Below are 56,906 nucleotides of genomic sequence, written 5' to 3' on the forward strand. Positions count from 1 at the left end.
CGGATGAGCCCGATGGAGGCGCTGGTGCTGGTGCGGCGGCTGCGGGTGTGGGACTTCGCCACCGACGGGGAGGCCCGGGCCTGCATGGACGCGCTGGACCGGGGGATCGGCCTGAAGGGCGTCGCGGACGCGGTGTTCGACGCGCCGGACCACGTGTCGGACGAGGACCTGGTGGAGGAGATCTTCGGAGCCTGAGCCGGTGGAGTCCGGGCGGTGCCGACGGGGTTGGAAGGGGAGGGGGGCGCGTGCGAGTCGGGGACGTCCTGGACGGCCGGTACGAGTTCGAGGAGAAGCTGGGGCAGGGCGGCTTCGGGGTGGTGTGGCGGGCCCTGGACACCCGGATGCACCGGCCGGTGGCGGTCAAGGTCATCCGGCACGACGACGGCGACCGGGCGAAGGCGGCGCTGCGGTTCGCCCGGGAGGCATCCGCGGCGGGCAACCTGTCGCACCCGCACATCGTCACGGTGCACGACCTCGGCCACAGCGAGTTCGACGACCAGCAGGTCACCTTCCTGGTGATGGAGCTGCTCACCGGCCGCACCCTGACCGAGGTGCTGCGGGACGGGCGGCCGGAACCGCGGGTGAGCCTGCGCTGGGGGCGGCAGATCTGTGAGGCGCTGGCGGCGGCGCACGACGCGGGTGTGGTGCACCGGGACATCAAGCCGGACAACGTGATGATCACCGACGCCGGGCAGCTGAAGGTGCTGGACTTCGGCATCGCCCAGCTGGACACCGGCGCGAGCGGGCTGACCACCGTCGGCACGGTCATCGGCAGTCCGCCGTACATGGCGCCCGAGCGCTGGACCGGCGACCGGGTGGACGGCCGGGCCGACCTCTACGCGTTCGGCTGCGTGCTGGTCGAACTCCTCACCAGGAAGCGGCCGTTCGGCGGGGACTCGACGCCGGTGCTGATGTACCAGCACCTCAACGAGCCACCCCCCGAGCTCGACCCGGCGAAGTACGGGCTGCCGCAGCACCTGCCGGCCCTGGTCGCCCGGCTGCTGGCGAAGGACCCGCAGGACCGGCCGGCCGACGCCCGGACGGTCGCGCAGTGGCTCTCGGACCTGGCGGAGGGACGGGACCGGCCTCCGGCACCGCCCACCGCTGCCCGGACCGAACCGGGCCGGCCCGCGGGCACCCCGCCGCTGCGGCCGGTCCGGCCGCAGCGGCGCGGCCGGTCCCGGCAGCCGGGGCAGCCGAGGCTGCGGCCGGTGGGGCGGGCCGCGTTGGTGTATCCCGAACCCCCGCCGTCCGCCCGGCACGTGCCGCCCGTCGAGGACGAGGCCGTCGTCCGGGGCCGGCTGCGGGAGGGCCTGCGGGCCGCGCAGCAGGAGAACCCCGCCGCGGAGGCGGTGCAGCCGCTCCGGTCGGCGGTCGACGCCGCCGTGCGGGCGCTCGGGGCGGGCGACCCGGAGGTCGTCGCCGCCCGGCAGGACCTCGCCGGGTGCCTCGGCCGGGCCGGCGAACCGGCGCAGGCCGCCCAGGTGCTGCTGGACCTGGCCGAGGACCTGCGCACGCTCCTCGGAGCGACCGACCCCGAGCTCCTGAAGGTGCGCTGTGAACTGGCCCGGCAGGTCCGGGACAGCGGCGAGACGGTCACCGCGATCCGCCTGCTGACCGAGCTGCTGCCCGCGCTGAAGGGCGTCTGGGGCCCGCGCGCGGTGCCCGTCCTCCAGGCCCGGCACGACCTCGCGGTGTGCCGGGCCCGGCGGGGCGACTTCCAGGGAGCCGCGCTGGAGCTGAACGGCCTGCTGCCCGTGCTGGTCGAGGTGCTCGGCCCGCAGGACGAGCGCGGCCTGCGGGCCGCCGCCGACCTGGCGGAGTACCGGGAGGGGGCCCGGCACCACCGGGTGAACCGGGCCGTCCGGGTGTTGCGACGGCGGATCGGCCGGGGCGAGGCGCAGGAGCTGATCCGGCGGATCCGGGCCGCCGCGCGCGCCGGCGGGTCCGTCGCGGAACCGGCCCGGGCGCTGGAGCGCCGGACCGGCGTCAAGGGCGTCGGGCAGCGGGTGGCCGCCGCACCGGGCTACGTCTCGGACGAGGACCTGGTGGAGGAGATCTTCGGTCCTTCGGCCTGAGTGGCGTGCGCCCGCCGCTCGGGCCGCTCACGCCGCCAGCGCCGTGGCCGCCGGGAGTGCGGCCAGGGCCCGGAGCAGGGCGCGGGCGGCGGCGTCGTTCTGCCGGAAGCCCGGGGCGTCGGTGCGGGGGCGGGCGAAGGCGGCGGCCGCGCGCAGGCTGGTGTGCGGGCCGAGGGCGGTACGGCGCGGGTGCGGGGCGCCGCCGAGGGCCGGGTCGAGCAGCCGGCTGTCGGCGGGGGTGATGGTGACCAGGCCGGAGCGGTGGGTGTAGTCCGGGTCGGTGACCACCTCCTCGACGATCCGTCCGGTGCGGTGCAGCTCGCGCAGCACCGGGTCCAGGGTGCGGGCCAGCGCGTGCTTGGGCAGGTACGCCTCGACCAGCGCCGTCGCGGTGACGTGGTGGCCGGGCAGGGTGGCGCCGGAGGCCCGCCAGGTGCCGCTCGCCTCGTCCCGTTCGATCCGCACGTCCGCACCGAGGAAGCGCACCACCCCGGCCTCGGAGAGGGCGAGCAGCTGGCGCAGCCGGAAGCCGGGCGGGCCGGAGGCGAGGAAGCTGAAGTAGCCGAAGAACCACTCGTCCACCTCCTCGGCGATCGAGCGGGCGGTGAGCCGGCCGCTCGCCGTCAGCCGGGGGAGCTGGCCGAACAGCGAGAGCAGGGCGAGGAAGGCGCCGAGGTCGGCGCTGTGCGCGGGGTCGGCGCGGCGGTCGGCGTCGGCGGTGACGTGCGCGCGCAGGTGCGCCTGGAGCTCCTCGTCGGTGCCGAGTTCGAGCCCGGCCAGCGGGTGGTCGAGCCGTTCGAAGTCGATCCGGTCGGCCGGGTCGGGGACGGCCTCGGCGATCAGGGCGGCGAGTTCGGGGGTGTACCAGCCGTGCCGGTCGTAGCGGGAGAGGAACTCCGGCCAGGGCAGGGCGGTGCGTCCGGGGTGGGCGTGGAACAGCTCGTGGTAGTGCCCGAAGCCGATCTCCTTGGCCATCAACGGCCAGAAGTCGCGGCGGAGTTCGAGCTGTCCGCCGGTGGCGAGCACGGCGTCCACGGCGGCCTCGTCGAAGTACCGGGGGAGCGGGGCGGGCGGCCCCTGGAGGCGGTAGCCGGTCTTGGAGTGGTACGGGACGCCGCGCCGGGAGCCGAGGTGGAGCACCGGCTCGCGGCCGGAGGGGAGGTAGCGCAGCGCGGGCCCTTCGCCGGTGGGCTCGAAGCGGCCGCCGCGGCCCTCGGTGAGCAGGGCGACCAGGTCCACCGAGGCGAGGCCGAGGCCGCGCAGCACCACCTGTTCGCCGGGGGCGAGGCCGGCCAGCTCGGCGGCCACGTCGGCGGAGTAGGCGGGCGGGAGGTGGAAGCGGCCGTGCCGGGCGGCGAACTCGGCGTCGGCGGCGAAGCGCGGGTGCGGGACGGAGTCGAGATGGCCGAGGGTGAGCACGACGTGGTCGGCGGTGAGCGTCCGGTCGGCGAGGTGGACGGTCTGCGGGCCGTCGGCCGGTCCTTCGATCCGCCGGGCGGTGTCCCGGTGGACGGTGACCTCGATGTGCGTCGGCAGCTCGGCGACGGCGCGGCGGAACACCCAGTCCAGGTAGGCGCTCTGGGCCCGCCGGGTGGGGAAGTCGGTGGGTGCGAGGGTGCGCAGCTCGGCCCGGACGGCCGGGTCGGCGACCTCCCGGTAGGGCGAGAACTCCTCCTGTCGCAGGGCCCATTCGGCGAGCGAAGGACCGGGGCGGACCGGCCCTTCGAGGGTGGAGCGCTCGTCGGTGAACATGGTGACGTCCTCGGCCATCGAGTTCATCCGCAGCAGCGGGGACTGGTCGTGGCGCCAGATCCGGCCCGCACCCGGCGGGTACGGGTCGACCAGGTGGATCGCCAACGGCCGGTCGGCGGGCAGCAGTTCGGCGGCGTTGGCGGCGATCCGCTCCAGCAGGCCGGTGGCGCGCGGGCCGGCGCCGACGATGACGAGGGCCGTCATGCGCCCACCTCGCTGCGTTCGGCAGGGGCATGCGCCCAGCCGCACCTCTTGATGACTCTCCCCCAGCCTTCGGCCGGGGGGACCCCCATGCTTCGCTCGCTCATGCCCGCACCACCCTGGCCACGGCCGCGCGGGCGCGCTGCAGCGGGGTGGGCGGCAGGCCGTCACGGGTGGCGCCCTTGGCGAAGTGCCGCTCCACGTAGTACTGGCCGATGGACAGCAGGGTGGTGACCACCAGGTACCAGATGGTGGCGACCATCAGCATCGGGATGACCTGGTAGGACTGGAGGTAGACCAGCTGCACCGAGTAGAGCAGGTCGGAGACGGCCAGCACGCTGACGATGCTGGTGCCCTTGAGTGCGCCGATCAGCATGTTTCCGGCGGTCGGCACGATCGCCCGCATCGCCTGCGGCACCACGATCCGGCGCAGCACCCGCCACCGGCCGAGCCCGAGCGCGGAGGCCGCCTCCAGCTGGCCGCGGTCCACGGAGAGGATGCCGCCGCGGATCACCTCGGCGGCGTACGCGGTCTCCAGCAGGGTGAGGCCGATGACGGCGGTCAGGGTGGGGCCCATCAGGTTGACGGTCCTGACGGTGACGAACTCGGGGCCGAACGGGATGCCGAGGCCGAGGGTCGGGTAGAGCGCGCCGATGTTGAAGAAGAACAGCAGCTGCACCAGTGGCGGGGTGGAGCGGAACACCCAGATGTAGCCCCAGCTCAGCGTGCGCAGCACCGGGTTGCCGGACAGCCGCATGGTGGCGAGGAGGGTGCCGAGCACGAAGCCGAGGGCGAGGGTGACGGCGGTCAGCCAGAGGGTCAGGGTGAGTCCGTCGAGTACGGACCGGGCGGTGAACCAGTCGGCGACCACGCTCCACTGGAAGGCCTTGTTGCGGATCACCGAGTTGACCGCCATCGCGGCCAGCAGCAGGGCGACGGCGGCGGCGGCCCACTGGCCGGGCTTGCGGCGGGCGACGATCCGGGCCTCGGGGGTGGGCGGCGCGGCGGGGAGGTCGAGTGCGGAGGGGGCGGGCAGGACGTCCTGCGGGGTGGCCATGGCGGCGGCTCCTGGGCGGAGTGCGGGCGGGGAGGGGTACGGCGGTGGTCACGTACGCGGGCGCGGCCCGTGTCCCTCAACACGGCCGGCGCATTGCACTGCACTCCGCTTCGATCGTACGCATGCGCGATCGACGGCTGTCAAGGGTGATCGGGGCGCGGGAGGGCTCGGTCGACGCGCGTCGGAAAAGCGACAGGAGATCGCAACAGTGCGGCAATGATGGATGGTTGACGGACCGATCGACCGACTGCTCAACTTGAGGCCATGTACGCCGAGCAGCCCCTGGTCAGCCGCGACCACATCGACTTCGGTCGGGTGTGGTCCGCGGCGTGTCGCGGCTGATCCGGCAGCGGGCCGTCCGTCCGGCCTGATCTCCCGTCGGGGGCCCTCCCTCGGTCCGCCCCGTCGCGGCCCGGACCCGTCGCCGACCACCGGCGATGCGCCAGGCCTTCGCTGCCGCCGATGACTTCGCACTGCGCTCCGGCCCTTCTTAGCCCCGGCCCCTCCTTCGCTCCGGCCCCTCCTGCGCTCGGCAGTCCCTCCGTCACCCCTTCACCGTCACCTGTTCGACGGCCGCCCCGCCGCGGCCGCCCCCGGCCTGCCCACCCGCAGCCCACCGGACTTCCGCCCATCCGAAAGGTTCCGCCATGCCCGTCGAATTCCTCGGCATCGCCGCCACCGGCGACGGTTCGGAGACCGCACCCGAGAACGTGGGCTCCCGGCGGCTGATCTCGATCGCCCGGCCGACCCGATGACCATCGGCCCGCTCCCCTTTGAGAAGCAACTGCCAGCCGGAGAAGGGCAGTTGACCGTTCTGGCTCCGACCTCCTGAAAGGCCCCCCGTGAGAACCAGCACCGCCCGCCGCCTGCTCGCGACCACCGCCCTGCTGCCGGTCCTGGCCGTGGCCGCCTGCGGCTCGGACCCGAAGATCGCGAGCGCGGCGGGGGCGGGCGGTCCGGCCGCCACCGCCACCGAGGACCTCGTCTCCGGCCTCGCGAAGTCCGAGGCCGCGGCCGCGCTGCTGCCCGAGGAGGTCCGCAGGGCCGGCACGCTGAAGTTCGGCTCGGCCTTCGGCGCGCCGCCCAGCGCGTTCTACGCCGACCAGGCCGGCAAGAAGCCCGCCGGGATCGACGTGGACTTCGCGGACGCGGTCGCCAGGCTGCTCGGCCTGACCGTGCAGCGCGAGGAGGCCGCCTTCGAGACCATCCTGCCCTCGCTGGACAGCGGGAAGTACGACGTCGGCACCGGCAACTTCGGGGTCACCACGGCCCGGCTGAAGACCATCGACTTCGTCACCTACATCGACGACGGCCAGGGCTTCGCGGTGAAGAAGGACAACACCGCGATCCAGCCGGTCACCGACCTGCTCCAGCTGTGCGGGCTGACCGTCGGCACCACCGCCGGCACCACCTTCGAGACCACCCTCAACAGCCGCAGGAACGTCTGCGCCGACGCCGGGAAGAAGCCGTACGAGGTCAGGGCGTTCAGCGAGAGCGGTGCGCTGCTGACCAGCCTCCAGCAGGGCCGGGTGGACGTGGAGATGTCCACCATCAACGGCCTGCGCCACCAGTCCGCGCAGGAGGCCTCCGGGACCCGCTTCCTCGGGGAGTTCCACCGCCTCGACGTCGGCTTCGCCCTGAAGAAGGGCTCCAAGCTGGCCCCGGCCTTCCAGGCGGCGGTCAACCAGCTGATCAAGGACGGGACGTACCAGCGGATCCTGCACAAGTGGGGGGTCGCCGATTCGGCGATCAAGGAGTCGCAGATCAGCCCGCCCGAGCACGGCTGAGCGCCGGCCCCTCCGAGGAGACCCCCGATGACCGTCACCACCGGGACCCCCGCGGCCCCCGCCCGCCGGCCGGCCCCGGCCGCCCTGGACCTCGGCGAACTGGACGGCCTGCGGACCGTCCCCGCCCGGCACCCCTGGCGCTGGGCCGCCGGATCATCCGCGGCGGCATCATCGCGGTGGACGCCGGCCGGCGGGAGGCCGCCGCCGTGCTCGGCATCCCAGGTCATCTACGGCCGCACTGGCCGGGTGGTGCCGCTGCTGGTGGTCGCCACCGTCTGGTACGTGGTGCTGACCACCCTGCTCTCGATCGGCCAGTGCTGCGTCGAGCGCCACTTCGCCCGCGGCGCCGAGCGCACCCCGCCGCCCACCCCGTGGCAGCGCGTCCGGGCCTTCGCCCGGAGCCTGCCGGACCGCACCAGGCCCACCGCCGCCCGTACCTCCGGAGGACAGTCGTGACCACCCTGACGAAGCCCGCCCCGAACCCGGCGGATCCGGCCCCGGCCGCCCCGATGGTGCAGGTCCGCGGCCTGCACAAGAGCTTCGGCCGGCTGGAGGTGCTGCGCGGGGTCGACCTGGACGTCCCGGCCGGCTCGGTGACCGTGGTGCTCGGCCCGTCCGGCTCCGGGAAGTCCACCCTGCTGCGCGCGATCAACCACCTGGAGAAGCTGGACCGCGGCCACGTCGCGATCGACGGCGAGCTGATCGGCTACCGCCGCTCCGGCGACCGGCTGTACGAGCTCAAGGAGCGCGAGGTGCTGCGCCAGCGCACCGGCATCGGCTTCGTGTTCCAGAACTTCAACCTGTTCCCGCACCTCACCGTGCTGGAGAACCTGGTCGAGGCGCCGGTCGCCGCGCTGCGCCGGCCCAGGGCCGAGGCCAGGGCGGCGGCGCTGGCGCTGCTGGAGCGGGTCGGACTGGCCGACAAGGCCGCCGCCTACCCCCGGCAGCTGTCCGGCGGGCAGCAGCAGCGGGTGGCGATCGCCCGGGCGCTGGCACTGGAGCCGAAGGTGTTGCTGTTCGACGAGCCCACCTCGGCGCTCGACCCGGAGCTGGTCGGCGAGGTGCTGGACGTCATCAGGGACCTGGCCCGCGGCGGCACCACGATGATCGTCGTCACCCACGAGATCGGCTTCGCCCGCGAGGTCGCCGACACCGTGGTCTTCATGGACGGCGGTGTGGTGGTCGAGCAGGGCCCGCCCGCCGAGGTCCTGGACCGGCCGCGGCACGAGCGCACCCGGGCCTTCCTGGCCAAGGTCCTCTGACCCGCCCTTCCCGTCAGTTCCGCCGGGTCCCCTTCACCGGGCAGGAGTTCCGCCATGTCCCTGCGCTGGTCAAGGCGCTGGACGGGGCGATCGGCGAGGTGATCAGGAACGGCACGTACGGGCAGGTGCTCAAGCGCTGGGGCCTGGACGACGAGGCCGTGCCGAGCTCCGAGAACAACCCGCCCGGGCTGCCCGGGCCCAAGCCGTAGGAAGGGCCGGCCGGGGTCGTTCACCCGTTCGTCCCCGGCCGCCGCTATGGTGACCCCTCCGACGGCGAACGCCGAGCGGGCGCGGTCGAGTTGGGGGATGCGCATGGAGAAGGGCGAGGTGCTCGGCGGTCGCTTCCGGCTGGAACAGAGGCTGGGCCGGGGCGGCTTCGGCGTCGTCTGGCGGGCGACCGACACGACCATGAACCGGGAGGTCGCGGTCAAGGTGCTGCTCGCCGAGCACGCCACCGACCGGGAGGCGGTCAGCCGGTTCGTCCGCGAGGCCCGGACGGCCGGCGGCCTCAACAATCCGCACATCGTGACCGTGTACGACTACGGGTGGACCGAGGCCGGCTCCGGGAAGATCCCGTACCTGGTGATGGAGCTGGTCCGCGGCCGGGCGCTGTCCGAGGTGCTCAAGGACAGCCGGCCGGACCACAAGCAGGCGCTGCGCTGGATGCGGCACGTGTGCAAGGCGCTGGACGCCGCGCACCGCTCGGGGATCGTCCACCGGGACATCAAGCCCGAGAACGTGATGATCACGAAGGAGGACGAGGGCGAGCGGGCCAAGGTCCTGGACTTCGGCATCGCCCGACTGGTCACCCAGACCGTCCGGCTCACCTCCACCGGCAACGTGGTCGGCACCGTCCCGTACCTGGCGCCCGAGTGCTGGTCCGGCGGCGCGGTGGACGGCCGGGCCGATCTCTACGCGCTCGGCGTCATGCTGTACGAGGTCTGCACCGGCGCGCGCCCGTTCCGCGCCGCCTCGGCCGCCGAGTACATGTACAAGCACCTGGAGGAGGTCCCGTCCCGGGTGCGCAGCAAGGACCCGGCGCTGGCCGGGCTGGTCGCCGAGCTGCTCGCCAAGCGTCCCGAACAGCGGCCGGCCGGCGCCGCCGAGGTGCTGGAGCGGCTGCGCGCCGTCCGGCCCGGGATGCTGCGCCCGGACGACCCCAGCCCGGAGCAGCTGCGCCGCCGGGCCGACCGGGCCTGGCGGTACGGCGAGGCCGGTGAGGTGGCGGAGGCGGTGGAGATCCTCACCGCACTCGTCCCCGACCTCGCCCGGATCTGCGGCCCGGACGACCCCCGCACCCTGCGCACCTGCCACGACCTGGCCCTCTGGCTGGCCCGGGACGGCAGCCCCGGCGCCGCCGTCGCCCTGTTGGACGAGCTGGCCCAGGCGCCCGGCACCACCCCGGAGGCCCGGGCGGACGCGCAGCGCGACCTCGCGCACTGCCGGCAGGAGGTCGCCCGGCTCGGCCCGGGCCGGCCGCGGACGCTAAGCCTGGGGGTGCTGCTCGGCGGCGGCGCGCAGGGCGGCTGAGGCGTCCGTCGCGATCGCGTCGCCGTGCCCGAACACCGCCGTCTCCACCGGCAGCGCGGCCAGCCGGTGGAAGGAGGCGAGTGCCAGGGCCGGGTCGGTGTGGAACACCCCCGGGGTGGTCCGGCCCCCGACGTTGGCCGCCAGATCCCCGGTGAACAGCACGCCCGGCCCGGGCAGGTGCAACGCGATGCTGCCGTCGGTGTGCCCGGGCACGTGCACCACCACCGCGCCGCCGCCGATGTCCAGCACGTCGCCGTCCTCGACCTCCCGGTGCACCGGGCAGGGATCGGCGGGCGGGATCGGCGGCAGGCCGTCCCACAGCTGCTGCTCGAACGGGCTCAGCACCGGCGGCACCGGCGGCTGCTCGCGTCGGATCACCGGTGCCTCCAGCCGGTGCGCCACCACCTGGGCGCAGTGCCGCCGGGCGAGCAGGGCGGCCGAGCCGGTGTGGTCCTCGTGGTGGTGGGTGAGCACGATCCGGCGCAGCGCGGCCGGCTCCTGCCCGGTGGCGCGGATGCCCTGCTCGATCGCGTCCGCCGAGCCGGCGATGCCGGTGTCGACCAGGGTGAGGCCGTGCGCGTCCCGCCAGAGGTAGGCGGTGCCGAACTCCAGGCTGATCATGTGCAATTCGTCGCGTACCCGGGTGATCTCCATGCCCGCATCCTGCGCGCCGGGCCGCCGCGGCACTCCCGCGTTCGCCGCCGGCGGAGCGGGACGGGCCCGGGCACCGCCGCCCGTACGCCGGACGCCCGCCGGGTGTCAACCGTGCGTGCCGCCGAGCCGGTGCCGCGGCCGGAGCGGGAACCGGGAGGATTTCGCCCGTCGGGACGCTCTGGTCCGCCGCCCGGCGCGTTGGTATACCTCGTTGCCGGACTCGGGTGCGGTGTTCGCGCCGCCCCGGTGAGCTGCGACGAAAGGCTGGTGACGGATCGATGAAGCTCCTGCGCGTCGGACCCCCGGGCGCCGAGCGCCCGGTCGTCCTGGGCGAGAACGGCACCGCGTACGACCTCTCGGGGCGCGCCCGCGACCTCGACGGGGCCTTCCTGGCCGGGCTGGACCCGGCGGCGCTGGCCCGGGACGCGGCCGCCGGCGTCCTGCCGGTGGTGGACCTCGACGGCCTGCGGGTGGGCGCACCGGTGGCCCGGCCGGGCAAGGTGGTCGGCATCGGGCTCAACTACCGCGACCACGCGGCCGAGGCCGGGGCCGCGATCCCGGCCGAGCCGGTGATCTTCCTCAAGCCGAGCTCCACCGTGGTCGGCCCGTACGACGAGGTGCTGGTGCCGCGCGGCGGCGAGAAGACCGACTACGAGGCCGAGCTGGCGATCGTGATCGGCCGCACCGCCCGCTACCTGGACTCGCACGCCGAGGCGGCCGGGGTGATCGCCGGGTACACGATCGCCAACGACGTCACCGAGCGGGCCTTCCAGTTCGAGCGCGGCGGCCAGTGGGACAAGGGCAAGTCGGCGGAGACCTTCACCCCGCTCGGGCCCTGGCTGGTCACCGCCGACGAGGTGGCCGACCCGCAGGCGCTGACCCTGCGGCTCTGGGTCAACGGCGAGCAGCGGCAGCACGGCAGCACCGCCGGGATGATCTTCCCGGTGCTCGAACTGGTCCGCTACGCGAGCTGGTTCATGGTGCTGGAGCCCGGCGACGTGATCATCACCGGCACTCCCGCCGGGGTCACCCTGGGCCGCCCCGGCACGCCGTTCCTCGCCCCGGGGGACGTGGTCGAGATCGAGATCGACGGGCTCGGCCGCCAGCGCCAGGTGCTCGGCAAGGCGTAACGGCGCGGGCCGCCCCGACCCTTGGCACGGGGGTCGGGAGGGCCGCCACGAAGCGCCATCACGAGGCAAGCCGTCACGAGGCAGGCCGTCACGAGGCGCAGGGGTTGCGAAGCGCGCCGTTACGAAGCGCCGCCCAGTACCGCCCGCAGCCGCTCCGCCCGCTCCGGCCGTGGCCCCTCCAGCGCGAGCACCCCCGCCAGCACCTCGGCCGTCTGCGGGTCGTGCAGCGCCGTCGCCGCCGCCATCGCGGTGAACTGGTCCACCAGCCAGTCGCGCAGCTCCGCCACCGGCAGCGTGCGCCCCTCGTCCAGCCAGCTCAGCGACGCGCCCTCGACCACCGCGATCCACGAGCGCACCAGCAGCGTCAGCCGTGGCCCGGCCTCCCGCACGCCCAGGTGGCGCAGCGTCCGCCGCAGCGCCGCCCGCCGGACGTCGTCCACGATCGCCGAGGTGCGGGCCGTCTCCACCACCGAACCGCCGCGCAGCAGCGCCGAGTAGCCCGCGTCGTGCTCGGCCACGAAGGCGAAGTAGCCGTCCAGCACCGCCGACAGCTGCTCGGACGGCCTTCCGCTCACCGGCACCGCGAAGCGGCTGGTCAGCTCGTCCGCCGCGGTGCGCAGCGCGGCCTCGTACAACTGCTGCTTTCCGCCCGCGAAGTAGCGGTACACCAGCGGGCGGGAGGCCCCGGCGGCCTCCGCGACGTCGTCCAGGCTCACCTCTTCGGGCGGCCGGGAGGCGAACAGCTCCAGGGCGACCGCGATCAGCTGCTCGCGCCGCTGCTGGACCGGCAGCCGCCGGTAGCCGGTGCGGCGCGGACGCAGCTCGGGTGCGGCCGGAACGGGTGCCTGACCGGCTGCCGGGATGGGGCGGGCTTCCATGGCGGCCAGCGTAATGGGCGCCGGACGGATCGGATCCTGTCGCGCCGAACGGATTTTCGCAGGCGAACCCTGGTCGCAAAGGGGTTGCAAAGCTGCCGTGCCACGCAATGATGTCCGAATGCGTGAAGAACTGATCACCGCCGACGGCACCACCCCGCGCCGCATCGCCGACGACCATGTCCGCGAACTGGCCGAGCTCGACCCGCTCACCGCGGTGTACCTCGGCCTCAACCTCGATGACGACCGGCTGCCCGACCTCTCCCCGGCCGGTCCCGAGGCCATTGCCGACCTCGCCCGCCGCACCCTGGCGAAGCTCGACGAGGCCGAGCGGGCCGGCGCCGCCGAGGACGAGGCGGAGCGCCGCTGCGCCCGGTTGCTGCGCGAGCGGCTGACCGCCGAACTCGCCGTCCACGAGGCGGGGGAGAGCTTCCGTTCGCTGCGCAACCTCGGCTCCCCGGTGCACGACCTGCGGGAGTCCTTCACCCTGATGGGCACCGACACCGAGGCCGAGTGGCAGGTGATCGGGCGCCGCCTGGCGAAGGTTCCGGTGGCGTTCGCGCAGTACCGGCAGACGCTGACCGAGGGCATCGAGCGCGGCCTGCTGTCCGGCCCGCGCCAGGTGGCCACGGTGCTCGGGCAGTTCGCCGAGTGGCTGGGCGAGGACGCGCCCGCCGACGAGCGGGTGCCCGGTGCATGGTTCGGGCAGTTCGTCCAGAGTGCGCCGGAGGGCCTGCGCCCCGAGCTGTCGGAGCACGCGGTGGCCGCCGCCGAGGCGCTGGCCGAGCTGCGCGACTGGCTGCGCGACGTGTACGGCCCGGCCGCGGCCGGCGCCTCGGACACCGCGGGCCGGGAGCGCTACGTCCGCTGGGTGCGCTACTGGACCGGCGCCGACCTGGACCTGGAGGAGGCCTACGCCTGGGCCTGGAGCGAGTTCCACGACCTGCTGGCGCAGATGGAGGCCGAGGCCGAGAAGGTCCTGCCGGGTGCGGACCCGCTGGCGGCGATGCAGTGGCTGGAGTCCGACGGCCCGGCCATCGAGGGCGCCGAGGCCGCCCGGGAGTACCTCCAGGGCCTGATGGACCAGGCCGTCCGGGACCTCCAGGGCACCCACTTCGACCTGGCCGAGCCGGTCACCCGGGTCGAGTCGAAGATCGCCCCGGCCGGCAGCGCCGCCGCGCCGTACTACACCGCGCCCTCGCTGGACTTCAGCCGTCCCGGGCGGACCTGGCTGCCGCTGCTCGGCCGGGAGCGCTTCCCGGTCTGGGACCTGGTCTCCACCTGGTACCACGAGGGCGTCCCGGGCCACCACCTCCAGCTCGCGCAGTGGAACTACGTCGCCGACCGGCTCTCCACCTACCAGGTGAGCCTCGGCGGGGTGAGCGCCAACCTGGAGGGCTGGGCGCTGTACGCCGAGCGCCTGATGGACGAGCTCGGCTACCTCACCGACCCGGGCCACCGGCTGGGTTACCTCAACGCGCAGATGATGCGGGCGCTGCGGGTCATCGTCGACATCGGCATGCACGTGGGCCTGGACTTCCCGGCGGACTCCCCGTACCGGCCGGGCGAGCCGGTCAGCCCCGAGTACGCCCGGGAGTTCTTCGGCCGGTACTGCGGCCTGTCCGCCGACTTCCTGGACAGCGAGCTGGTCCGCTACCTGGGCCTGCCCGGTCAGGCGATCGGCTACAAGCTCGGTGAGCGCGCCTGGCTGCGCGGACGGGCGGCGGCGAAGGCGGCGCACGAGGCGCGCGGCGAGGAGTTCGACCCCAAGGCCTGGCACATGGCGGCGCTCTCGCAGGGCTCGCTGGGGCTGGACGACCTGGTCGAGGAGCTCTCGGCGCTCTGATCCACGGCGCAGCGCAGGCTGCGGCCGCGGGCCGTGGAACCAGGCCCCCGGGACTCCGTCCGGAGTCCCGGGGGCCTGGTTCATTCGGCCCGAAGGTCCGGTTTGGTGAGATTTTTCCTTGCCATCCGTCCGGGCCGGGGTTTGGCTGGAAGGCGATTGCGTGACCTCTCCGCCCCACTCCGGAAGGTTCGGTCAGTGACTGTGCAAACCGCCACCGGTCATGAGGACGCGGGCCGTCGCCGCTGGTGGGTGCTGGCTGTCATCGCCACCGCCCAGCTCATGATCGTGCTCGACACCACCATCGTGAACATCGCGCTGCCGTCCGCCCAGCGGGACCTGGGCATCTCGGACGCCGATCGGCAGTGGGTGATCACCGCCTACACGCTCGCCTTCGGCGGCCTGCTGCTGCTCGGCGGCCGGCTGGGCGACCTCTTCGGCCGCGAGCGGGTCTTCACCGTCGGCCTGCTGGGCTTCGCCCTCGCCTCCTCCCTCGGCGGCGCTGCGGCCGGCCCGGCCATGCTCTTCGGCGCCCGCGCCCTCCAGGGCGCGTTCGGCGCCCTGCTCGCCCCCTCCGCGCTGGGACTGCTCTCCACCACCTTCTCCGATCCGCGGGAACGCAGTACGGCCTTCGGCGTCTTCGGGGCGATCGCCGGCGGCGGCTCCGCGATCGGCTTCATCGCCGGCGGCCTGCTGACCGAGTACCTGGACTGGCGCTGGTGCCTGTTCGTCAACGTGCCGATCGCCGCCGTCACCGCCGTCGCGGCGTTCGGCGTGCTGAAGCGCGACCGCGTCGAGAAGGGCCGCCGGATGCGGCTGGACCTGCCCGGGGCGCTGCTCGGCTGCGGCGGCCTGCTGGCGATCGTCTACGGCACCTCCGAGGCCGTGGCCCGGGGCTGGGGCGACGGCCTGGTGCTCGGCTCGCTGGCCCTGGGCGTGGCGCTGCTCGCGGTGTTCGTCCTGGTCGAACGGCGCACCGCGCACCCGCTGCTGCCGGTGCACATCGTCGCCGACCGCAACCGCGGCGGCGGCGCGCTCTCGGTCGGCCTGACGATGATCGGCATGTTCGGCCTGTTCCTGTTCCTGACCTACTACCTGCAGGCCGTCAAGCACTTCTCGCCGATCGTGTCCGGCCTGTCCTTCCTGCCCATGACGGCCGCCATCGTGCTGAGTTCGACGGGCTTCGCGGCCCGGATGATGACCAGGGTGCCGTCCCGGAACCTGATCGGCCCCGGACTGCTGCTCGCCGCGGGCGGCATGGCCTGGCTGACCCGGATGCAGGTGGACAGCCCGTGGGCCGCCCTGGTGCTGCCCGCCGAGCTGCTGATCGGCGTGGGCATGGGCCTGGTGTTCATGCCGGCGATGAGCCTGGCCACCCTCGGGGTCGCCCCGAACGAGACCGGCGCGGCCTCGGCCACCATCAACTCGGCCCAGCAGGTGGGTGGTTCGGTCGGTACCGCGCTGCTGAACACGGTTGCCGCGAGCGCCACCGCGAGCTTCCTGGCCACCCGGGTCGCCTCCGACCCGGCGGTGCAGGCCCAGGGTGCGGTGCACGGCTACGCTGTCGCGACCCGGGTGGCGACGGGCGTGCTGCTGCTGGCCGCGCTGGTCGCCGTGCTGACGATCGACCACCGGCCGGCGCCCGGTGAGGCCGCCGCGGTCGAGGTCGGTGCCGCGGAGACGGAGGCGGAAGCCGAAGCGGCAGCCGTGCGGGCCGTGGACGGCCGGCCGGCGGATCTGCGGGCGGAGGCGGAGCGGCCACCGGTCGATTGAAATTTGCAGCAAGGTCTTGCAGTCAACCTCCGGCGCCTGCTTGACTCCTGGCCACCATCCGGGGATCAAGGAGGCGCCGCCGTGCTGTCCGAGAACGTGCTGTCCGAGACCGTGCCGCCGGAGTTCGACCTGCTCGTCGTCGGCGGCGCCGGCGTCGACACCATCGTCCGGGTCGAGCGGCTGGAGGTGCCGCCCGGCGACTCGCAGCTCGTCGAACCGGTGCGGGACTACGTCGGCCACACCGGCAACGGCGTCGCGCTCGGCGCCCACCACCTCGGCCTGCGCACCGCGTTCATCGACTTCCTCGGCGACGACGCCCAGGGCGACCTGGTCCGCGCCCACTACGCGCGCCACGGCCTGCACTTCGCGCACCTGGTGAGCCCGCACGGCACCCCGCGCGGGGTCAACCTGGTGGACGCGGCCGGCCGCCGGTTCTCCTTCTTCGACGCCCGCCACCCCGCCGACCTGCGGCTGCCGCGCGACCTCTACCTGCCGTACGCCGAGCGCAGCCGGCACGTCCACCTGTCCATCACCGGCGTCAACCGGGACATGTACGGCGACCTGCACCGCCTCGGCCGCACCACCTCCACCGACCTGCACGACTGGGACGGCGCCGACCCGCACTGCCGCGACTACGCGCTCGGCTCCGACCTGGTCTTCCTCTCGGTGGCCGGCTGCCGCGGCCGGCACGAGGAGGTGATGCGAGCGATCCTCGCCGAGGGGCGCGCGCGGGTGGTCGTCGCCACCGCCGGCGCCGAGGGCTGCCACCTGCTCACCCGGGACGACCCCGAGCCGCGCCACCTGCCGGCCGTCGACCCGGGCCACCCGGTGGTGGACAGCAACGGCGCCGGGGACGCCTTCGTCTCCGGCTTCCTGTACGCCTGGTTCCGGGGCCACCCGCCGCTGGACTGCGCCCGAGCCGGTACGGTGGCCGGGGCCTTCGCCTGCACCGCCGCCGGAACGCACACCGCCTTCGTCGGGGCCGCCGAACTGGACGCGTTGCTCGCCGGCCGGTGACGCCGAAAGCGCGGGCGGACGAGGGATTTCTCATCGAGCTCCAAGGAGTCGGTCACGCCCTTTCCAGGCTGAGGCGTCATAGTCGTTGACCGAACGCCGCCCCCGATCGCGCCCCGGCAGGAGAAACAGGCATGGGCAAGCACCGCCGCCAGAGGTCGCGCCGCCGCGGACTCCTGGTCCCGTCCCTGTTCACCGCGCTGTCCGCGGTCGCGGTCGCCGCGGTGCTGACCGGGACGCACGGACTGGACCTGTCCGACGCGACGGCCGCCGGGAAGGCGGCCCGCAGCACCCGTGCCGCCGCCGCGCCCGCCCCGGTCACCGATCCGGCGGCACCGGCGCCGGTCACGGCCCCGGTCACGGCCCCCACGCCCTCCGCGGCCGCGAGCCCGACCGCCGCGCCGGCGACGCCCGATCCGGTCCCGGCGGCGGCCACCCCCACCACCCGTCCCGTCGCCCTCGGCACCACCGGCCCGGCCCCGGCCGACGACCGCGAGAGCGAGACCGTCGGCGCGCTGTTCAGCGGCGCGCCGGAGGTCGGCAAGCACTTCTGCACCGCCAGCGTGCTGCACAGCGCCACCGGCAACCTGTTGCTGACCGCCGCGCACTGCCTCAGCAGCACCGACGGGATCACCTTCGCCCCCGGCTACCGCGACGGCTCCGCCCCGTACGGCACCTGGCAGGTGACCGCGATCCACACCACCGCCGGCTGGTCCCAGAAGGGCGACGTGGACGAGGACTTCGCGATCCTGGAGACCGCCCCCAGCAACGGCCGCAACGTCGAGGACGTGGTCGGCGGCAACCGGCTGGGCGCCGACGAGCCGTTCGACGCGACCGTCCGCCTCTACGGCTACCCCGCCGACTCCGAGACGCCCATCCTGTGCACCAACACCACCGGGCAGCAGAGTGCCTACGAGCGGGTCGTCCAGTGCCCGTCCTACCCGTCCGGCACCAGCGGCGGCCCCTGGATCAACACCGCCACCGGCGACGTGGTCGGCGCGATCGGCGGCTACCAGCAGGGCGGCGACACCGACGACGTCTCCTACGGCGCCTACTTCGACCACACCATCACCGACCTGTACGCCCAGGCCGAGACGGCCGCCTCCTGAGCCTCTGCGGGGCCCGGATCCGTGGATCAACTCCACTGATACGGGCCTCAGTTGCACGTCCTGCGAAGTGCCCCCGGCGGGATTCGAACGGGGCACGGGCCGGACTCCCGGTGCCCTGCGCCGGTCGGTGCCCGTACCCCTGAGTGCCGGCCCGTCGTGGAGGGGGTCGGCCGTGTTCGAGCCGGGCCCGGGCGGGGGCAGGCGGCTGCGGAGACTACGCTTCTGCGGGTGTGGATAGCCATTGCCGCATTCGCGGGTCTTCTGGGGTTGATCAACCTCGTTCAGGTATTCATCGGCCGTCAGCTGATCCGGCCGTCCGCCAGCCGGCGCTCACCGCTGGAGATCCGCCGGCAGTCGGCTGCTGCGGCAGTCGCGATGCTCGGGGTGTCCCTCGTCGGACTGCGCGTGTTCTGGGGCGTGCTGTTCATGCTGTTCGGCTACGTGGCGCTCGTCATCGTCCGGAAGCGCGCGCCGAAGCGCTGAGGGCGGTGGAGCGGCTTCGGCCGGTGTCCTGCCCGGTCCGGGGCCGAGCATGACCGGGGGCCCGTGAGCCGGGGAGGACTCCGCCGAGCGCTGCGCTACCAGCACAAGGGCGCGGCTGGGGTGCGGGACCGAACCGGCCCGAAACATGACGAAGGCCCAGATCTGCGGTAACTACCCGCTGACCTGGGCCTTTTCAGCACTTGTTGCGAAGTGCCCCCGGTAGGATTCGAACCTACGCACCCGCCTCCGGAGGGCGGTGCTCTATCCCCTGAGCTACGGGGGCCTGCTGGCCTGTCGGTCACTCGCGCTTCCGACGTGAGAACACTATCAGGCTTCGGCCGTGGTCCGTGCACGGGTTTCCCCGAAGATCCTCCCGGCGGCGGCGCCGGCGGGACGGGGAGCGGAAGTGCCCAAAGGCCGGACGGGGCGGCGGGGCCGCCGATACCCTCGGTGAGGTGTCGGGAGTGTCCGGGCGGGTCCTCGTGGTGGACGACAACGAGGCGATCCGCCAGCTGATCAGGGTCAACCTGGAGCTCGAAGGCTTCGAGGTGGTGACCGCCGCCGACGGCGCCGAGTGCCTGGAGGTCATCCGGCGGGTGCAGCCCGACGTGGTGACGCTGGACGTGGTGATGCCGCGGCTGGACGGCCTGCGGACGGCGGCCCGGCTGCGCGCGACCCCGGACACCAGCGGACTGCCGATCGCGATCGTGAGCGCCTGCACCCCGGCGGACCTCGACCTGGGGGAGGCGGTGGGGGTGGACGGCTACCTCGGCAAGCCCTTCGACCCGGCGGACCTGGTGGCCCTGGTCCGGCGCCTGATGCGGCTCAAGGGACACCCCGACGGGCCGTCCGGCGAACAGGCCTGCGGGCGGCCCGGAGAACTGCCCGCCCCGCCGTCCGACGCGTTTCGCCCTGGGCGAACAGAGCGCACCGATCGCGGCTGAGACCCCGTAGCGACGGCGCACCGGCGTCTCAACCGGTAAACCGGGTGGCGAGCGGGCACCCCGTCTCGCCTACGCTTGGCGTCGTGACCCCCGCAGACCTTTCCCAGGCAATCCAGGCCGCAGTGAGCTCCGCCGTCGAGGCGGGCGAGCTGGCCGTCGCCGTGCCCGAGCACGTGACGGTCGACCGGCCCAAGAACAGGGACCACGGCGACTACGCGACCAACGTGGCCCTCCAGCTCGCCAAGGCGGCCGGCAAGCCGCCGCGAGCCGTTGCCGAGGCGCTGGCCGACCGCCTGCGAGGGATCACCGGCGTCGCCAAGGTCGACATCGCCGGTCCGGGCTTCCTGAACATCACCCTGGACACCGCCACCGCCGGTGCGCTGGCGCGCACCGTCGTCGAGGCGGGCGAGGCCTACGGCCGCAACGACGCCCTCAAGGGCCTGAAGATCAACCTGGAGTTCGTCTCCGCCAACCCGACCGGCCCGATCCACATCGGCGGCGTCCGCTGGGCCGCCGTTGGCGACTCGCTGGCGCGCGTGCTGCGGGCCTCCGGTGCCGACGTCACCACCGAGTACTACCTCAACGACGCCGGTGTGCAGATCACCAAGTTCGCCGCCTCGCTGCAGGCCGCCGCGAACGGCCGCGAGGTGCCCGAGGGCGGGTACGTCGGCGAGTACATCGTCGACATCGCCAAGGCGCTCACCGAGGCGATCCCGGGCGTGCTCGACCTGCCCGAGGCCGAGCAGCTGCAGGTCTTCCGCACCGAGGGCCTCAAGCTCATGGTCGCCGAGATCAAGCGCTCGATGGACGAGTTCGGCACCCACTTCGACGTGTGGTTCTCGGAGAAGACGCTGCACGACTCCGGCGCGGTCGAGAAGGCCATCGACCGGCTGCGCGAGCAGGGCCACGTCTTCGAGCAGGACGGCGCGGTCTTCCTGCGCACCACGGAGTTCGGCGACGACAAGGACCGCGTCCTGATCAAGGCCGACGGTGACAAGACCTACTTCGCCGCCGACGCCGCGTACTACCTGTCCAAGCGGGACCGCGGCGCCGAGGTCGCGCTCTACATGCTGGGCGCCGACCACCACGGCTACGTCAACCGCCTCAAGGCCATCTCGGCCTGCGCGGGCGACGACATGAACCACAACATCGAGGTGAAGATCGGCCAGTTCGTGAAGATGCTTCGCGACGGCGAAGAGGTCCGCATGTCCAAGCGGGCCGGCAACATCATCACGATCGACGACGTGGTCGAGTGGATCGGCGTGGACGCCGCCCGCTACACCCTGGCGCGCTCCTCCACGGACTCGACGATCACGCTGGACATCAACCTGCTGACCAGCCAGAGCAACGAGAACCCGGTCTTCTACGTCCAGTACGCGCACACCCGGATGTGCGGCGTGGCGCGCAAGGCCGCCGAGCTGGGCGTGGACAAGGGCACGGCCGAGCAGTTCAAACCCGAGCTGCTCGCCACCGAGTGGGAGTCCGACGTGCTCGGCCACCTCGGCGAGTTCCCGCGCGTGCTGGCCACCGCCGGTGAGCTGCGCGAGCCCCACCGGGTCGCGCGCTACCTGGAGGAACTCGCGGGCAAGTACCACCGCCTGTACGAGAACTGCATGTTCCTGCCCAAGGGCGACGAGGAGCTCAACGACACGCACCGCGCCCGGCTCTGGCTGGTCGAGGCGACGCGCACCGTGCTCGCCAACGGGCTCACGCTCCTGGGCGTGACGGCGCCCGAGCGGATGTAGGCACCACCCCCAAGCGCACAGCGGGGGCGGCTGACGGTCAACGGGGACCGTCGCCGCCCCTCGCCATAGGTCTCGAAGGACTGGCAACAACGATGAGCCGTTCCGCACACCCCGCAGGGCCCCGTCACGGCGACGTCCTGCCCGAGGGCCACTACCAGGCCCCGCCCGCCGACCTGAACGCGCTCGACCCCAAGGTCTGGTCGCGCACCGTCGCCCGGAACACCGAGGGCGTGGCCACCGTCGGCGGAGTCGACGTCAAGCGGCTGGCCGCCGACTTCGGCACCCCCGCCTACGTGCTGGACGAGGAGGACTTCCGGGCCCGGGCGCGCGCCTGGCGGGACGCCTTCGGCACCGAGGCGGACGTCTACTACGCCGGCAAGGCGTTCCTCTCCAAGGCCGTCGTGCGCTGGCTGCACGAGGAGGGCCTCAACCTCGACGTGTGCAGTGCGGGCGAGTTGGCGGTCGCGCTGGCCGCCGGAATGCCGCCGCAGCGGATCGCGCTGCACGGCAACAACAAGTCGGTGGACGAACTCGAGCACGCGGTGAAGACCGGCGTCGGGCACATCGTGCTCGACTCCTACGGGGAGATCGAGCGCCTGGCCGCGATCGCCGCCCGCCACGGCGTGCGCCAGCAGGTGCTGATCCGGATCACCGTCGGCGTCGAGGCGCACACCCACGAGTTCATCGCCACCGCGCACGAGGACCAGAAGTTCGGACTGTCGCTGACAGGGGGCGCGGCCGCCGAGGCGGTGCGCCGGGTCCTCGGCCACGACAGCCTGGAACTGCGCGGCATCCACTCGCACATCGGCTCGCAGATCTTCGACATGGCCGGGTTCGAGGTGGCCGCCCGCCGGGTGGTCGGCCTGCTGGGTCAGATCCGCGACGAGCACGGCGTCGAGCTGCCCGAGATCGACCTCGGCGGCGGCCTCGGCATCGCGTACACCAGCGAGGACGACCCGCGCGAGCCGGCCGAGATCGCGGCCGCGCTGGCCGAGATCGTCCGGCGCGAGTGCGCCGCCGCGAACCTGAACGCCCCCCGGCTGAGCGTGGAGCCGGGCCGGGCGATCGTCGGCCCGACGGCGTTCACGCTGTACGAGGTCGGCACCGTCAAGCCGCTGGAGGGCCTGCGCACCTACGTCAGCGTGGACGGCGGGATGTCCGACAACATCCGCACCGCGCTGTACGACGCCGAGTACTCGGTGGCCCTGGTGTCGCGCACCAGCGACGCGGAACCGATGTTGGTGCGGGTGGTCGGCAAGCACTGCGAGTCCGGCGACATCGTCGTCCGGGACGCCTTCCTGCCGGCCGACCTGGCCCCGGGCGACCTGATCGCGGTGCCCGCCACCGGGGCCTACTGCCGCTCCATGGCGAGCAATTACAACCACGCCCTCAAGCCTCCCGTGCTCGCCGTCAGGGACGGTGCGGCACGGGTGATCGTCCGGCGCGAGACGGAGGAGGATCTCCTGCGTCTGGATATCGGATGACGAAATCCTCGTCTCAGATCATGGAACGACCGTAGATCCGTACGGAAAGTCCCGGAGACTGGTAGAGACCGAAGTTCCCGGCGGGCCCGGAAAACCCGCCGGAATTACCGAAGCACGATGAATGCAGAGCGGAGTCGGATGATGCGTACGCGCCCGCTGAAGGTGGCGTTGCTGGGTTGTGGTGTGGTGGGCTCCGAGGTGGCGCGCATCATGACGACGACGGCCGACGACCTCGCCGCTCGCATCGGTGCTCCGGTCGAGCTGGCCGGGATCGCGGTCCGCCGCGCCGGGCGGACCCGCCCGGGCGTCCCCGAGCACCTGATCACCACCGACGCCGAGGCCCTGGTCAACCGGGGCGACATCGACGTGGTGGTCGAGGTGGTGGGCGGCATCGAGCCGTCCAAATCGCTGATCCTGTCCGCCTTCAAGCGGGGCGCCTCGGTGGTCAGCGCCAACAAGGCGCTGCTCGCCAAGGACGGCACCGAGCTGCACGCCGCGGCCGCCGGGGCCGGGGTGGACCTGTACTACGAGGCCGCGGTGGCGGGCGCGATCCCGCTGCTGCGTCCGCTGCGCGAGTCCCTCGCGGGCGACAAGGTCAACCGGGTGTTGGGCATCGTCAACGGCACCACCAACTTCATCCTCGACAAGATGGACACCACCGGCGCCGGCTACTCGGAGGCGCTGGAGGAGGCCACCGCGCTGGGCTACGCCGAGGCCGACCCGACGGCCGACGTCGAGGGCTTCGACGCCGCCGCCAAGGCCGCGATCCTGGCCGGCATCGCCTTCCACACCAAGGTCACCGCGGCGGACGTCTACCGCGAGGGCATCACCGAGGTGACCGCGGCCGACATCGCCTCCGCCAAGGAGATGGGCTGTGTGGTCAAGCTGCTCGCGATCTGCGAGCGGGCCGCGGACGGCGAGTCCGTCACCGCGCGCGTCCACCCGGCGATGATCCCGCTGTCGCACCCGCTGGCCTCCGTCCGCGAGGCGTACAACGCGGTGTTCGTCGAGGCCGAGGCGGCCGGCCGGCTGATGTTCTACGGCCCCGGCGCGGGCGGCTCGCCGACCGCCTCCGCGGTGCTCGGCGACCTGGTCGCGGTCTGCCGCAACAAGCTGGCTGGCGCCACCGGTCCCGGTGACTCCGTGTACACGCAGCTGCCGGCCAAGCCGATGGACGAGGTGGTCACCCGCTACCACGTCAGCCTGGACGTGGACGACCGCGCGGGCGTGCTCGCCCAGGTGGCGTCCGTCTTCGCCGAGCACGGCGTGTCCATCGACACCGTGCGCCAGCAGGGCCGCGACGGCGACGCCTCGCTCGTCGTGGTCACCCACCGTGCCACCGACGCCGCACTGTCGGCGACGGTCGACAAGCTCCGCGCGCTGGACAGCGTGCGGGACGTGGCCAGCATCATGCGGGTCGAAGGGGAATAAGGAACCAGCCATGAACGCCGTTGCCGAGAACGTCGTCCGAGGCGCGCACACCCACCAGTGGCGCGGCCTGATCGAGGAGTACCGGGACCGCCTGCCGGTCACCGCGGCCACCCCGGTGGTCACCCTGTTGGAGGGCGGCACGCCCCTGGTCCCCGCCCAGGTGCTCTCCGAGCGCACGGGCTGCGAGGTCTACCTCAAGGTCGAGGGCGCCAACCCGACCGGCTCCTTCAAGGACCGCGGGATGACGATGGCCATCTCCAAGGCCAAGGAGGAGGGCGCGCAGGCGGTCATCTGCGCGTCCACCGGCAACACCTCCGCCTCCGCCGCCGCGTACGCGGTGCGGGCCGGGATGGTCTGCGCGGTGCTCGTCCCGCAGGGCAAGATCGCCCTCGGCAAGATGGGCCAGGCGCTGGTGCACGGCGCCAGGATCCTCCAGGTCGACGGGAACTTCGACGACTGCCTCACCCTTGCGCGTGAACTGTCCGAGAAGTACCCGGTGGCGCTGGTCAACTCGGTGAACCCGGCGCGGATCGAGGGCCAGAAGACCGCGGCCTTCGAGATCGTCGACATGCTCGGCGACGCCCCGGACATCCACGTCCTGCCGGTCGGCAACGCGGGCAACATCACCGCGTACTGGAAGGGCTACCGGGAGTATTCCCGCCCGTCTCCCGCCGCCACCCTTGAAGGAGGCGCTACGCGCCGCATCCTCCCCGGCCTCGCCACCCGCACCCCGCGGATGTGGGGCTTCCAGGCCGCCGGCTCGGCCCCGATCGTGGACGGCGCGCCGGTGCTCAAGCCGCAGACCATCGCCACCGCGATCCGGATCGGCAACCCGGCCTCCTGGGACTTCGCGCTCGCCGCGCGGGACGAGTCCGGCGGCCTCATCGACAAGGTGACGGATCGTCAGATCCTCTCTGCCTACCGGCTGTTGGCCTCGCAGGAGGGCGTCTTCGTGGAGCCCGCCTCGGCCGCCTCGGTGGCCGGTCTGCTGGCCAAGGCGGAGGCCGGCCTGGTCGACCCGGGCCAGCGGATCGTCTGCACCGTCACCGGCAACGGTCTGAAGGACCCGGACTGGGCGGTGGCCGGCGCGCCGCAGCCGCAGATCGTCCCGGTCGACCCCGAGGCGGCCGCCCGCAGCCTCGGACTGCTCGACCGGTAACGGGGTCTGACGCGTCGACGGGTCGACCCTTTCGGGGGTCGGCCCGTCGGAGTTCTCCACTGACACTTTTGTGTCAATTGGGCTTCGCATTGCGATCCGTTTCCGCCCCCCTCTCTGACGGAGGGGGGTGTGCATTCCGGCCAGAACCGGCAACACACCAGATCGAAGGCCCACGGGGTGTACCGCTTGGGAACCTCTCTTCGATACTCTGGCCTCGGCCGTGTGGCACATGCCCCGGGCCCGGCGGGTCCGGGCCGAGCCGACCGCCGGGACCGCCCGCCCCCCGAGGGGCCGCGGTCCGTTCCCCCCACCCTCGCACCGACGACGCGCTCCGCGCCGCCCGATTTCCCCAGGAGAGTCCACCGCATGGCCGGTCCTGCGTTCCGTGCCGCCGCCGTCCGGGTCAGGGTTCCCGCGACCAGCGCCAACCTCGGCCCGGGCTTCGACGCCTTCGGGCTCGCGCTGGGTCTGTACGACGACGTGGTCGTCCGGGTCGCCGACTCCGGCCTCTCCGTCGACATCGCCGGTGAGGGGGCCGACACGCTGCCGCGCGACGAGCGCCACCTGCTGGTCCGCTCGATGCGCGCCGCCTTCGACCGGCTCGGCGGCCAGCCGCGCGGCCTCGAAGTGGTCTGCGCCAACCGGATACCGCACGGCCGCGGCCTCGGCTCCTCCTCGGCCGCCATCTGCGCCGGCATCGTGGCCGCCCGTGCCGTGACCATCGGCGGCCCGTCCGCACTGGACGACGACGCGCTGCTGGCCCTCGCCTCCGACCTGGAGGGCCACCCGGACAACGTCGCGGCCTGCCTGCGCGGCAACTTCACCATCGCCTGGACCGACGAGGAGTCGGCCAAGGCGATCGTGCTGGAGCCGTCCGTGCAGGTCGTCCCGGTGGTGTTCGTGCCGGCCGGCGAGGTGCTCACCGAGACCGCGCGAGGCCTGCTGCCGAAGACCGTCCCGCTGGCCGACGCGGCCGTCAACGCCGGCCGCTCCGCGCTGCTGGTGGAGGCGCTGACCCGGCGTCCCGAGTTGCTCCTCGCCGCCACCGAGGACCGGCTGCACCAGGACTACCGCGCCTCCGCCATGCCGGACAGTGCCGCCCTGGTCGGCGCGCTGCGCGCCGAGGGCGTCCCCGCGGTCGTCTCCGGGGCCGGCCCGACCGTCCTGGCGCTCACCGACGAGGCGGGCGCCGACAAGGTGCTCTCCTTCGCCGGGCACCACGGCCACGGCGGCGACCCGGCGTTCGCCGCGCACCGGCTGGACGTCGACCGCACCGGGGCCGTCGTGCTCCCGCTGGACGTCTGAGCAGCCCGAACGGGCCGCTCGGGGCCCGGCGACGGCACCCTGCCGAGCCGGGTCCGACGGACACGATTGGCAAGCGCAAGGCTGGGGAATGTCTGAGGGGGTCGGTAGTGTTAACCTCATTGCTGCACCAGGTGCCCTCCGGGGCTAGGTGCGCGCGTCCCGATCCCAGCACTCCACGGCAGTGGAGTCCCGGCGATGCACGGGGCGACGATTCTCCGGGAGCCCACCGCAGCGCGTACGCAGCCTGCCTGCGCGACACGCGGTCGCATCCCGAAGCCGTGACGGCACCTGACTCCCACCCGCGGCCTCCCACCTAGAGGCCAGGACGGGCGGAGCGCGGGCCACCGTCACGCGACGGGGGCCCGGGATTCGCAGGGAGCGTGGGGGTTACGCCCTCAGGGGAGGTCGACACACGACCGGCCCACGCGCCACTCAGCACCACCGTGCTTCATGCACCGCACCTCGTACGTAGCTCTCCCTCGACGGGCTCCCGCCATTCGAGGGATCACCGCCTCGGACCGACGCAGTCGAGCGTTGGTCAGGACAGCACAACCGGTCGCCGAGCCAGACAGGCCGACGTCCGCTCCAGGGAAGGACCCTTAGTGAGCGACTCCACCGATCTGATGGGCGCGCGCCCGGACGCCGACGCGTCGGACGCAGCCGCCGCCCCCGCTGCTCCGGCGCGGCGCCGCCGCAGTGCCGCCGCGGGCCTGGACGGCATGGTCCTGGCCGAGCTCCAGAAGCTCGCCGCGGACCTTGGCATCACCGGTACCGGGCGCATGCGCAAGAGCCAGCTGATCGAGACCATCAAGGAGAAGAGCGGCGGGGACCCGCTGCTCGCCGCCGGTGGCGCCGCCCCGGCCGCCAAGCGCACCGCCGCCAAGGCGGACGCCGAGGCCCCGGCCGAGAAGCCGGCCCGCCGCACCAAGGCCGCCGCCAAGGCCGCCGAGGCCGCGGCCGCCGCCGAGTCGCAGGCCCAGATCGACATCCCGGTCCAGGCCGCCGCGGAGACTGCCGCGCCCGCCCGTACCGAGCGCACCCGCCGCCGCGCCACCGCGGCCGCCGGCGCCCCCACCGCCCCGGCCGGCGAGGCCGCGGCCGAGGCCACCACCGTCGCGGTCGCCGAGCCGAAGCAGGCCGAGGCCCGCCCGGCCGAGACCCGCGGCTTCGAGGGCCGTGAGGACGGCCGCGAGAGCCGTCGCGACCGCCGTGAGCGGCGCGAGCGCCGTGAGGGCGGCGAGCGCACCGAGCGTCAGGAGGGCGGCGAGGCCCAGGACGGCGAGGGCCGCGAGTCGCGGCGCGACCGCCGCAACCGCCGCGAGCGCACCGACCGCCAGGCCCAGCAGGGCGGCGGCCAGCAGCAGGGCGGCCAGGCCGACCAGCAGGGCCGCCAGGCCCAGCAGGCCCAGCAGCCGCAGGTCCAGCAGGGCGGCTACGAGGACGACGAGTTCGGCGAGGGCCGCCGGGGCCGGCGCGGGCGCTACCGCGACCGCCGTGGCCGCCGTGGCCGCGAGGGCTTCGAGGCCGGCACCGTCGAGCCGCAGATCGGCGAGGACGACGTCCTGATCCCGGTCGCGGGCATCCTCGACATCCTCGACAACTACGCGTTCGTGCGCACCTCCGGCTACCTGCCGGGCCAGAACGACGTCTACGTCTCGCTCGCCCAGGTCCGCAAGAACGGCCTGCGCAAGGGTGACGCCATCACCGGTGCGGTGCGCCAGCCGCGCGAGGGCGAGCGCCGCGAGAAGTTCAACGCCATGGTGCGGCTGGACTCCGTCAACGGCATGGACCCGGAGAGCGGCCGCGGCCGTCCCGAGTTCAACAAGCTCACCCCGCTGTACCCGCAGGAGCGGCTGCGCCTGGAGACCGACCCGGGCGTGCTGACCACCCGGATCATCGACCTGGTGTCGCCGATCGGCAAGGGCCAGCGCGGTCTGATCGTCGCGCCGCCGAAGACCGGCAAGACCATGGTGCTCCAGGCGGTCGCCAACGCGATCACCCACAACAACCCCGAGTGCCACCTGATGGTCGTCCTGGTCGACGAGCGTCCGGAAGAGGTCACCGACATGCAGCGGTCGGTGAAGGGCGAGGTCATCTCCTCGACCTTCGACCGCCCGGCCGAGGACCACACCACCGTCGCCGAGCTGGCCATCGAGCGCGCCAAGCGCCTGGTGGAGCTGGGCCACGACGTGGTCATCCTGCTGGACTCGATCACCCGCCTCGGCCGCGCCTACAACCTGGCGGCGCCGGCCTCCGGCCGCATCCTGTCCGGTGGTGTCGACTCGACCGCGCTGTACCCGCCGAAGAAGTTCTTCGGTGCCGCGCGCAACATCGAGAACGGCGGCTCGCTGACCATCCTGGCCACCGCGCTGGTCGAGACCGGCTCGCGCATGGACGAGGTGATCTTCGAGGAGTTCAAGGGCACCGGCAACATGGAGCTCAAGCTCGACCGGAAGCTCTCGGACAAGCGCATCTTCCCGGCCGTCGACGTGGACGCCTCCAGCACCCGCAAGGAGGAGATCCTGCTCGGCAACGAGGAGTTGGCCATCGTCTGGAAGCTGCGCCGGGTGCTGCACGCGCTCGACTCGCAGCAGGCGATCGAGCTGCTCCTGGACAAGATGAAGCAGACCAAGAGCAACGCCGAGTTCCTGATGCAGATCGCCAAGACCACCCCCGGCTCCGGCGACTGACCGTAGCCGGACGGCTGTCGAAGCACGGAACCCCGGATCGCGCGAGCGGTCCGGGGTTCCGTGCGTCCGGACCGCTTTGTTCCAGAGTCGGGACAACTTGGGGGCGTTTGGATCATCTTGTCCGATTTACTCTGGACCGTATGGCCGAGCACAAGAGGATCCCGAGCCGCCGCCGCAAAGTCCTGCGGACGGCCGCCTGCGCGTTCGCCGCGCTCGTCGTCCTCGGCGCCGGTGCGGCCCTCTTCGGGTACTTCAGGTTCAACGGCAACATCAGGAGCGTCGACATCGACGGCCGGCTCGGCGACGCCCGGCCGCCGGCCGCCACCGACGGCTCCTTCAACATCCTGGTGCTCGGCTCCGACTCGCGGGCCGGCGACAACGGTTCGATGGCCGGCGGGGACACCGGCGACACCGCCCGCTCGGACACCGCGATGGTGGTGCACATCAACCAGGACCACTCCCGCGCCCAGGTCGTCTCGGTCCCGCGCGACACCCTGGTCACCCGCCCCGACTGCACCGACGCGGACGGCAAGCCGGTGTCCGGCGCCAAGCGCGCGATGTACAACAGCGCCTTCGAGAGCGGCGGCGCGGCCTGCGCGGTCAAGACCACCGAGCAGCTCACCGGGCTGCGGATGGACCACTACCTGCAGGTCGACTTCGCCGGCTTCGCCCGGGTCGTGGACGCGATAGGCGGGGCCACCGTGACCACCACGGTGGCCATCCACGACAAGGACAGCGGGCTCGACCTGCCGCCCGGCGAGCACCACCTGGACGGGCAGCAGGCGTTGGCCTTCGTGCGCACCCGGCACGGCGTCGGCGACGGCAGCGACCTCGGCCGGATCGAGCTCCAGAAGCAGATGGTGAGGTCGCTGCTGCAGCAGGTCGGGGGGACCGGGCTGTTCACCAACCCGGTCAAGCTGTGGTCGATCGGCGACACCGTGACCAGGAGCATCACCACCGACTCCGCGCTCGGCTCGGTGAACTCGCTGGTGGGGCTCGCCCAGGAGCTCAAGGGGATAGGCCCGGACCAGCTGAGCATGGTCACCCTGCCGGTGGAGACCGCCCCCGGCGACCCGAACCGGGTGGTCCAGCAGCAGCCGCAGGGCGGCCAGGTCTGGGCGGCGCTCAGGGCCGACCAGCCGTTCCCGCCGGCGGTCGTCTCCGCGCAGCCGGAGAACCCCGCCCAGGCCGTCCCCGGCGCAGCTCCCCCGAAGGCCGAGCGGGGCACCGGGAAGGCCACCCGGAAGGCCGGCGCGGGGCACTGAGCGCCGCCCGGAACGTCCCCGGAATATCCCTGGGTGGCCCCCGGTTTGGGAAGATGCGGCCGGTCCTGGCAGACTGGTCCGTCGGTCCCGGTTCACGTGCGGCGCTCCAGCCGCCGACCCGGTGCCCTCCCGAAACCTAGGAGATCCCCTTGAAGCCCAACGTTCACCCCGAGTACGTGGTCACCCGCGTGACCTGCACCTGTGGCGCCGAGTTCGTGACCCGCTCGACCGAGACCAGTGGCGAGATCCGCGCCGAGGTCTGCTCGCAGTGCCACCCGTTCTACACCGGCAAGCAGAAGATCCTCGACACCGGTGGCCGCGTGGCCCGCTTCGAGGCCCGCTTCGGCAAGCAGCACAGCGCGAAGGCCTAGCGCTCCCTCGGCGCCGGTTCCCGGTGCCCCCGTACTCGTTGTCGGGGGCGCTGGGAACCGGCGCCGTTCGCGTCCTCCCGCGCGTTCCCCACCCCACACACGTTTCCGAGTCCCCGGGAAGAAGGCCACCCCCCATGTTCGAGGCAGTCGAAGAGCTCCTCGTCGAGCACGCCGACCTCGAGAAGAGGCTGGCCGACCCATCCGTCCACGCCGACCAGGCCAACGCCCGCAAGCTGGCCAAGCGGTATGCCGAGCTGACCCCGATCACCCGGGTCTACCGGCAGTGGCGGCAGGCCGGCGAGGACATCGAGGTCGCGCGCGAACTCGCCGCCGAAGAGCCGGAGTTCATCGCCGAGGTGAAGGACTCCGAGGCGCGCCGGGACGAGCTCACCGAGGAACTGCGGGTGCTGCTGGTGCCGCGCGACCCGAGCGACGACAAGGACGTCATCCTGGAGATCAAGGCGGGCGAGGGCGGCGAGGAGTCCGCGCTGTTCGCCGGCGACCTGCTCCGGATGTACCTGCGCTACGCGGAGCGGATCGGCTGGAAGACCGAGGTCATCGACTCCAACGAGTCCGACCTCGGCGGCTACAAGGACGTCTCGGTGGCCGTGAAGACCAAGGGCAACGCCGAGCCCGGCCAGGGCGTCTGGGCCCGGCTGAAGTACGAGGGCGGCGTGCACCGCGTGCAGCGCGTCCCCGCCACCGAGTCGCAGGGCCGCATCCACACCTCCGCGGCGGGCGTGCTGGTCACCCCCGAGGCGGAGGAGGTCGAGGTCGAGATCCTCGCCAACGACCTGCGGATCGACGTCTACCGCTCCTCCGGCCCCGGCGGCCAGTCGGTCAACACCACCGACTCCGCGGTCCGGATCACCCACCTGCCGACCGGTATCGTGGCGTCCTGCCAGAACGAGAAGAGCCAGCTCCAGAACAAGGAGCAGGCGATGCGCATCCTGCGTTCGCGGCTGCTGGCCGCCGCGCAGGAGGAGGCCGAGCGGGAGGCCTCGGACGCGCGCCGCAGCCAGGTCCGTACGGTGGACCGCTCCGAGCGGATCCGGACGTACAACTACCCCGAGAACCGCATCTCGGACCACCGCACCGGATTCAAGGCGTACAACCTGGACCAGGTCCTGGACGGCGACCTGAACGCGGTGATCCAGTCCTGCGTCGACAAGGACGCGGCGGCCAAGCTCGCCGCAGCCCAAGAGAACTGAGACCGGCGCGCCCCAGCCCGCGTTTCGCCCGAAGCCGGAGCGCAGAAACAAGAGGTCGTACGGATGAACCTGCTGCTCGCCGAGGTGGCCCAGGCCACCCAGCGGTTGGCCGCGGCCGGCGTGCCGTCGCCGCGCTTCGACGCGGAGGAGCTCGCCGCCTACGTCCACAACGTCAAGCGCAGCCAGCTGCACACGGTGAAGGACGCCGACTTCGACGCCCGCTACTGGGAGGCGGTCTCCCGCCGGGAGGCGCGCGAACCGCTCCAGCACATCACCGGGCGGGCGTTCTTCCGCTACCTCGAACTGGAGGTCGGCCCAGGGGTGTTCGTGCCCCGGCCGGAGACCGAGACGGTCGTCGAGTGGGCGATAGACGCGGTGCGCGACATGGACGTGGCCGAGCCGCTGGTGGTGGACCTGTGCTCCGGCTCCGGCGCGATCGCCCTCGCCCTCGCCCAGGAGCTGCCGCGCTCGACCGTGCACGCCTTCGAACTGGACGAGGGCGCGCTGGAGTACACCCGGCGCAACATCGAGGCCAGCCCCGACCGCGCCCGGGTCACCCTGCACGCCGGTGACGCCACCAAGGCCTTCGAGGACGACCGCTCCTGGGACGGCCGCTTCGACCTGGTCATCTCCAACCCGCCGTACATCCCGCTCACCGAGTGGGAGTACGTCGCGCCGGAGGCCCGCGACCACGACCCGCAGATGTCGCTGTTCTCCGGCGAGGACGGCCTGGACACCATCCGCGGCATCGAGCGGGTCGCGGCCCGACTGCTGCGCCCGGGCGGCGCGGTGGTGATCGAGCACGCCGACCAGCAGGGCGGCCAGGTGCCGTGGATCTTCAACGAGGAACACGGCTGGACGGACACCGCCGACCACCGCGACCTGAACAACCGCCCCCGCTTCACGACCGCCCGGAGGGTCGGGTCGTGAAGGGTCGAGCGCAGTACGACCGCCCGGAGGGTCGGGTCGTGAAGGGTCGAGCGCAGTACGACGGCCCGGAGGGTCGGGTCGTGAAGGGTCGAGCGCAGTACGACGGCCCGGAGGGTCGGGTCGTGAACATCGAGCACCGTACGACGGCGCGTAAGGCTGCGCTGTAACGCCATGAGCCACTCCGGAAGGGGACCGCACCGATGAGCCGCCGCTACGACTGTGCCGATGCCGGGGACCGCGCCACCGGTCTGCGCGAGGCCGCCTCGGCCATCCGACGCGGCGAACTCGTCGTGCTGCCCACCGACACCCTGTACGGGGTCGGTGCGGACGCCTTCTCCCCGGAGGCCGTCGCCGAGCTGATGGCCGCCCGTGGCCGCGGCCGCAACACGCCCTCGCCGGTGCTGGTCGGCTCGCCGACCACCCTGCACGGCCTGGTCACCGACTTCTCCGAGCAGGCCTGGGAGCTGGTCGACGCCTTCTGGCCCGGCGGGCTCACCCTGGTCGCCCGGCACCAGCCCTCGCTGCGCTGGGACCTCGGTGACACCCGCGGCACCGTCGCGGTCCGGATGCCGCTGCACCCGGTCGCCATCGAGCTGCTGAACGCCACCGGCCCGCTGGCCGTCTCCAGCGCCAACCGGATCGGCGGGGCCGCCCCGCTGACCTGCGACGAGGCGCAGTCCCAGCTCGGCGACGCGATCTCGGTCTACCTGGACGGCGGGGCGGCCGAGGACTCCGCCACCTCGTCGATCGTCGACGTCACCGGCAAGGTCCCGGTCCTGCTGCGGGCCGGTGCGATCAGCGTCGAGCAGCTGAGGGAGGTCGTCCCCGACCTGGAGGCCGGCAGTTGACGCCCACCGCCTCGCTCCACGCCGGGCCGGGCATAGCGCCGTACCTGAGCGTGGGCCCCAGGCCGCTGGACCACTTCCGGATCCTGTTCGTCTGTACCGGGAACATCTGCCGATCGCCGATCGCCGAGCGGTTGACCCGGCGTGAGCTGGACACCCGGCTGAGCCCCCGGGTGGCCGGGCGGATCCTGGTCGAGAGCGCCGGTACCTGGGGCCACGAGGGCGCGCCGATGGAGGACCACGCCGCGACCGTGCTCGACGAGTACGGCGCCGACAGCGGTGGCTTCACCGGCCGCGAGCTGCTGGACGAGCACGTGGTCGAGGCCGACCTGGTGCTCACCGCGACGCTGGACCACCGCGCCCAGGTGATCTCGATGGGCCACGAGGCGGGGCTGCGTACCTTCACGCTGAAGGAGTTCACCCGCCTGGTGCGGACGATAGACCCGGGCACCCTGCCGGACCCGCGGCGCGGCGCCGACGTCACCGAGCGGGCCCGCGCGCTGGTCCGGGCGGCCGCCGCGCTGCGCGGCTGGCTGCTGGCCGCCACGCCGGAGTCGGACGAGCTGGAGGACCCGTACGGGGCGCCGATCGGCATGTTCCGCAACTGCGGCGAGGAGATATTCCACGCGGTCGACCCGGTGGTCACCGCGCTCACCGGGGTTCCCGCGCCGCGCTGACGGGCCGGACGGGTCCTGGCGCCGAATGGGGCCGTCCGGCCGCGGCTCGGCGGGCCGGGCGGCGGCAGCGGCCCTACGCTGGGTGACACAGTCCCCGCAGCGCCCGGGAGCCCCGCCATGACCGTCACCGATGCCGAGACCGGCCCGACCACGACGACCGGGCGCCCGTGGGCGTCCGAGGCGCTGCACCGGGCGGATCCGCAGCTGGCCGACCTGCTGGCCGCGGAGGCCGAGCGGCGCGCCGAAACGATCCAGCTGCTGGCGGGGGAGAACCTGACCACCCCCGCGGTCCTGGCGGCGCTCACCGGCCCGCTGATCGACAAGTACGCCGAGGGCTACCCGGGCCGCCGGCACCACACCGGCTGCGCGCTGGCGGACGCCGCCGAGCTGCTGGCGATCGACCGGGCCTGCGAGCTGTTCGCCGCCCCGCACGCCAACGTCCAGCCCCGGTCGGTGACTTCGGCGATGCTGGCGGCGTACGCGGCGCTGCTGCGGCCCGGCGACGGGGTGCTGGCGATGTCGCTGGAGCACGGCGGCCACCTCAGCTGCGGCTCGCGCGCCAACTTCTCCGGGCGCTGGTTCGCCTTCACCGGCTACGGCGTGCGCGAGGACGACGGGCTGATCGACCTCGACCAGGTTCGTGACCTGGCCCGGCAGCACCGCCCCAAGGCCATCGTGGCGGGCTCGATCTCGCACCCCCGGCACCCGGACTGGGCGGCGTTCCGGGAGATCGCCGACGAGGTGGACGCCTACCTGATCGCCTCCGCCGCGCAGACCACCGGGCTGATCGCGGCCGGGGTGGCGCCGTCCCCGGTGCCGTACGCGGACGTCACTGTGGCGGCCACCCACAAGCTGCTGCGCGGTCCGCGCGGCGGGCTGCTGCTGTGCACCGCGGAGCTGGCCGAGCGGATCGACCGGGCGGTGTTCCCGTTCAGCCAGGGCGGCGCGGCGATGAACGAGGTGGCCGGCAAGGCGGTGGCCCTCGCGCAGGCCTCCCGGCCCGAATACCAGGCGTACGCGCAGCGGACGGTGTCCGGGGCCCGGGTGCTCGCCGAAGGGCTCGCAGAGGCCGGTATGCACCCGTTGACGGGCGGCACCGACACCCACCTGGTGACCGCCGACGTGAGCCCGCTCGGCGTGACCGGCGCGGAGGCCGAGCGGCGCTGCGCGGCGGCCGGGCTGCTGCTCGGCAAGTGCGCGCTGCCGTACGACCCGGCGCCGGCCGCCGAGGCCTCCGGCATCCGGCTGGGCACGGGCACGGTGACCAGCCAGGGGATGGGGGAGCCGGAGCTGGCCGAGATCGCCGGGCTGATCGCGCGGGTGCTCGCCGGGGGCGCGGTCGCCCCGGCCGCGGCGCGGGTGCGGGAGCTGGCGCTGTCCTTCGCCGACCGGGCCTGACGGAGATCCTTCGCGGGTATCGGAATCTCTTACCCGGGAGGGCGAACCGCGATGCACGGTCCCGGCGTCCGACTCAATAAGGTGTGTGCCGTGGCGACGCACCTCGAACCCCGGGAAGGCAGGGGAGTACCTTCGGTACTTCCCCGTTCGACAGTGATGCAGGAGGCCAGTGGTGCGTGAGTATCTGCTGGTGCTGTTCTGCACGGCCGCAGTCACCTACCTGCTGACCGGCCCGGTCCGGAAGTTCGCCATCGCGGCCGGCGCCATGCCGCCGGTGCGTGCCCGCGACGTGCACCGCGAGCCCACGCCGCGGCTCGGCGGCATCGCGATGTTCGGCGGGCTGTGCGCGGGCATCCTGGTCGCCTCGCAGCTCGACAACCTGAGCAAGGTGTTCTCGCAGGGCACCGACATCCGCGCGCTGCTGTCCGGCGCCGGGATCATGTTCCTGCTCGGGGTGCTCGACGACAAGTGGGGCGTGGACGCGCTGGTGAAGCTCGGCGGCCAGATGATCGCCGCCGGTGTGATGGTCTGGCAGGGCGTGACGGTGATCACCCTCCCGGTGCCCGGCGTCGGCCCGGTCGCGGTGAGCCCGACCCAGGGCATGGTCATCTCGGTCACCCTGGTCGTCGTCATGGTCAACGCGGTGAACTTCATCGACGGTCTGGACGGCCTGGCCGGCGGCATGGTCTGCATCGCCGCGATGGCCTTCTTCCTGTACAGCTACCGGCTCTGGTACGGCTACACGATCTCCGACGCGGCCCCCGCCGTGCTGTTCAGCGTGCTGCTGATCGGCATGTGCCTGGGCTTCCTGGCGCACAACATGCACCCGGCGCGGATCTTCATGGGCGACTCCGGCTCGATGATGCTGGGCCTGATGCTGGCCGTCGCCGCGATCTCGATCACCGGCCGGGTCGACCCGGACCTGATCAACAACGAGACCGGTTCGCAGACCGCCACCGTGCACGCCCTGGTGCCGATCTACATCCCGCTGCTGCTGCCGCTGACGGTCATCGCGCTGCCGCTGGCCGACCTGCTGCTCGCGGTGGTGCGCCGGACCTGGGCCGGCCAGTCCCCGTTCGCCGCGGACAAGCGCCACCTGCACCACCGGCTGCTCCAGGTCGGCCACTCGCACAGCCGCGCCGTACTGATCATGTACTTCTGGGCCGCGCTGATCGCCTTCGGCTCGGTGGCCTTCTCGGTGACCAACACCGGCCGCACCGTCGTCCTGACGCTCGCCGGGCTCTGCCTGGTCGGCATGGTGGTGCTGCTCACCCCCCGGTTCCGGCCGCGCGCCCCGCGGGCGGTGCAGTCCTTCGTCCCCCCGCGCTACCGCCGGCAGCAGACCGGTCCGATGGCCGAACTGTCGGCGAAGGACAAGCAACTCCTCGGTGAAGCCGGCCGGGACTCCGGCATGGGCTCCACCGCGACCGGCCACCACGACAAGGCCACCGGCCGCCGCTGACAGGTGAGCTGATGCCCCATCAGGTGGCGTTCACCCGAACAGCGGATCCGTTGCGCCATTGGTGTGACAGGTGCCACACATTCATGGTAAAGCTCGCATCAAATAGTTTGTGATACCGTTCACGAGTACCGAGAACACGCCGAAAGACCTGACAGGTGGATGACTTCCGTCCCTGTCGGTCTCCCTCCCCGGGCCCGCCGCTCCAGCGGGCGGCCCGCGGCGATGCCTCGGTCGGTGTCACCCCGCCACCGCTGTGCCCGTCCCCCCGTCACATCGACATGCCGCCGGAGCTGCCGACATGCCGTCCACCGACGCCCGGATCCTCCGAGGCGCCGCGATTCCCACTGCGGCCGCCGGGATCATCGCCATGGCGATCTCTTTTGCCGTCGCCGGTGGGAAGGGCCTGCTCGGCGCCCTGTTCGGCGTGCTGCTGGTGATGGCCTTCTTCAGCTCCGGCCAGGTCGCGCTCGACCGGCTGACCAGGTCGAACCCGCAGATCATGATGGCCGCGGCGCTCCTGGTGTACACCACGCAGATCCTGCTGGTCGGCATCGTGCTCGCGGTCTTCAAGAACACCGAGCTCTTCAACCGGCAGGCCTTCGCGTTCACCCTGCTCGGCTGCGCCCTGATCTGGACGGGCTTCCAGGTGCGCGGCGCGCTCAAGGCCAAGACCTTCTACGTCGACCCCGACGCCTCCGAAAAGAAGGGCGACAAGCCCTCCGACAAGGGGCGTCAACAGTGACGAGGCCCAACTGTCCCCCCAACGAGGGGGGCGGTGTTTATGCCGCGCTGACGGGCTGCTATCGTCCGTCGCAACAACGGAGTACGGGAAGAGGCCTGGTCTGTCCGCACGGCGGACCGATCGCCCCCCGGATCCGCGCAGTCTTCGATGATCCCGCTTCGGTGCAGTGCACTGACGTGCGGGATCGGCGAGAAACCCATCAAGTTCCAGTGCCGCTCCGTGGTCGCAGGCCACGCCGACACAGCGAGGTTGCCGTAACCATGCGTCACGACGAAGGAGTCCGTGGTGAGTGCTGAACTCACGTCCCTCGCCTCAGGCAGTTGCCACTTCGGGGACGCTGGCTGCGGCTTCCCGGCCCCGGGCCTGAACGAGTTCCAGTTCGAGCCGATTTTCTCGATCGGCAGCTTCGAGTTCAACAAGCCGATGCTGCTGTCGATCATCGTGGCCGCGCTGGTCGTGGTGTTCTTCTGGGCCGCGTTCGCCAAGCCGAAGCTGGTCCCGGGCAAGCTGCAGCTGGTCGGTGAGATCGGCTACGACTTCGTCAAGCGCTCCATCGTGCTGGAGACGATCGGCAAAAAGGGCGAGAAGTACGTCCCGATGCTGGTCTCGATGTTCTTCTTCGTGTGGCTGCTGAACATCATGTCGGTCATCCCGTTCGCCCAGTTCCCGGTGACGGCGGCGATCGCGTTCCCGGCCGGTCTGGCCGCGGTCGTGTGGATCACCTACATGACGCTGACCTTCAAGAAGCACGGTTTCGTCGGCGGTCTCAAGAACCTCTGCTGGCCCTCGGGCATCCCCGGCTGGGTCATGTTCATCCTGGTGCCGATCGAGTTCTTCTCGAACATCTTCGTGCGCCCCTTCACGCTCGCGGTCCGAGCCTTCGCGAACATGTTCGCCGGCCACCTGCTGATCGTGATGTTCTCCATCGCCTCCTGGTACCTGCTCAGCCCGACCCTGGGCGCGCTGTACGGCTCGGCCTCGTTCATCGTCGCCGTCGGCCTGACCGCCTTCGAGCTTCTGGTCCAGTTCCTGCAGGCCTACATCTTCGTGATGCTGGCCAGCAGCTACATCGCCGGTGCCCTGGAAGAGGCGCACTGAGCCAGGGGCTGCGGCCCTCCTGAACCACCCCCGGAACGCCCGGTGGCCAATCACCACCGGATCACCATCCCCGCAAAGGACACATTGCAATGAGCATGCTCGCTGAGGTCGGCGTCTACGGTTCCGTCGCTTCCATCGGCTACGGCCTCGCCGCGATCGGCCCCGGCATCGGTGTCGGTCTCATCTTCGGTAACGGTGTCCAGGCCATGGCCCGTCAGCCCGAGGCCGCCGGCCTGATCCGTTCCAACATGTTCATCGGCTTCGCGCTGACCGAGGCGCTCGCCCTCATCGGCATCGTCATGCCGTTCGTCTTCGGCCAGGGCCCCAAGTAATTCCCGCCGTAGACCCTTCGAGGAAGGTCCAGATATGAGCATCGCGGCTCACCTCGCGGAGGAGGGGGAGATCATGAACCCCCTTCTGCCCGCATGGCCCGAGATCATCATCGGCCTGCTCTGCTTCTTCATCGTCTTCGGGATCCTCGGCAAGAAGCTCCTCCCCAGCATCGAGAAGGTGCTGTCGGAGCGCCGGGACGCGATCGAGGGCGGGATGGAGCGCGCCGAGGCCGCTCAGGCGGAGGCCCAGGCCCTGCTTGAGCAGTACCGTGCCGAGCTCGCCGAGGCGCGCCACGAGGCTGCCCGCATCGTCGAGCAGGCTCGCGAGCAGGGTGCCGCCCAGCTCGCCGAGATGCGCGAGGAGGGCCAGCGCCAGCGCGAGGCCATCGTCGCCGCCGGTCACGCCCAGATCGAGGCTGACAAGAAGCAGGCGACTGCCGCCCTGCGCCAGGACGTGGGCTCGCTGGCCACCCAGCTGGCGTCCCGCATCGTGGGTGAGTCCCTGGAGGACCACGCCCGGCAGAGCGGTGTGATCGACCGTTTCCTGGATGAGCTGGAGGCCAAGGCCACCGTTGCTCAGGGTGCGGCCAAGTGATCGGCGCCAGCCGCGAGGCCCTCGCCGCCGGTCGGCAGAACCTGGAGAGCCTGACCGACTCCACCTCGGTGGACGCGGCCAAGCTCGCCGAGGAGCTCACCGCCGTCACGGCCGTCCTGGACCGTGAGGTGTCGCTGCGCCGAGTCCTGACCGACCCGTCCCGGTCGGGCCAGGACAAGGCCCAGCTGGTCACCTCGCTGCTGACCGGTCAGGTCTCCGGCGAGGCCGTCGACCTGGTCTCCGGTCTGGTCCGGTCCCGCTGGTCGGGCTCGCGCGACCTGGTGGACGCGACCGAGGAACTCGCCGCGTACGCCGAGATCATCGCCGCGGACAAGGCCGGCTCCCTGGACGACGTCGAGGACGAGCTCTTCCGCTTCGGTCGGGTGGTGAGCGGTTCGCACGAGCTGCGGGCCGCGCTGACCGAGCCGAAGGCCGGTGCCGTCGCGAAGGCCGAGCTGATCAGGAAGCTGCTCGGCGGCCGCGCCAACGCCGGCACCGTCCGGCTGGTCACCGCCCTCGTCAACGCGCCGCGTGGCCGTAGCCTGGAGCAGGGCCTCGAGTCCTACTCGAAGCTCGCCGCCGCGCGCCGCGGCCGCGTGGTGGCCCTGGTCACCAGTGCGGTGCCGCTGTCGGACACCCAGAAGGAGCGCCTGTCCGGTGCTCTGGGCCGGATGTACGGCCGCCAGGTCCACCTGAACATCGACGTCGACCCCGAGGTCGTCGGCGGCGTCCGGGTGCAGATCGGCGACGAGATCATCAACGGCACCGTGTCGAGCCGCCTTGAGGGCGCTCGCCAGTCGCTCGAAGGCTGAGCACCGAAGCAGCACATCCGACCCTCGGTCGGGAAACCGGCTCCCCAAGGAGCCGGCACATCGTACGGCCGGTTCGGAAGACCCGGCCGAGAGTCGAATACTTGCGGCCCTCAATGGCGGGCCGAGGATCGCAAACTAGGAGAGCAGGGAAGCCTGATGGCGGAGCTTACGATCCGTCCGGAGGAGATCCGGGACGCGCTGGCCGACTTTGTCCAGTCGTACCAGCCGGACGCCGCTTCTGTGGAAGAGGTCGGCACGGTCACTGACGCGGCGGACGGCATCGCGCATGTCGAGGGCCTGCCCTCGGTCATGGCGAACGAGCTGCTGAGGTTCGAGGACGGCACGCTCGGCCTCGCGCTGAACCTCGACACCCGCGAGATCGGTGTCGTCGTCCTCGGTGAGTTCGGTGGCATCGAAGAAGGCCAGACCGTGCGCCGCACCGGCGAGGTCCTCTCGGTTCCGGTCGGCGACGGCTACCTCGGCCGTGTCGTGGACCCGCTGGGCAACCCGATCGACGGCCTGGGCGACATCGCCGCCACCGGCCGCCGCGCCCTGGAGCTGCAGGCCCCCGGCGTCATGGCCCGCAAGTCGGTCAAGCAGCCGCTGCAGACCGGCATCAAGGCCATCGACGCGATGACCCCGATCGGCCGCGGCCAGCGCCAGCTGATCATCGGTGACCGCCAGACCGGCAAGACCGCGGTGGCCGTCGACACGATCATCAACCAGCGTGACAACTGGCGCTCGGGCGACCCGGAGAAGCAGGTCCGCTGCATCTACGTCGCCGTGGGCCAGAAGGGCTCCACCATCGCGTCCGTCCGCGGCGCCCTGGAGGAGGCCGGCGCGCTGGAGTACACCACCATCGTGGCTGCTCCCGCCTCCGACCCGGCCGGCTTCAAGTACCTCGCCCCGTACACCGGTTCGGCCATCGGCCAGGAGTGGATGTACGACGGCAAGCACGTCCTGATCATCTTCGACGACCTGTCGAAGCAGGCCGAGGCCTACCGCTCCGTCTCCCTGCTGCTGCGCCGCCCGCCGGGCCGCGAGGCCTACCCGGGTGACGTCTTCTACCTGCACTCCCGCCTGCTGGAGCGCTGCGCCAAGCTGAACGACGCCCTGGGCGGCGGCTCGATGACCGGTCTGCCGATCATCGAGACCAAGGCCAACGACGTCTCGGCGTACATCCCGACCAACGTCATCTCCATCACCGACGGCCAGTGCTTCCTGGAGTCCGACCTGTTCAACGCCGGCATCCGCCCGGCCGTGAACGTCGGTATCTCGGTCTCCCGCGTCGGTGGCTCCGCCCAGATCAAGGCCATGCGCTCGGTCGCCGGCCGTCTGCGCCTGGACCTCGCCCAGTACCGTGAGCTGGAGGCCTTCGCCGCCTTCGGTTCCGACCTGGACGCGGCCTCCAAGGCCCAGCTGGAGCGCGGTGCGCGCATGGTCGAGCTGCTGAAGCAGGGCCAGTACCAGCCGTTCCCGGTCGAGGAGCAGGTCGTCTCCATCTGGGCCGGCACCACCGGCAAGATGGACGACGTCCCGGTCGCCGAGATCCGCCGCTTCGAGCGCGAGTTCCTGGACCACGTCCGCCTGCAGCACAAGGACCTGCTCGCCGGCATCGTCGAGACCGGCCTGCTGGCCGACGGCACCGTCGACGCGCTGACCAGCGCGATCGAGGCCTTCAAGCAGGGGTACCAGACCGCTGACGGCAAGCTGCTCTCCGAGCAGGCCTGAGTCCGGTAGCGAGGGAAAGGACGTAACGACCCATGGGAGCACAGCTTCGGGTCTACAAGCGCCGGATCCGCTCTGTCACCGCGACGAAGAAGATCACCAAGGCGATGGAGATGATCTCCGCGTCGCGCATCGTCAAGGCGCAGCGCGCGGTGGCCGCCTCCACTCCGTACGCCGATGAGCTCACCCGGGCGGTGACGGCGGTGGCCACCCGGTCCAACGCCAAGCACCCGCTCACCACCGAGAACCCGGACGCCAAGCGCGCCGCCGTCCTGCTGATCACGGCGGACCGCGGCCTGGCGGGCGGCTACTCGACCAACGCCATCAAGGCCGCCCAGACGCTCACCGAGCGCCTGCGGTCCGAGGGCAAGGACGTGGTGACGTACATCATCGGCCGCAAGGGTGTCTCGTACTACACGTTCCGCGGTCTGACGATCGCGGACTCGTGGACGGGATTCTCGGACAAGCCGACCTACGGTGACGCGAAGACCGTGGCGGCCGACCTGATCGAGGCCTTCACGGCCGAGACCGGCGGCGTGGACGAGCTCCACCTGATCTCGACCGAGTTCGTGTCCATGCTGACGCAGAACGCGGTGGAGGCGCGGCTGCTGCCGCTGAAGCTGGACGAGGTCCAGCTCAGCGACCAGACGCCGGCCAAGTCGGAGATCTTCCCGCTGTACGACTTCGAGCCGTCGGCGGAGGGCGTCCTGGACGCGCTCCTGCCGCGGTACGTCGAGAGCCGGATCTACAACGCGCTGCTGCAGTCGGCTGCTTCCGAGCACGCCGCCCGCCGCCGCGCGATGAAGAGCGCGACGGACAACGCCGGCGAGCTCATCAAGTCGCTCACGCGGCTTGCCAACTCGGCCCGTCAGGCCGAGATCACCCAGGAAATCAGCGAGATCGTCGGTGGCGCCAACGCGCTCGCTGACGCGAGCCGCGGGAGCGAATGAGTATGACCACCACTGTTGAGCCGACCACGGCGACGGGCCGCGTCGCGCGGGTCATCGGCCCGGTCGTCGACGTGGAGTTCCCCGTCGACGCGATCCCGGACATGTACAACGCCCTGCACGTCGAGGTGGACAACCCCGACGGCACGGGCAAGAAGACCCTGACCCTCGAGGTCGCCCAGCACCTCGGCGACGGCATGGTCCGCGGCATCTCGATGCAGCCGACCGACGGCCTGGTCCGCGGTTCGCAGGTCACCGACACCGGTGCCGCGATCTCCGTCCCGGTCGGCCAGATCACCAAGGGCAAGGTGTTCAACGCCCTCGGTGACGTGCTGAACGTCGACAAGGACGAGTTCGAGTCGCAGGTCCAGGTCCGCTGGCCGATCCACCGCAAGGCCCCGGAGTTCAAGGACCTCGAGTCCAAGACCGAGATGTTCGAGACCGGCATCAAGGTCATCGACCTCCTCACCCCGTACGTCACCGGCGGCAAGATCGGTCTGTTCGGTGGTGCCGGTGTCGGCAAGACCGTTCTGATCCAGGAGATGATCTACCGCGTCGCCGAGAACTTCGGTGGTGTGTCGGTGTTCGCCGGCGTCGGCGAGCGCACCCGTGAGGGCAACGACCTCATCGACGAGATGGTCGACTCGGGCGTTCTGGACAAGACCGCGCTGGTCTTCGGCCAGATGGACGAGCCGCCGGGCACCCGTCTGCGCGTCGCGCTGTCCGCGCTGACCATGGCGGAGTACTTCCGTGACGTCGAGAAGCAGGACGTGCTCCTCTTCATCGACAACATCTTCCGGTTCACCCAGGCCGGTTCCGAGGTGTCGACCCTGCTCGGCCGCATGCCCTCCGCGGTGGGTTACCAGCCGAACCTGGCCGACGAGATGGGCCTCCTGCAGGAGCGCATCACCTCGACCCGCGGTCACTCGATCACCTCGATGCAGGCGATCTACGTCCCCGCGGACGACCTGACCGACCCGGCGCCGGCCACCACCTTCGCCCACCTGGACGCGACCACCGTTCTGTCGCGTCCGATCTCGGAGAAGGGCATCTACCCGGCCGTCGACCCGCTGGACTCCACGTCCCGCATCCTCGACCCGCGGTACATCGCGCAGACCCACTACGACACGGCCATCCGTATCAAGGGGATCCTGCAGAAGTACAAGGACCTCCAGGACATCATCGCGATCCTCGGTATCGACGAGCTGTCCGAAGAGGACAAGATCACGGTGCACCGTGCCCGTCGCATCGAGCGCTTCCTCTCGCAGAACACCTACGTGGCGAAGCAGTTCACCGGTGTCGAGGGTTCGACCGTGCCGCTGTCGGAGACCATCGAGGCCTTCAACGCGATCGCGGACGGCAAGTACGACTCCGTCCCGGAGCAGGCCTTCTTCATGTGCGGTGGCATCGAGGACCTCGAGAAGAACGCCGCCGAGCTGGCGAAGAAGTAATCGCGGCCGGTAGCAGCTGTGCGTGACCGTGAGGGGTGGCCCCCGAGCCTGGGGACCACCCCTCACGGCGCATCGGCTGTGATTCCGGTCAAATCCGTGCCGCCGGTTTCATGCCGGAGGCGCGGGGCCGTTATTCTTACCGAAACTCCCGAGTAATCGGGCGTTGCATGAGCCTAGGAGCCCACGTTGGCTGAGCTGCACGTCGAGCTGGTCGCAGCCGACCGCAAGGTGTGGTCCGGTGCGGCCACCATCGTCGTCGCCCGTACGGCCTCCGGTGACACCGGCATCATGCCGGGCCACACCCCGGTGCTGAGCGTGCTGGAGACCGGTCCCGTCACCATCCGCACGGCGGACGGCGGCACCGTGATCGCCGCGGTGCACGGCGGCTTCATCTCCTTCGCCGACAACAAGCTGTCTCTGCTCGCGGAGATCGCCGAGCTGGCGGACGAGATCGATGTCGCGCGTGCCGAGCGCGCACTGGACAAGGCCAAGGCGGACCTGGACGCGCACGCCGAGCGGCGTGCCGAGGTCCGTCTGTTCGCGGCGCGCGGCCTCAAGGCCCACGCCTGAGTGCGCCGGACCCCGGCTTAGCGGGGTCGACCGACGGTCCCGGGGACGCGTGAGCGTGACCCCGGGACTGTCGTCGTAGTTGGTAGGTCAGCGCGGTCGCTTGATACGACCGTTACGGGGAACGCGGGTAGCGAGGAGGTAGGTGAGCATGGTCCTCGCGCTTGTGGTGTGTGCGGCGGTCGTGGCCCTGGGTGTGATCGGGCTGATGGCCTTCGCCGTCCGGCGCCGCCTGATCCAGCGGGTCGGCGGCACCTTCGACTGCAGTTACCGGCTCAAAATGCCGGCCGACGCCTCGACGCAGCCCGACCTCGACGAGAACGGCAAACCCACCTCCGCCCCGGTCCCCCCGACCGACGGCAAGGGGTGGGTTTTTGGTATCGGCCGCTACAGCGGTGACTCGATCGAGTGGTTCCGGGTCTTCTCGTACGCCCCGCGGCCGCGCAAGGTGCTGCCGCGCCGGGAGATCGAGGTGCTCGGCCGGCGCTACCCGGAGGGCCAGGAGGAGCTGGCGCTGCTGTCCGGCTCGGTGGTGCTGCGCTGCCTGCACAGCGGGGCCCCGCTGGAGCTGGCGATGAGCGAGGACGCGCTGACCGGCTTCCTGGCCTGGCTGGAGGCGGCCCCGCCCGGGCAGAGGGTCAATGTCGCGTAGCGACGAGACCCTCGGGATGGGGGCGCCCCCGGCCGGAGGCTGGGGGAGGGTCAATGCCGCGTGGCGACGAGACTCTCGGGCTGGGGGAGGGGCAATGTCGCGTAGGGCGTTCGGACGCGGGGTTAACGCCGCCTAACCCGGCGGCTAGTCTGGCCGCATGGTCAATCTGACGCGCATCTACACCCGTACCGGCGATGACGGCACCACCGCGCTCGGCGACATGAGCCGGACCAGCAAGACCGATCCGAGACTGATCGCGTACGCGGACGCCAACGAGGCCAACGCCGCGATCGGCGTGGCCCTGGCCGTCGGGGAGCTGCCGGAGGACATGACGGCGGTGCTCGTCCGGGTCCAGAACGACCTGTTCGACGTCGGCGCCGATCTGTCCACCCCGGTGGTGGAGGACCCGAAGTACCCGCCGCTGCGGGTGCTGCAGTCCTACATCGACCGGCTGGAGGCGGACTGCGACGAGTACCTGGCGCGGGTGGAGAAGCTGCGCAGCTTCATCCTGCCCGGCGGTACGCCGGGGGCGGCCCACCTGCACCTGGCCTGCACGGTGGTGCGGCGGGCCGAGCGCTCGACCTGGTCGGCGATCGCGGAGCACGGCGACAGCGTCAACCCGCTGACCGCGAAGTACCTCAACCGGCTCTCCGACCTGCTGTTCATCCTGGCCCGGGTGGCCAACAAGGAGCGCGGCGACGTGCTCTGGGTCCCGGGCGAGAACCGCTAGGGCGCGCCTCAGGGCACAGACCGAAGGCCCGTCCCCGGACCGCTCCCCCGCAGGAGTCCGGGGACGGGCCCCCGGCGTCTCAGGGCCGTTCGGCCGGGGTGCGGGCGGGGGCGGTGTCGGCGAGGGTCTGCCCGGTGACCACCCGGCCGTTCTCGACCACCACCCCGGCCGGCGCCTCCTCGGGCCAGAGCGAGTAGCAGCCGGCCACGATCACGTTGACCACGGCCGCGATGCCCAGCTTGAGGTACCACTGGGCGAAGGTGCCGAAGTGGGCGGCCCCCGCGGAGAGCGGGACGAGCAGGGTGATCAGGCTCAGGGTGATCGCCGCCGACACGACGGTCCGGCCGGCGATCTGCCACTCGTACCTGGTCCGCTCCGGCCCGTACTTCGGCGAGGGCAGTGGCTTGGGACCGCCGGCGAAGCGGTACTGGAAGTGCCGGTCGGCCCAGCGGACCAGCGAGGGGCCGTAGCCGATCGAGAAGCCCGCGTAGCTCGCGGCCAGGGCGTGCGTCCAGCTCGCGGTGGCGCCGCCGCGCAGGTCGAGGACGGTGAGTGCGTACAGGGTGAGGTCCACCACCGGCAGGCCGATCAGCAGCGCGGTGCTGGTGCGGCGCCACCGGAACAGGTAGCGGGCGGCGAGCCCGAGGCCGAGCAGGATCCAGAAGGAGACCTCGGCCGCGACGATGAGGGTGACGATCACGTTCTGCTCCCGGACGATTCGGTGGTGCTTCCAGGCTGGTGCGCGGGCGCGCCGGTGTCGTCGTCGCGCGGTGCCGTCCGGGACTGCATCTTTCGATGTAGCGGGCTCCTCCGCGGACCGGAGCCGGGCGGGCCGCCCGGGATGGTGAGATGGGGAGCGTGCCTCTCCCGTTCCCCGTCCTCCCCCCGCGCCGGCAGGACCAGCTGGTCGCCCTCTTCGGGCTGCTCGGCGGCCTGGTGCTGATCGTCTTCAAGGCGTACGACCAGGCCGGCCGGGTGCCGCAGTGGGCGGTGCTGGCGCCGCTGCTGGTGATGGCCGGGCTGGAGCTGGTCCGGCGGACCAGGCCGGTGCTGGCGGTGTCGGTCGGCGGGCTGGCCTTCGCGGGGAGCCTGTTCGCCGGCAGCCTGGTGGCGACGCTGATCATGTACACCGACCTGCTGTACGCGGCGGTGATCTACGGCAGCCCGCGGATGTCCCGGGTGCTGCACCTGACCGGCGGGGCCACGGTGCTGACGCTCTCCACCCTGTCGGCGATCTACGCCGGCACCTCCGCCGCGCTGCTGGTGGTGGTGGTCAGTTCGCTGGTCTTCCTGGCCCCGGTGTGGACCGGCGACGTGGTGCGCAAGCACCGGCAGGAGGCGGAGGCAGAGCGGCTGCGGGCGGAACAGACCGCGCTGCTCTCGGAGATGGACCGGCGCGAGGCGGTCGGCGCCGAACGGGCGCGGATGGCACGGGAGTTGCACGACGTGGTGGCCAACCACCTGTCGGCGATCGCGATCCACGCCACCGGCGCGCAGTCGGTGGCCAGGCGCCGGAACCTGCCCGAGGACGATCCTCTGGTGGAGGTGCTGGCGGTGATCCGGGAGAACAGCGTCCAGGGATTGGCCGAAATGCGTCGCATGATCGGACTGCTCCGGGACAGCGGCGGGGGAGAGGTGGACGAGTCGTACGCGGCGCCCGACCTGGCCGCGGTGGACGCCCTGCTGGCCAAGGCCCGGGCGGCCGGGCAGGACGTCGGCCTGGACTTCGAACTGGACGAGCGCGGCGAGCGCGGCGACGTGCCGGTGCCGGTCGGGCTGGCCGCGTACCGGATCGTCCAGGAGTCGCTGACCAACGCGCTCAAGCACGCCGGGCCCGGACTGGTGAGCCTGCGGCTGGAGTTCGCGCCCGGGGAACTCCGGATCGCCGTCGACAGTCCGTACCGGGGCGGGCCCGGCCGCGGACTGCCCGGCGCCCGGGCCGGACTGGTGGGCATGGCGGAGCGGGCCGGGCTGCTCGGCGGCAGCTTCGATGCCGGGCCGAAGGACGGGTACTGGAGCGTGCGCGCGGCGCTGCCGCGCGCACAGGGGAACGAGGGGCGGGCATGACGATCCGGGTGCTGGTGGCCGAGGACCAGGCGGCGGTACGGGCGGCGCTGGTGATGATCCTGCGCGCCGAGCCGGAGTTCGAGGTGGTCGGGCAGGCCGCCGACGGCGAGGAGGCCGTCCGGCTGGCGCTGGAGCTGCGGCCGGACGTGGTGCTGATGGACGTGCAGATGCCCCGGCTGGACGGCGTCTCGGCGACCCGCGAGGTGGTCGCCGCCGGGGCCGGCCAGGTGCTCGTGCTGACCACCTTCGACCTGGACGAGTACGTCTACGGCGCGCTGCGGGCCGGGGCGTCCGGGTTCCTGCTCAAGGACCTGGAGGCGGACACCCTGATCGAGGGCATCCGCACCGTGGCGCGCGGGGACGGGATGCTGGCGCCCTCGGTGACCAAGCGGCTGATCGGGGCGTTCGCCCGCCCCGAGCGGCCGGTCGGGGCGGAGGCCCGGGCGGCGGTGGGGGCGCTGACCGGCCGTGAGCGGGAGGTGCTGGCCTGCATCGGGGCCGGGATGTCCAACGGGGAGATCGCGGCCCGGCTGGAGATGGCGGAGGCGACCACCAAGACCCACGTCAGCCGCATCCTGGCGAAGCTGAGGCTGCGCAGCCGGGTGCAGGCGGCGATCCTGGCCCAGGACCTCGGGCTGACGGTCTGATCGCCTGACCAGGTCGGTTGCAGATCACACTCTCGATTGCTATTGCACGGGGGATTTGGGCATTAGAGTCCCGCCGTAAGCGAGCGGAGCGAGCGAACCGAAGAAGGGGCGAGCTCCGCGATCGCGACTGCCGAGCGCGAGCGAGGCAGGAGATGTGAGCGGCGCGGCTCGATGGCGGTGACCCCTGCCCTGAGCCGCCTTCAGGGCCCGCCCGCGGGGCGGCGACGGCATCGGGAGACCCAGCCATGAGCAATGCGTCCAGCAAGCAGATCGCCGTGATCGGTGCCGGCCTGATGGGCGCCGGCATCGCCCAGGTGTCCGCGCAGGCCGGCCACCCGGTGGTGCTGCGGGACGTCACCGAGGAGGCGCTGCAGCGCGGTCTCTCGGGCATCCGCGCCTCGTACGAGAAGTTCGTCGCCAAGGGCAAGCTGAGCGCCGAGGACGCCGAGGCCGCGCTGGGCCGGATCACCACCACCACCGACCTGGGCGCCGTCGCCGAGGCCGACATCGTGGTCGAGGCCGTGTTCGAGAAGCTGGAGGTCAAGGAGGGCGTCTTCCGCGAGCTCGACAAGCTCGCCAAGGACGGCGCCGTGCTGGCCTCCAACACCTCCGCCATCCCGATCACCCGGATCGGCGCCGCCACCCAGCGCCCGGAGTCGGTCGTCGGCGTCCACTTCTTCTCGCCGGTCCCGATGATGAAGCTGGTCGAGCTGGTCCGCGGCTACAAGACCAGCGACGAGACGCTCGCCGCCGCCCGTGCCTACGCCGAGGGCGTCGGCAAGGAGGTCGTGGTGGTCAACCGCGACGTGGCCGGCTTCGTCACCACCCGCCTGATCACCGCGCTGGTCGTCGAGGCCGCCAGGCTGTACGAGTCGGGCGTGGCCACCGCCGAGGACATCGACACCGCCTGCCGGCTCGGTTTCGGCCACGCGATGGGCCCGCTCCAGACCGCCGACCTGACCGGCGTGGACATCCTGCTGCACGCCGCCCGCAACATCTACACCGAGACCCAGGACGAGAAGTTCGCCGCGCCGGAGATCATGGCCCGCATGGTCACCGCCGGTGACCTGGGCCGCAAGAGCGGCCGCGGCTTCTACCCGTACGAGGGCAAGTGAGCCGGCAGGGCTGAACGACCGGCGGGCCGTGCGATCGAACAGCGCACGGCCCGCTCCGCCGGCTCGGGTGAGTTTCCTCACGCCGGGTGCCGCAGACGGGTGATTTGGGCGGGAATCGAGCATGGGTGTGGGGCCGACCTGCGTATATTCCCTCGGACGGGTGAAGTCGCTTCAGATCTGGCCGGAACCAGCAACCTGCGGAGCCGGTTCGCCGTCAGATGAGGGAACCCGGCATTCCGCCCGGGACCGGATGTGGGGCTGCGGCCCACCCGGATGCACCCCCGCTCCCGCACCCGGCGCGGCCGGGGCGGACCCGCCCCCGCACCAGGCCGTCCAGGCGAAGGAGGAGAGCATGCGCATCACCGGCGACCACACGGCGCTGGCCATCGAAGGCCGCCTCGACGTGCGCACCGCCGCCGACGCGCGGGCCCGGCTGCACCAGGCGGTGGACGGCGGCCTCGGCGACCTCGTGCTCGACCTCGCCCGGCTGGAGTTCTGGGACGCCACCGGGCTCGGCGTGATCATGGGCACCCACCGGCGGGCCGGCCGGATCGGCCGCCGGCTGGTGCTGCGCTCCGTCCCGGCCCAGCTCCAGCGGCTGCTGGTGGCCACCAGGCTGCACCGCATCCTGGCCGTCGACGGCGTCACCGAGGCGCACGGACTCGCTCTGTAACCCCTGCCGCACCGCGCGCCGAACCGCGCGCCTGCGCACCCCCGGACCCCACCGCGCAACGTCCCTGGTCAGCGGGGCCGACCGGTCGTCGGCCGTGGACCGCTCTGCACGGCCGGAGCCGGATGTGCAAGAGTCTGCCCGTCAGAAGACGGCCGCCGGGGCTGCCTCCAGCCCGGCCGCGGCCGCGACCGGGGACGTCAGCCGGGTGGCGCGGGACGCCGCCGGCCGAGCACGATGCGGAGCAGAACGTGGCACAGCCATCCGGGGAGTTCCGGCAGGAGGCCGTCCGCATCCGTGGCGGCGAACTGGTCTCCGGCGGCCTGCTGGTGGGCGTCGGCGCCCCGGACGGCTCCGAGGCCAGGACCTGTCCCGAGGAGTGGCGGCCGCGCCCGCGCCGGATCGAACGCAGCGAGCCCGCCCGCGGCCCGGTCGGCGGCGTCGGCCGTGCGGTCGGCCCGCTCGCACTCGGCGCCGGGCCCGCAGACCTGCCGATGCTGGACCGCGAGAACGACATCGCCGAACTGCTCGGCCTGCTCGCCGAGGGCCGCTCGATACGCCTGGTCGGCCAGGCCGGCTCGGGCCGCAGCGCACTGCTGTCGGCCGTCGCCGAGGCCGCCGCCGACCTCGCCCCCGGCGGCGTGGTGCAGCTCTGCGGCCACCGCCGGACCGTCCCCGACCTGCTCCAGGACCTCTTCGCGGCCACCCACCACGCCCCCGGCTACCGCCCCGACCCCGGGCAGCTGGCCGCCCACCTCGCCGAGGTCGGCGCGATCGTGGTGATCGACGCCGCCGAGCCCTCCGGTGCCGAGCTGGAGCAGCTGCTCGCCGCCGCCCCCGGCTGCGCCTTCCTGATCTCCGCCGCCCCGGACGGCCCGCCGCTGCCCGCCGGCTCCCGGCTCCAGGACCACCTGGTGGCCGGGCTCTCCCGCTCCGCCTGCCTCGCCCTCACCGCCCGGCTGGCCGGGCGGCCGCTGGACGTCGCCGAGAAGGCCTGGGCGGTGGACCTCTGGTTCGAGTCCGAGGGCCTGCCGCTGCGCTTCGTCCAGGCCGCCGCGCTGTTGCGCCAGCGGGACGTCTCGGTGGACGCGCTGGTCGCCGCCGAGGACGACCGGATGGACGTCTTCGGAGCCGTCGACGAGCTCGTCCACGACCCGGACCCGGCGATCCGGGAGAACGAGCTGCGCCTCACCGTCCCGCTGCCGTCGGTGGCGGAGACCGCCTCGCCCGCGGTCCGGCTCGCCGAGGGGCTGAGCGAGCCCGCGCAGGCCGTGCTGCGGCTCGCCGTCGCGCTCGGCGGCGAGTGCCCCACCGCGCCGCACCTGCCGGCGCTGATCGACGTCGGGCAGGGCGAGGCCGCCCTCGCCGAACTCGCCGACGCCGGGCTGGCGGTGTCCATCGGCGGGCACCACCGGCTGACCGCCGGCGCGCTCGAACTGCTCGCCCCGCACTGGCCGGCCCGCGGCTGCGTCGACGGCGCCGCCCAGCACTTCGCCTGGTGGGTCGGGCACAGCTCGGTGTCGCTGGAACAGATCGCCGCCGAGGCCGAGGTGGTGATCGGCGTCCTGCTCGCCGACCGCGCCGCAGGGCGGCACGACGCGGTGGTCCGGCTCGCCCGGGCGGCGGCGCCCGCGCTGGCGCTGGCGCTGCGCTGGGGCGCCTGGGAGCGGGTGCTCCAGTTCGGTCTGGAGGCGGCCCGCCGGACCGGCTCCGTGGTCGACCAGGCCTGGTTCCACCACGAGGCGGGCGTGTACGCGATCTGCGTCCAGCAGCCCTCCCGGGCCATCGCCGAACTGGAGACCGCGCTCACCCTGCGGTCCTCGGCGGGCGAGCAGCGCGGGGTGGCCGCCGCCCGCCGGATGCTCGACCTGCTGCGCGCCGAGGGCCGGCAGCTGCCGGTCCTCGGCGCGCCCGCCGTGGCGGCGCCCGGCCGCGCGCCGGTGATCCGCAAGATCGCGGCCCGGGTGCCGGCCGGCCTGAAGTCCAGCAGGCGGCGCCGGGCGGCCGTGGTCTCCACGGCGGTGCTGACCCTGGGCGTGCTCGGCACGGCGGTGGCGATGAGCTTCAGCGGACCGGACGAGATCAAGGGGAGGGACCCGCACAACGGCCGGCTGGACGGCGGCAGCGGCACCCAGGACCCGCCGTTCCCGCAGACCTCCGGCAGCGCCGGCCCGGGGACGGCCGGTACCGAGCCGGGCAGCCCGGCGGGGCAGGGGCCCGGCCCGGAGCCGTCCGCGAGCGGCAGCGCCTCGCACTCGCCGAGCGCCTCGCCGACGAGGAAGCCGAGTTCCTCGCCGGGGGCGGGCGAGTCCCAGGCCCCGCAGCAGCCGCCCGCACCGGGCCAGCCGCAGACGCCGGGCCCACAGCCGGGAGGCCCTGGTGGGGCCGGATCCGGCGGTTCTCAGCCCGGGGGTGGCACCGGCACCTCGCCGTCGCCGAAGCCGAGCAGCTCGTCCTCGGCCACCGCGACCACGACACCGACCGAGCCGACGGCCGGTACCGGTACGCCGTCCGGCCCGTCGTCGAGCCCGAACTGAGCGGTCAGAACAGCTTGAGCTTGTCGTCGTCGATGCCGCGCAGCTCGTCGTAGTCCAGCACCACGCAGCCGATTCCGCGGTCGGTGGCCAGGACGCGGGCCTGCGGCTTGATCTCCTGCGCGGCGAAGACGCCCTTGACCGGGGCCAGCAGCGGGTCCCGGTTGAGGAGTTCGAGGTAGCGGGTGAGCTGTTCGACACCGTCGATCTCGCCGCGGCGCTTGATCTCGACGGCCACCGTGGCGCCGTCGGCGTCGCGGCAGAGGATGTCGACCGGGCCGATCGCGGTGGGGTACTCGCGGCGGATCAGCGACCAGCCGGTACCGAGCACCTCCATCCGGTCCGCGAGCAGCTCCTGGAGGTGCGCCTCGACGCCGTCCTTGATCAGGCCCGGGTCGACCCCGAGCTCGTGGGACGTGTCGTGCAGCACTTCCTCCAGCGTGATGATGAGCTTCTCGCCGGCCTTGTTCTCCACCGTCCAGACCCCGTCGGCCTCCTTGAGGACGCACGGCGGGGACATCCAGTTGAGCGGCTTGTAGGCGCGGTCGTCGGCGTGGATGCTGACGCTGCCGTCGGCCTTGACCAGGATCAGCCTGGTGGCGGAGGGCAGATGGGCGGAGAGCCGACCGGCATAGTCGACTGAGCAGCGGGCAATTACGAGACGCACGGTCGACCACGCTAGCCCACCAGGGCCAGTTGATGCGATTCCGCGACGACGGGGTGAAGAAAGCGCGAACCCGGCCAACATGGAGGTCCTGCGGTCCCGCTACCGCCCGTCGAGGTCTGGCGCCCCCACTCTCAGGTCGCTACGGTGTGTGACGGCGCGCTCGCGGGATCGCTGTCAACGGGGATGGAGACTTCAGATGAACGATCCGACGGGATCCGGCCAATCTGGTGCACCGCAACGTATTTCCGTAGCAATACCCAGGAACGACCGGCCTGTCGCTCCGTTGACTGCCACGCTGTTCTGAGCGCGTTCGGTGTCCAGGACGTCACGTCCCGTGGTGCCGCCGCGGTCGCGTAGGTGCCGGAAACCCCCCTGTCCCTCGGTGTTCCGGACGCCCCGCGCGAATCCGCCACCCTCACTGTGAGCTTGACCTACGCACGACCACCCGGGCGCCGCGCGGGTGGACCGCGAGAGGAGAATCCATGTCGCTCGACGTCTCACCGGCCCTGCTCGAGAAGGCCGAGCGGGGCGAGGTCGACGAGCGGGAATTCGTCGACTGCGTCCGCGTCTCGCTGCCGTACGCCTGGGACCTGATCAGCTCGCTGGTCGCCCAGGCGAAGGTCGACGGCACCGACTTCGCCGACAACCAGGTACCGCCGCCCAGCGAGCAGGCCCGTGGCCAGCTGCTGCGCGCCCTTGCCAGCGACGCCATCCGGGGCGCCCTCCAGCGCCACTTCGGGGTCCGGCTGGCCTTCCAGAACTGTCACCGGGTGGCGGTGTTCCTGCCGTCGGAGGCCAACGAGGCGCGGTACGACCGCTTCACCTCCGTCCGGGAGCAGTTGCTCAACCAGTCCGAGGAGCTGCGGGACTGCTGACTTCGTCGTACCCCGCTGCGGCGCCGGCCGCCCCCGTCCCCCGGTGCGGGGGGAGGGGCGGCGGCCCGGGCCCGTCCCCCTGCGGGGTTCAGCCCAGCTGCGGCAGCACCTCGGAGCCGAGCCGGGAGATGTTCTGCAGGGTCGCCTCCTGGTCGCCGCTGCCCTCGGCGAGCAGGGCGAAGCGCCGGATGCCGGTGCGCTCGGCGGTGGCCAGCAGCCGGTCGGCGCACTGCCGCGGGGTGCCCACCGCGTGCAGGTCGCAGAGCAGCTCGGTGTACTGGCGAGGGTCGCGCATCTTGCGCTCGCGGCCGTCCACGGTGCGGTGGGCGCCGAGCCCGTACTCGAACCAGCCGGGCATCGCGTTCAGCAGCGTGGACCGGGCCGCCGCGGCGCGGTCGTCGACCTGGGCCACCCCGGCCGCGACGTGCTGGCGGCCGATCCGGCGCAGCTGCTCCTCGCTGCGCCCGGCGGCGAGCCAGGCGGCCCGGTACAGCTCCAGCATCCGCAGCTTGTCGTCGTCCCCGGAGTGCATGCCGAGCAGCATCGGCAGGCCTCGCTCGGCGGCCAGTCGCACCCCGCCCGGCGAGGTGCAGGCGACCACCACGGGCGGGCCGGCCACCGGCCGCCCGTCGACGGTGAGCTCCTCGCCGAGGCCCTCGTCGTCCCGGCGCTGGCGCGGGAAGCGCACCGGGCCGGAGCGCCCGCCGAGGCCGAGCCAGCTGCTCAGGCCCGGCCGCCGCAGGGGTTCGGTGGCCCGCGGCACCACCGTGACCTCGGGGAAGGCGAACTGCGGGCCGTCCGCGCCGACCCGGGAGCCGCGCAGCCAGCGCAGCAGCAGGTCCAGCCGCTCCGGGAAGCCGTTCTCGAAGGCGTCCACGCCGCCGCCGAACACGTCCAGGTCGATCCACGGCCCGCCGCGGCCCACCCCGAGCGTGAACCGTCCGCCGGAGGTGAGGTGCAGCAGCGCGGCCTGCTCGCCGAGCCCCACCGGGTGGTGGGTGGAGAGCACGCTGACCGCCGTGCCGACGCCGATCCGGCGGGTGCGGCCGAGCAGCATCGCGGCCAGCGTGGCGGCGTCCGGACACACCCCGTAGGGCACGAAGTGGTGCTCGGCCAGCCAGACGCTGTCCAGGCCCGCGCGCTCGGCCTCGACGGCGGAGCGGACGGTGCGCTCCAGTGCCTCTCCGTGGCTCTGCCCGGGGAACTGCGCGG

The 56,906-nt window shown here is 72.5% G+C and carries 51 protein-coding genes and 1 tRNA gene (2 of these 52 cut by a window edge); 44 read left to right on the plus strand and 8 right to left on the minus strand.

The annotated features are described in order from the left end of the window. Positions 1 to 195, plus strand: partial view of a protein kinase gene (locus ACIRRH_RS05350; protein ID WP_403062055.1) — the 3' portion only. 1,608 nt of this gene lie to the left of the window's left edge; only the last 195 of its 1,803 coding nucleotides appear in the window; the start codon falls outside the window, past its left edge; the stop codon is at positions 193 to 195. Positions 196 to 245: 50 nt separating this feature from the next. Then, positions 246 to 2,078 (plus strand): protein kinase, encoded by a 1,833-nt coding sequence (locus ACIRRH_RS05355; RefSeq protein ID WP_403062058.1) that lies wholly within the window; start codon positions 246 to 248, stop codon positions 2,076 to 2,078. A gap of 27 nt (positions 2,079 to 2,105) precedes the next feature. On the opposite strand, the gene ACIRRH_RS05360 is transcribed toward ACIRRH_RS05355, so the two are convergent. Both ACIRRH_RS05360 and ACIRRH_RS05365 read right to left on the minus strand, forming a co-directional pair. Next, entirely contained in the window at positions 2,106 to 4,034 is a 1,929-nt protein-coding gene (locus ACIRRH_RS05360; RefSeq protein ID WP_403062061.1) for an FAD/NAD(P)-binding protein, read from the minus strand. 100 nt (positions 4,035 to 4,134) lie between these two features. Continuing rightward, complete coding sequence (locus ACIRRH_RS05365; protein WP_403062064.1) at positions 4,135 to 5,088, minus strand: amino acid ABC transporter permease; 954 nt, start codon at positions 5,086 to 5,088, stop codon at positions 4,135 to 4,137. Between the two features lie 842 nt (positions 5,089 to 5,930). Between ACIRRH_RS05365 and ACIRRH_RS05370 the strand changes: the two genes are divergently transcribed. The 4 genes from ACIRRH_RS05370 to ACIRRH_RS05385 all read left to right on the plus strand — a co-directional run bounded on the left by ACIRRH_RS05370 (position 5,931) and on the right by ACIRRH_RS05385 (position 9,667). Further along, positions 5,931 to 6,875: an ABC transporter substrate-binding protein gene (locus ACIRRH_RS05370; RefSeq protein WP_403062067.1), complete on the plus strand. Its 945-nt coding sequence runs from the start codon at positions 5,931 to 5,933 to the stop codon at positions 6,873 to 6,875. A 27-nt stretch (positions 6,876 to 6,902) separates the two neighbouring features. Beyond that, complete coding sequence (locus ACIRRH_RS05375) at positions 6,903 to 7,331, plus strand: hypothetical protein (RefSeq protein ID WP_403062070.1); 429 nt, start codon at positions 6,903 to 6,905, stop codon at positions 7,329 to 7,331. A 53-nt stretch (positions 7,332 to 7,384) separates the two neighbouring features. Continuing rightward, complete coding sequence (locus ACIRRH_RS05380; protein WP_403062428.1) at positions 7,385 to 8,137, plus strand: amino acid ABC transporter ATP-binding protein; 753 nt, start codon at positions 7,385 to 7,387, stop codon at positions 8,135 to 8,137. A gap of 306 nt (positions 8,138 to 8,443) precedes the next feature. Then, a complete protein-coding gene (locus ACIRRH_RS05385; RefSeq protein ID WP_403062073.1) occupies positions 8,444 to 9,667 on the plus strand; it encodes a protein kinase in 1,224 nt (407 codons plus the stop codon). Here ACIRRH_RS05385 and ACIRRH_RS05390 read toward each other — a convergent pair. Continuing rightward, positions 9,623 to 10,321, minus strand: coding sequence for an MBL fold metallo-hydrolase (locus ACIRRH_RS05390; RefSeq protein WP_403062076.1), 699 nt, complete (start codon positions 10,319 to 10,321; stop codon positions 9,623 to 9,625). The genes ACIRRH_RS05385 and ACIRRH_RS05390 overlap by 45 nt on opposite strands. Before the next feature lie 278 nt (positions 10,322 to 10,599). Between ACIRRH_RS05390 and ACIRRH_RS05395 the strand changes: the two genes are divergently transcribed. Further along, positions 10,600 to 11,451, plus strand: coding sequence for a fumarylacetoacetate hydrolase family protein (locus ACIRRH_RS05395; RefSeq protein ID WP_403062079.1), 852 nt, complete (start codon positions 10,600 to 10,602; stop codon positions 11,449 to 11,451). 119 nt (positions 11,452 to 11,570) lie between these two features. On the opposite strand, the gene ACIRRH_RS05400 is transcribed toward ACIRRH_RS05395, so the two are convergent. Then, complete coding sequence (locus ACIRRH_RS05400; protein ID WP_403062082.1) at positions 11,571 to 12,329, minus strand: TetR/AcrR family transcriptional regulator; 759 nt, start codon at positions 12,327 to 12,329, stop codon at positions 11,571 to 11,573. A gap of 118 nt (positions 12,330 to 12,447) precedes the next feature. On the opposite strand from ACIRRH_RS05400, the gene ACIRRH_RS05405 reads away from it, so the two are divergent. From ACIRRH_RS05405 to ACIRRH_RS05425, 5 genes are all read left to right on the plus strand, one after another. Then, a complete protein-coding gene (locus tag ACIRRH_RS05405; RefSeq protein ID WP_403062085.1) occupies positions 12,448 to 14,172 on the plus strand; it encodes a DUF885 domain-containing protein in 1,725 nt (574 codons plus the stop codon). A gap of 201 nt (positions 14,173 to 14,373) precedes the next feature. Continuing rightward, entirely contained in the window at positions 14,374 to 15,942 is a 1,569-nt protein-coding gene (locus ACIRRH_RS05410; protein WP_403062431.1) for an MFS transporter, read from the plus strand. Positions 15,943 to 16,023: 81 nt separating this feature from the next. Continuing rightward, positions 16,024 to 16,959 (plus strand): carbohydrate kinase family protein, encoded by a 936-nt coding sequence (locus ACIRRH_RS05415; RefSeq protein WP_403062088.1) that lies wholly within the window; start codon positions 16,024 to 16,026, stop codon positions 16,957 to 16,959. A gap of 131 nt (positions 16,960 to 17,090) precedes the next feature. Then, complete coding sequence (locus ACIRRH_RS05420; protein ID WP_403062091.1) at positions 17,091 to 18,065, plus strand: trypsin-like serine peptidase; 975 nt, start codon at positions 17,091 to 17,093, stop codon at positions 18,063 to 18,065. 228 nt (positions 18,066 to 18,293) lie between these two features. Next, positions 18,294 to 18,548, plus strand: a complete 255-nt coding sequence (locus ACIRRH_RS05425; RefSeq protein ID WP_403062094.1) for a hypothetical protein — start codon at positions 18,294 to 18,296, stop codon at positions 18,546 to 18,548. A 211-nt stretch (positions 18,549 to 18,759) separates the two neighbouring features. On the opposite strand, the gene ACIRRH_RS05430 is transcribed toward ACIRRH_RS05425, so the two are convergent. Then, positions 18,760 to 18,831, minus strand: a tRNA-Arg gene (locus ACIRRH_RS05430). Between the two features lie 172 nt (positions 18,832 to 19,003). On the opposite strand from ACIRRH_RS05430, the gene ACIRRH_RS05435 reads away from it, so the two are divergent. The 26 genes from ACIRRH_RS05435 (at position 19,004) to ACIRRH_RS05560 (ending at position 47,119) form a co-directional block, all read left to right on the plus strand. Next, complete coding sequence (locus tag ACIRRH_RS05435; RefSeq protein ID WP_403062097.1) at positions 19,004 to 19,492, plus strand: response regulator; 489 nt, start codon at positions 19,004 to 19,006, stop codon at positions 19,490 to 19,492. 83 nt (positions 19,493 to 19,575) lie between these two features. After that, complete coding sequence (gene argS / locus ACIRRH_RS05440; RefSeq protein ID WP_224282753.1) at positions 19,576 to 21,237, plus strand: arginine--tRNA ligase; 1,662 nt, start codon at positions 19,576 to 19,578, stop codon at positions 21,235 to 21,237. A gap of 92 nt (positions 21,238 to 21,329) precedes the next feature. Further along, positions 21,330 to 22,721 (plus strand): diaminopimelate decarboxylase, encoded by a 1,392-nt coding sequence (gene lysA, locus ACIRRH_RS05445; protein WP_403062099.1) that lies wholly within the window; start codon positions 21,330 to 21,332, stop codon positions 22,719 to 22,721. A 138-nt stretch (positions 22,722 to 22,859) separates the two neighbouring features. Continuing rightward, entirely contained in the window at positions 22,860 to 24,152 is a 1,293-nt protein-coding gene (locus ACIRRH_RS05450) for a homoserine dehydrogenase (RefSeq protein ID WP_403062101.1), read from the plus strand. Between the two features lie 10 nt (positions 24,153 to 24,162). After that, positions 24,163 to 25,311 carry a threonine synthase gene (thrC, locus tag ACIRRH_RS05455; RefSeq protein ID WP_403062103.1) on the plus strand — a complete coding sequence of 383 codons (1,149 nt, stop codon included), beginning with the start codon at positions 24,163 to 24,165 and terminating at the stop codon, positions 25,309 to 25,311. Between the two features lie 366 nt (positions 25,312 to 25,677). Further along, positions 25,678 to 26,616: a homoserine kinase gene (thrB, locus tag ACIRRH_RS05460; RefSeq protein WP_403062106.1), complete on the plus strand. Its 939-nt coding sequence runs from the start codon at positions 25,678 to 25,680 to the stop codon at positions 26,614 to 26,616. Positions 26,617 to 27,218: 602 nt separating this feature from the next. Beyond that, on the plus strand, positions 27,219 to 29,306 hold the full coding sequence (gene rho, locus ACIRRH_RS05465) for a transcription termination factor Rho (RefSeq protein ID WP_403062109.1): 2,088 nt from the start codon (positions 27,219 to 27,221) through the stop codon (positions 29,304 to 29,306). A gap of 140 nt (positions 29,307 to 29,446) precedes the next feature. Next, positions 29,447 to 30,571: an LCP family protein gene (locus ACIRRH_RS05470; RefSeq protein WP_403062112.1), complete on the plus strand. Its 1,125-nt coding sequence runs from the start codon at positions 29,447 to 29,449 to the stop codon at positions 30,569 to 30,571. A 149-nt stretch (positions 30,572 to 30,720) separates the two neighbouring features. Beyond that, a complete protein-coding gene (gene rpmE / locus ACIRRH_RS05475) occupies positions 30,721 to 30,942 on the plus strand; it encodes a 50S ribosomal protein L31 (protein ID WP_153462614.1) in 222 nt (73 codons plus the stop codon). A 134-nt stretch (positions 30,943 to 31,076) separates the two neighbouring features. Further along, positions 31,077 to 32,153: a peptide chain release factor 1 gene (gene prfA / locus ACIRRH_RS05480; protein ID WP_403062115.1), complete on the plus strand. Its 1,077-nt coding sequence runs from the start codon at positions 31,077 to 31,079 to the stop codon at positions 32,151 to 32,153. 63 nt (positions 32,154 to 32,216) lie between these two features. Further along, the gene (gene prmC / locus ACIRRH_RS05485) at positions 32,217 to 33,083 is read left to right on the plus strand and encodes a peptide chain release factor N(5)-glutamine methyltransferase (protein WP_360346986.1); all 867 of its coding nucleotides are present in this window, start codon (positions 32,217 to 32,219) and stop codon (positions 33,081 to 33,083) included. 200 nt (positions 33,084 to 33,283) lie between these two features. After that, the gene (locus ACIRRH_RS05490; RefSeq protein ID WP_403062118.1) at positions 33,284 to 33,931 is read left to right on the plus strand and encodes an L-threonylcarbamoyladenylate synthase; all 648 of its coding nucleotides are present in this window, start codon (positions 33,284 to 33,286) and stop codon (positions 33,929 to 33,931) included. 32 nt (positions 33,932 to 33,963) lie between these two features. Next, complete coding sequence (locus ACIRRH_RS05495) at positions 33,964 to 34,605, plus strand: protein-tyrosine-phosphatase (protein ID WP_224277582.1); 642 nt, start codon at positions 33,964 to 33,966, stop codon at positions 34,603 to 34,605. Positions 34,606 to 34,722: 117 nt separating this feature from the next. After that, positions 34,723 to 36,003, plus strand: a complete 1,281-nt coding sequence (gene glyA / locus ACIRRH_RS05500) for a serine hydroxymethyltransferase (RefSeq protein ID WP_403062121.1) — start codon at positions 34,723 to 34,725, stop codon at positions 36,001 to 36,003. A gap of 172 nt (positions 36,004 to 36,175) precedes the next feature. Next, positions 36,176 to 37,465 carry an MraY family glycosyltransferase gene (locus tag ACIRRH_RS05505; RefSeq protein WP_403062124.1) on the plus strand — a complete coding sequence of 430 codons (1,290 nt, stop codon included), beginning with the start codon at positions 36,176 to 36,178 and terminating at the stop codon, positions 37,463 to 37,465. A 298-nt stretch (positions 37,466 to 37,763) separates the two neighbouring features. Then, positions 37,764 to 38,207 carry a hypothetical protein gene (locus ACIRRH_RS05510; protein ID WP_224277568.1) on the plus strand — a complete coding sequence of 148 codons (444 nt, stop codon included), beginning with the start codon at positions 37,764 to 37,766 and terminating at the stop codon, positions 38,205 to 38,207. 285 nt (positions 38,208 to 38,492) lie between these two features. Then, positions 38,493 to 39,305 carry a F0F1 ATP synthase subunit A gene (atpB, locus tag ACIRRH_RS05515; protein ID WP_224277566.1) on the plus strand — a complete coding sequence of 271 codons (813 nt, stop codon included), beginning with the start codon at positions 38,493 to 38,495 and terminating at the stop codon, positions 39,303 to 39,305. Between the two features lie 89 nt (positions 39,306 to 39,394). After that, the gene (atpE, locus tag ACIRRH_RS05520) at positions 39,395 to 39,637 is read left to right on the plus strand and encodes an ATP synthase F0 subunit C (protein ID WP_030302757.1); all 243 of its coding nucleotides are present in this window, start codon (positions 39,395 to 39,397) and stop codon (positions 39,635 to 39,637) included. A gap of 34 nt (positions 39,638 to 39,671) precedes the next feature. Beyond that, entirely contained in the window at positions 39,672 to 40,232 is a 561-nt protein-coding gene (locus tag ACIRRH_RS05525) for a F0F1 ATP synthase subunit B (protein WP_224277565.1), read from the plus strand. After that, entirely contained in the window at positions 40,229 to 41,044 is an 816-nt protein-coding gene (locus tag ACIRRH_RS05530; protein ID WP_403062129.1) for a F0F1 ATP synthase subunit delta, read from the plus strand. Before ACIRRH_RS05525 ends, ACIRRH_RS05530 begins: the two co-directional genes overlap by 4 nt. Before the next feature lie 156 nt (positions 41,045 to 41,200). Then, positions 41,201 to 42,775 (plus strand): F0F1 ATP synthase subunit alpha, encoded by a 1,575-nt coding sequence (gene atpA, locus ACIRRH_RS05535; RefSeq protein WP_224277561.1) that lies wholly within the window; start codon positions 41,201 to 41,203, stop codon positions 42,773 to 42,775. Between the two features lie 32 nt (positions 42,776 to 42,807). Beyond that, positions 42,808 to 43,722, plus strand: coding sequence for a F0F1 ATP synthase subunit gamma (locus ACIRRH_RS05540; protein WP_224277559.1), 915 nt, complete (start codon positions 42,808 to 42,810; stop codon positions 43,720 to 43,722). A 2-nt stretch (positions 43,723 to 43,724) separates the two neighbouring features. Further along, complete coding sequence (gene atpD, locus ACIRRH_RS05545) at positions 43,725 to 45,170, plus strand: F0F1 ATP synthase subunit beta (RefSeq protein ID WP_380697066.1); 1,446 nt, start codon at positions 43,725 to 43,727, stop codon at positions 45,168 to 45,170. 186 nt (positions 45,171 to 45,356) lie between these two features. Then, a complete protein-coding gene (locus tag ACIRRH_RS05550) occupies positions 45,357 to 45,740 on the plus strand; it encodes a F0F1 ATP synthase subunit epsilon (protein WP_224277556.1) in 384 nt (127 codons plus the stop codon). A 148-nt stretch (positions 45,741 to 45,888) separates the two neighbouring features. After that, positions 45,889 to 46,389, plus strand: a complete 501-nt coding sequence (locus ACIRRH_RS05555; protein ID WP_224277554.1) for a DUF2550 domain-containing protein — start codon at positions 45,889 to 45,891, stop codon at positions 46,387 to 46,389. A 157-nt stretch (positions 46,390 to 46,546) separates the two neighbouring features. Further along, positions 46,547 to 47,119 (plus strand): cob(I)yrinic acid a,c-diamide adenosyltransferase, encoded by a 573-nt coding sequence (locus ACIRRH_RS05560; protein WP_403062134.1) that lies wholly within the window; start codon positions 46,547 to 46,549, stop codon positions 47,117 to 47,119. 79 nt (positions 47,120 to 47,198) lie between these two features. On the opposite strand, the gene ACIRRH_RS05565 is transcribed toward ACIRRH_RS05560, so the two are convergent. Continuing rightward, the gene (locus tag ACIRRH_RS05565) at positions 47,199 to 47,819 is read right to left on the minus strand and encodes a hypothetical protein (protein ID WP_403062137.1); all 621 of its coding nucleotides are present in this window, start codon (positions 47,817 to 47,819) and stop codon (positions 47,199 to 47,201) included. A 149-nt stretch (positions 47,820 to 47,968) separates the two neighbouring features. On the opposite strand from ACIRRH_RS05565, the gene ACIRRH_RS05570 reads away from it, so the two are divergent. From ACIRRH_RS05570 to ACIRRH_RS05590, 5 genes are all read left to right on the plus strand, one after another. Then, positions 47,969 to 49,186: a sensor histidine kinase gene (locus tag ACIRRH_RS05570; RefSeq protein WP_403062140.1), complete on the plus strand. Its 1,218-nt coding sequence runs from the start codon at positions 47,969 to 47,971 to the stop codon at positions 49,184 to 49,186. Next, on the plus strand, positions 49,183 to 49,833 hold the full coding sequence (locus ACIRRH_RS05575; protein WP_403062143.1) for a response regulator: 651 nt from the start codon (positions 49,183 to 49,185) through the stop codon (positions 49,831 to 49,833). Before ACIRRH_RS05570 ends, ACIRRH_RS05575 begins: the two co-directional genes overlap by 4 nt. A gap of 245 nt (positions 49,834 to 50,078) precedes the next feature. After that, on the plus strand, positions 50,079 to 50,948 hold the full coding sequence (locus tag ACIRRH_RS05580; RefSeq protein ID WP_403062146.1) for a 3-hydroxyacyl-CoA dehydrogenase family protein: 870 nt from the start codon (positions 50,079 to 50,081) through the stop codon (positions 50,946 to 50,948). Between the two features lie 352 nt (positions 50,949 to 51,300). Then, a complete protein-coding gene (locus ACIRRH_RS05585; RefSeq protein WP_403062149.1) occupies positions 51,301 to 51,621 on the plus strand; it encodes an STAS domain-containing protein in 321 nt (106 codons plus the stop codon). A 248-nt stretch (positions 51,622 to 51,869) separates the two neighbouring features. Beyond that, complete coding sequence (locus tag ACIRRH_RS05590; protein WP_403062151.1) at positions 51,870 to 54,155, plus strand: ATP-binding protein; 2,286 nt, start codon at positions 51,870 to 51,872, stop codon at positions 54,153 to 54,155. A 4-nt stretch (positions 54,156 to 54,159) separates the two neighbouring features. Here ACIRRH_RS05590 and nucS read toward each other — a convergent pair whose 3' ends face one another. After that, complete coding sequence (gene nucS / locus ACIRRH_RS05595) at positions 54,160 to 54,819, minus strand: endonuclease NucS (RefSeq protein ID WP_224285208.1); 660 nt, start codon at positions 54,817 to 54,819, stop codon at positions 54,160 to 54,162. Positions 54,820 to 55,301: 482 nt separating this feature from the next. On the opposite strand from nucS, the gene ACIRRH_RS05600 reads away from it, so the two are divergent. After that, a complete protein-coding gene (locus ACIRRH_RS05600; RefSeq protein ID WP_045694845.1) occupies positions 55,302 to 55,694 on the plus strand; it encodes an SCO5389 family protein in 393 nt (130 codons plus the stop codon). A gap of 88 nt (positions 55,695 to 55,782) precedes the next feature. Here the strand turns inward: ACIRRH_RS05600 and ACIRRH_RS05605 are convergent, their stop codons facing one another. Next, positions 55,783 to 56,906: the 3' portion of an LLM class flavin-dependent oxidoreductase gene (locus tag ACIRRH_RS05605; protein WP_403062435.1), read on the minus strand. Its footprint extends 25 nt past the window's final position; 1,124 of the gene's 1,149 nt are visible here — the last part of the coding sequence; its start codon lies off the right edge, out of view; its stop codon occupies positions 55,783 to 55,785.

This window comes from Kitasatospora sp. NPDC101235 (assembly GCF_044767505.1).
Classification (GTDB): Bacteria; Actinomycetota; Actinomycetes; order Streptomycetales; family Streptomycetaceae; genus Kitasatospora.

What these genes read in the sequence shown, in the direction of transcription:
- ACIRRH_RS05510 (WP_224277568.1), top strand. Translation starts at nt 37,764, where the DNA reads ATGCCGTCCACCGACGCCCGGATCCTCCGAGGCGCCGCGATTCCCACT.
- ACIRRH_RS05575 (WP_403062143.1), top strand. Translation starts at nt 49,183, where the DNA reads ATGACGATCCGGGTGCTGGTGGCCGAGGACCAGGCGGCGGTACGGGCG.
- atpA (WP_224277561.1), top strand. Translation starts at nt 41,201, where the DNA reads ATGGCGGAGCTTACGATCCGTCCGGAGGAGATCCGGGACGCGCTGGCC.
- ACIRRH_RS05450 (WP_403062101.1), top strand. Translation starts at nt 22,860, where the DNA reads ATGATGCGTACGCGCCCGCTGAAGGTGGCGTTGCTGGGTTGTGGTGTG.
- lysA (WP_403062099.1), top strand. Translation starts at nt 21,330, where the DNA reads ATGAGCCGTTCCGCACACCCCGCAGGGCCCCGTCACGGCGACGTCCTG.
- ACIRRH_RS05490 (WP_403062118.1), top strand. Translation starts at nt 33,284, where the DNA reads ATGAGCCGCCGCTACGACTGTGCCGATGCCGGGGACCGCGCCACCGGT.
- ACIRRH_RS05600 (WP_045694845.1), top strand. Translation starts at nt 55,302, where the DNA reads ATGTCGCTCGACGTCTCACCGGCCCTGCTCGAGAAGGCCGAGCGGGGC.
- atpE (WP_030302757.1), top strand. Translation starts at nt 39,395, where the DNA reads ATGAGCATGCTCGCTGAGGTCGGCGTCTACGGTTCCGTCGCTTCCATC.
- ACIRRH_RS05585 (WP_403062149.1), top strand. Translation starts at nt 51,301, where the DNA reads ATGCGCATCACCGGCGACCACACGGCGCTGGCCATCGAAGGCCGCCTC.
- atpD (WP_380697066.1), top strand. Translation starts at nt 43,725, where the DNA reads ATGACCACCACTGTTGAGCCGACCACGGCGACGGGCCGCGTCGCGCGG.
- ACIRRH_RS05390 (WP_403062076.1), bottom strand. Translation starts at nt 10,321, where the DNA reads ATGGAGATCACCCGGGTACGCGACGAATTGCACATGATCAGCCTGGAG.
- glyA (WP_403062121.1), top strand. Translation starts at nt 34,723, where the DNA reads ATGACCGTCACCGATGCCGAGACCGGCCCGACCACGACGACCGGGCGC.
- ACIRRH_RS05395 (WP_403062079.1), top strand. Translation starts at nt 10,600, where the DNA reads ATGAAGCTCCTGCGCGTCGGACCCCCGGGCGCCGAGCGCCCGGTCGTC.
- prmC (WP_360346986.1), top strand. Translation starts at nt 32,217, where the DNA reads ATGAACCTGCTGCTCGCCGAGGTGGCCCAGGCCACCCAGCGGTTGGCC.
- ACIRRH_RS05375 (WP_403062070.1), top strand. Translation starts at nt 6,903, where the DNA reads ATGACCGTCACCACCGGGACCCCCGCGGCCCCCGCCCGCCGGCCGGCC.
- ACIRRH_RS05365 (WP_403062064.1), bottom strand. Translation starts at nt 5,088, where the DNA reads ATGGCCACCCCGCAGGACGTCCTGCCCGCCCCCTCCGCACTCGACCTC.
- ACIRRH_RS05380 (WP_403062428.1), top strand. Translation starts at nt 7,385, where the DNA reads ATGGTGCAGGTCCGCGGCCTGCACAAGAGCTTCGGCCGGCTGGAGGTG.
- ACIRRH_RS05525 (WP_224277565.1), top strand. Translation starts at nt 39,672, where the DNA reads ATGAGCATCGCGGCTCACCTCGCGGAGGAGGGGGAGATCATGAACCCC.
- ACIRRH_RS05560 (WP_403062134.1), top strand. Translation starts at nt 46,547, where the DNA reads ATGGTCAATCTGACGCGCATCTACACCCGTACCGGCGATGACGGCACC.
- ACIRRH_RS05400 (WP_403062082.1), bottom strand. Translation starts at nt 12,329, where the DNA reads ATGGAAGCCCGCCCCATCCCGGCAGCCGGTCAGGCACCCGTTCCGGCC.
- ACIRRH_RS05540 (WP_224277559.1), top strand. Translation starts at nt 42,808, where the DNA reads ATGGGAGCACAGCTTCGGGTCTACAAGCGCCGGATCCGCTCTGTCACC.
- prfA (WP_403062115.1), top strand. Translation starts at nt 31,077, where the DNA reads ATGTTCGAGGCAGTCGAAGAGCTCCTCGTCGAGCACGCCGACCTCGAG.
- thrB (WP_403062106.1), top strand. Translation starts at nt 25,678, where the DNA reads ATGGCCGGTCCTGCGTTCCGTGCCGCCGCCGTCCGGGTCAGGGTTCCC.
- thrC (WP_403062103.1), top strand. Translation starts at nt 24,163, where the DNA reads ATGAACGCCGTTGCCGAGAACGTCGTCCGAGGCGCGCACACCCACCAG.
- ACIRRH_RS05580 (WP_403062146.1), top strand. Translation starts at nt 50,079, where the DNA reads ATGAGCAATGCGTCCAGCAAGCAGATCGCCGTGATCGGTGCCGGCCTG.
- ACIRRH_RS05555 (WP_224277554.1), top strand. Translation starts at nt 45,889, where the DNA reads ATGGTCCTCGCGCTTGTGGTGTGTGCGGCGGTCGTGGCCCTGGGTGTG.
- ACIRRH_RS05470 (WP_403062112.1), top strand. Translation starts at nt 29,447, where the DNA reads ATGGCCGAGCACAAGAGGATCCCGAGCCGCCGCCGCAAAGTCCTGCGG.
- ACIRRH_RS05405 (WP_403062085.1), top strand. Translation starts at nt 12,448, where the DNA reads ATGCGTGAAGAACTGATCACCGCCGACGGCACCACCCCGCGCCGCATC.
- ACIRRH_RS05385 (WP_403062073.1), top strand. Translation starts at nt 8,444, where the DNA reads ATGCGCATGGAGAAGGGCGAGGTGCTCGGCGGTCGCTTCCGGCTGGAA.
- ACIRRH_RS05360 (WP_403062061.1), bottom strand. Translation starts at nt 4,034, where the DNA reads ATGACGGCCCTCGTCATCGTCGGCGCCGGCCCGCGCGCCACCGGCCTG.
- ACIRRH_RS05570 (WP_403062140.1), top strand. Translation starts at nt 47,969, where the DNA reads ATGGGGAGCGTGCCTCTCCCGTTCCCCGTCCTCCCCCCGCGCCGGCAG.
- ACIRRH_RS05420 (WP_403062091.1), top strand. Translation starts at nt 17,091, where the DNA reads ATGGGCAAGCACCGCCGCCAGAGGTCGCGCCGCCGCGGACTCCTGGTC.